At 71.6% G+C, this 55,939-nt stretch carries 51 protein-coding genes (1 of these 51 only partly in view); 28 read left to right on the forward strand and 23 right to left on the reverse strand.

The annotated features are described in order from the left end of the window. Positions 1-137: 137 nt before the first annotated feature. Positions 138-2,114, reverse strand: coding sequence for a heavy metal translocating P-type ATPase (locus ACIO3R_RS35885; protein WP_402111209.1), 1,977 nt, complete (start codon positions 2,112-2,114; stop codon positions 138-140). Between the two features lie 94 nt (positions 2,115-2,208). Here ACIO3R_RS35885 and ACIO3R_RS35890 point away from each other — a divergent pair, with 94 nt between their 5' ends. Then, on the forward strand, positions 2,209-2,595 hold the full coding sequence (locus ACIO3R_RS35890; RefSeq protein WP_402111211.1) for an ArsR/SmtB family transcription factor: 387 nt from the start codon (positions 2,209-2,211) through the stop codon (positions 2,593-2,595). A gap of 1,361 nt (positions 2,596-3,956) precedes the next feature. Here the strand turns inward: ACIO3R_RS35890 and ACIO3R_RS35895 are convergent. Then, on the reverse strand, positions 3,957-4,868 hold the full coding sequence (locus ACIO3R_RS35895) for a LysR family transcriptional regulator (RefSeq protein WP_385030188.1): 912 nt from the start codon (positions 4,866-4,868) through the stop codon (positions 3,957-3,959). Between the two features lie 116 nt (positions 4,869-4,984). On the opposite strand from ACIO3R_RS35895, the gene ACIO3R_RS35900 reads away from it, so the two are divergent. The 3 genes from ACIO3R_RS35900 to ACIO3R_RS35910 all read left to right on the forward strand — a co-directional run bounded on the left by ACIO3R_RS35900 (position 4,985) and on the right by ACIO3R_RS35910 (position 7,348). Then, positions 4,985-5,797 (forward strand): inositol monophosphatase family protein, encoded by an 813-nt coding sequence (locus ACIO3R_RS35900; RefSeq protein WP_402111213.1) that lies wholly within the window; start codon positions 4,985-4,987, stop codon positions 5,795-5,797. Between the two features lie 60 nt (positions 5,798-5,857). Beyond that, positions 5,858-6,526 (forward strand): NADPH-dependent F420 reductase, encoded by a 669-nt coding sequence (locus tag ACIO3R_RS35905; protein WP_402111215.1) that lies wholly within the window; start codon positions 5,858-5,860, stop codon positions 6,524-6,526. Positions 6,527-6,757: 231 nt separating this feature from the next. Then, positions 6,758-7,348 carry an HAAS signaling domain-containing protein gene (locus ACIO3R_RS35910; RefSeq protein ID WP_402111216.1) on the forward strand — a complete coding sequence of 197 codons (591 nt, stop codon included), beginning with the start codon at positions 6,758-6,760 and terminating at the stop codon, positions 7,346-7,348. A gap of 90 nt (positions 7,349-7,438) precedes the next feature. Here the strand turns inward: ACIO3R_RS35910 and ACIO3R_RS35915 are convergent, their stop codons facing one another. The 3 genes from ACIO3R_RS35915 to ACIO3R_RS35925 all read right to left on the reverse strand — a co-directional run bounded on the left by ACIO3R_RS35915 (position 7,439) and on the right by ACIO3R_RS35925 (position 10,324). Next, positions 7,439-8,245: an SDR family oxidoreductase gene (locus ACIO3R_RS35915; RefSeq protein WP_385030199.1), complete on the reverse strand. Its 807-nt coding sequence runs from the start codon at positions 8,243-8,245 to the stop codon at positions 7,439-7,441. 145 nt (positions 8,246-8,390) lie between these two features. Further along, complete coding sequence (locus ACIO3R_RS35920; protein WP_402111279.1) at positions 8,391-9,035, reverse strand: response regulator; 645 nt, start codon at positions 9,033-9,035, stop codon at positions 8,391-8,393. Then, on the reverse strand, positions 9,035-10,324 hold the full coding sequence (locus ACIO3R_RS35925) for a sensor histidine kinase (protein ID WP_402111218.1): 1,290 nt from the start codon (positions 10,322-10,324) through the stop codon (positions 9,035-9,037). Before ACIO3R_RS35925 ends, ACIO3R_RS35920 begins: the two co-directional genes overlap by 1 nt. Before the next feature lie 242 nt (positions 10,325-10,566). On the opposite strand from ACIO3R_RS35925, the gene ACIO3R_RS35930 reads away from it, so the two are divergent. Beyond that, positions 10,567-11,301 (forward strand): ABC transporter ATP-binding protein, encoded by a 735-nt coding sequence (locus ACIO3R_RS35930; RefSeq protein ID WP_385030204.1) that lies wholly within the window; start codon positions 10,567-10,569, stop codon positions 11,299-11,301. Beyond that, positions 11,295-13,841 carry an FtsX-like permease family protein gene (locus tag ACIO3R_RS35935; RefSeq protein WP_402111220.1) on the forward strand — a complete coding sequence of 849 codons (2,547 nt, stop codon included), beginning with the start codon at positions 11,295-11,297 and terminating at the stop codon, positions 13,839-13,841. The genes ACIO3R_RS35930 and ACIO3R_RS35935 overlap by 7 nt, the downstream gene beginning before the upstream one ends. A gap of 48 nt (positions 13,842-13,889) precedes the next feature. Here the strand turns inward: ACIO3R_RS35935 and ACIO3R_RS35940 are convergent, their stop codons facing one another. Then, on the reverse strand, positions 13,890-14,570 hold the full coding sequence (locus tag ACIO3R_RS35940; RefSeq protein ID WP_402111223.1) for a phosphotransferase: 681 nt from the start codon (positions 14,568-14,570) through the stop codon (positions 13,890-13,892). A 187-nt stretch (positions 14,571-14,757) separates the two neighbouring features. Here ACIO3R_RS35940 and ACIO3R_RS35945 point away from each other — a divergent pair, with 187 nt between their 5' ends. The 3 genes from ACIO3R_RS35945 to ACIO3R_RS35955 all read left to right on the forward strand — a co-directional run bounded on the left by ACIO3R_RS35945 (position 14,758) and on the right by ACIO3R_RS35955 (position 17,443). Then, complete coding sequence (locus tag ACIO3R_RS35945) at positions 14,758-16,110, forward strand: alpha-lytic protease prodomain-containing protein (protein WP_402111225.1); 1,353 nt, start codon at positions 14,758-14,760, stop codon at positions 16,108-16,110. Between the two features lie 114 nt (positions 16,111-16,224). Beyond that, positions 16,225-17,058, forward strand: a complete 834-nt coding sequence (locus ACIO3R_RS35950; protein WP_385030216.1) for a carbohydrate-binding protein — start codon at positions 16,225-16,227, stop codon at positions 17,056-17,058. 172 nt (positions 17,059-17,230) lie between these two features. Continuing rightward, positions 17,231-17,443, forward strand: a complete 213-nt coding sequence (locus tag ACIO3R_RS35955; protein WP_385030219.1) for a hypothetical protein — start codon at positions 17,231-17,233, stop codon at positions 17,441-17,443. 18 nt (positions 17,444-17,461) lie between these two features. Here the strand turns inward: ACIO3R_RS35955 and ACIO3R_RS35960 are convergent, their stop codons facing one another. Beyond that, entirely contained in the window at positions 17,462-19,174 is a 1,713-nt protein-coding gene (locus ACIO3R_RS35960; RefSeq protein WP_402111227.1) for a bifunctional 3'-5' exonuclease/DNA polymerase, read from the reverse strand. A gap of 119 nt (positions 19,175-19,293) precedes the next feature. Here ACIO3R_RS35960 and ACIO3R_RS35965 point away from each other — a divergent pair, with 119 nt between their 5' ends. The 3 genes from ACIO3R_RS35965 to ACIO3R_RS35975 all read left to right on the forward strand — a co-directional run bounded on the left by ACIO3R_RS35965 (position 19,294) and on the right by ACIO3R_RS35975 (position 23,939). Continuing rightward, the gene (locus ACIO3R_RS35965; protein ID WP_385030225.1) at positions 19,294-20,205 is read left to right on the forward strand and encodes an NADP-dependent oxidoreductase; all 912 of its coding nucleotides are present in this window, start codon (positions 19,294-19,296) and stop codon (positions 20,203-20,205) included. 261 nt (positions 20,206-20,466) lie between these two features. Then, positions 20,467-21,645 carry a DUF2786 domain-containing protein gene (locus ACIO3R_RS35970; protein WP_402111229.1) on the forward strand — a complete coding sequence of 393 codons (1,179 nt, stop codon included), beginning with the start codon at positions 20,467-20,469 and terminating at the stop codon, positions 21,643-21,645. Between the two features lie 152 nt (positions 21,646-21,797). Then, positions 21,798-23,939 carry an FUSC family protein gene (locus ACIO3R_RS35975; protein ID WP_402111232.1) on the forward strand — a complete coding sequence of 714 codons (2,142 nt, stop codon included), beginning with the start codon at positions 21,798-21,800 and terminating at the stop codon, positions 23,937-23,939. 20 nt (positions 23,940-23,959) lie between these two features. Here the strand turns inward: ACIO3R_RS35975 and ACIO3R_RS35980 are convergent, their stop codons facing one another. Continuing rightward, positions 23,960-24,457: a hypothetical protein gene (locus ACIO3R_RS35980; RefSeq protein ID WP_402111233.1), complete on the reverse strand. Its 498-nt coding sequence runs from the start codon at positions 24,455-24,457 to the stop codon at positions 23,960-23,962. A gap of 249 nt (positions 24,458-24,706) precedes the next feature. Between ACIO3R_RS35980 and ACIO3R_RS35985 the strand changes: the two genes are divergently transcribed. Next, positions 24,707-24,949, forward strand: a complete 243-nt coding sequence (locus ACIO3R_RS35985; protein WP_073733643.1) for a DUF397 domain-containing protein — start codon at positions 24,707-24,709, stop codon at positions 24,947-24,949. Between the two features lie 70 nt (positions 24,950-25,019). Here ACIO3R_RS35985 and ACIO3R_RS35990 read toward each other — a convergent pair whose 3' ends face one another. Next, entirely contained in the window at positions 25,020-25,517 is a 498-nt protein-coding gene (locus ACIO3R_RS35990; protein WP_402111235.1) for an ATP-binding protein, read from the reverse strand. Positions 25,518-25,850: 333 nt separating this feature from the next. On the opposite strand from ACIO3R_RS35990, the gene ACIO3R_RS35995 reads away from it, so the two are divergent. The 3 genes from ACIO3R_RS35995 to ACIO3R_RS36005 are packed head-to-tail and all read left to right on the forward strand — an operon-like array spanning position 25,851 to position 28,934. Then, on the forward strand, positions 25,851-26,732 hold the full coding sequence (locus ACIO3R_RS35995; RefSeq protein ID WP_363029629.1) for a helix-turn-helix transcriptional regulator: 882 nt from the start codon (positions 25,851-25,853) through the stop codon (positions 26,730-26,732). Between the two features lie 54 nt (positions 26,733-26,786). Next, positions 26,787-28,244 (forward strand): aldehyde dehydrogenase family protein, encoded by a 1,458-nt coding sequence (locus ACIO3R_RS36000; protein WP_385039971.1) that lies wholly within the window; start codon positions 26,787-26,789, stop codon positions 28,242-28,244. A gap of 48 nt (positions 28,245-28,292) precedes the next feature. Beyond that, entirely contained in the window at positions 28,293-28,934 is a 642-nt protein-coding gene (locus tag ACIO3R_RS36005) for a PadR family transcriptional regulator (protein WP_385039974.1), read from the forward strand. A 108-nt stretch (positions 28,935-29,042) separates the two neighbouring features. Here ACIO3R_RS36005 and ACIO3R_RS36010 read toward each other — a convergent pair whose 3' ends face one another. The 3 genes from ACIO3R_RS36010 to ACIO3R_RS36020 form a co-directional block, all read right to left on the reverse strand. Continuing rightward, the gene (locus tag ACIO3R_RS36010; RefSeq protein ID WP_385039977.1) at positions 29,043-30,464 is read right to left on the reverse strand and encodes a glutamate decarboxylase; all 1,422 of its coding nucleotides are present in this window, start codon (positions 30,462-30,464) and stop codon (positions 29,043-29,045) included. 98 nt (positions 30,465-30,562) lie between these two features. After that, entirely contained in the window at positions 30,563-31,837 is a 1,275-nt protein-coding gene (locus tag ACIO3R_RS36015; protein ID WP_402111238.1) for an ion channel protein, read from the reverse strand. A gap of 156 nt (positions 31,838-31,993) precedes the next feature. Further along, a complete protein-coding gene (locus tag ACIO3R_RS36020; RefSeq protein WP_385039983.1) occupies positions 31,994-32,359 on the reverse strand; it encodes a YbjQ family protein in 366 nt (121 codons plus the stop codon). 148 nt (positions 32,360-32,507) lie between these two features. Here ACIO3R_RS36020 and ACIO3R_RS36025 point away from each other — a divergent pair, with 148 nt between their 5' ends. Further along, a complete protein-coding gene (locus ACIO3R_RS36025) occupies positions 32,508-33,203 on the forward strand; it encodes a DedA family protein (RefSeq protein WP_402111240.1) in 696 nt (231 codons plus the stop codon). A 72-nt stretch (positions 33,204-33,275) separates the two neighbouring features. Here ACIO3R_RS36025 and ACIO3R_RS36030 read toward each other — a convergent pair whose 3' ends face one another. Together ACIO3R_RS36030 and ACIO3R_RS36035 are read right to left on the reverse strand one after the other, a co-directional pair. Further along, positions 33,276-34,982 (reverse strand): threonine/serine exporter ThrE family protein, encoded by a 1,707-nt coding sequence (locus ACIO3R_RS36030; protein WP_402111281.1) that lies wholly within the window; start codon positions 34,980-34,982, stop codon positions 33,276-33,278. 175 nt (positions 34,983-35,157) lie between these two features. Next, positions 35,158-35,652 carry an inorganic diphosphatase gene (locus tag ACIO3R_RS36035; RefSeq protein WP_123460069.1) on the reverse strand — a complete coding sequence of 165 codons (495 nt, stop codon included), beginning with the start codon at positions 35,650-35,652 and terminating at the stop codon, positions 35,158-35,160. Between the two features lie 86 nt (positions 35,653-35,738). On the opposite strand from ACIO3R_RS36035, the gene dacB reads away from it, so the two are divergent. From dacB to folE, 6 genes are all read left to right on the forward strand, one after another. Continuing rightward, positions 35,739-37,247 (forward strand): D-alanyl-D-alanine carboxypeptidase/D-alanyl-D-alanine-endopeptidase, encoded by a 1,509-nt coding sequence (gene dacB / locus ACIO3R_RS36040; protein ID WP_402111242.1) that lies wholly within the window; start codon positions 35,739-35,741, stop codon positions 37,245-37,247. Positions 37,248-37,296: 49 nt separating this feature from the next. Continuing rightward, the gene (locus tag ACIO3R_RS36045; protein ID WP_385034833.1) at positions 37,297-38,430 is read left to right on the forward strand and encodes a zinc-dependent metalloprotease; all 1,134 of its coding nucleotides are present in this window, start codon (positions 37,297-37,299) and stop codon (positions 38,428-38,430) included. Between the two features lie 201 nt (positions 38,431-38,631). Next, positions 38,632-39,723: a tRNA lysidine(34) synthetase TilS gene (gene tilS, locus ACIO3R_RS36050; RefSeq protein ID WP_385034834.1), complete on the forward strand. Its 1,092-nt coding sequence runs from the start codon at positions 38,632-38,634 to the stop codon at positions 39,721-39,723. A gap of 97 nt (positions 39,724-39,820) precedes the next feature. Beyond that, complete coding sequence (gene hpt, locus ACIO3R_RS36055; protein ID WP_363029634.1) at positions 39,821-40,360, forward strand: hypoxanthine phosphoribosyltransferase; 540 nt, start codon at positions 39,821-39,823, stop codon at positions 40,358-40,360. A 197-nt stretch (positions 40,361-40,557) separates the two neighbouring features. After that, complete coding sequence (gene ftsH, locus ACIO3R_RS36060; RefSeq protein ID WP_385034836.1) at positions 40,558-42,585, forward strand: ATP-dependent zinc metalloprotease FtsH; 2,028 nt, start codon at positions 40,558-40,560, stop codon at positions 42,583-42,585. 148 nt (positions 42,586-42,733) lie between these two features. Continuing rightward, positions 42,734-43,339, forward strand: a complete 606-nt coding sequence (gene folE / locus ACIO3R_RS36065; RefSeq protein WP_363029525.1) for a GTP cyclohydrolase I FolE — start codon at positions 42,734-42,736, stop codon at positions 43,337-43,339. A gap of 60 nt (positions 43,340-43,399) precedes the next feature. Here the strand turns inward: folE and ACIO3R_RS36070 are convergent, their stop codons facing one another. The 6 genes from ACIO3R_RS36070 to ACIO3R_RS36095 all read right to left on the reverse strand — a co-directional run bounded on the left by ACIO3R_RS36070 (position 43,400) and on the right by ACIO3R_RS36095 (position 48,330). Beyond that, on the reverse strand, positions 43,400-43,882 hold the full coding sequence (locus ACIO3R_RS36070; protein WP_385034838.1) for a DUF3180 domain-containing protein: 483 nt from the start codon (positions 43,880-43,882) through the stop codon (positions 43,400-43,402). A 58-nt stretch (positions 43,883-43,940) separates the two neighbouring features. Next, positions 43,941-44,552 (reverse strand): 2-amino-4-hydroxy-6-hydroxymethyldihydropteridine diphosphokinase, encoded by a 612-nt coding sequence (gene folK, locus ACIO3R_RS36075; RefSeq protein WP_385034840.1) that lies wholly within the window; start codon positions 44,550-44,552, stop codon positions 43,941-43,943. Beyond that, positions 44,549-44,908: a dihydroneopterin aldolase gene (gene folB, locus ACIO3R_RS36080; RefSeq protein ID WP_024493348.1), complete on the reverse strand. Its 360-nt coding sequence runs from the start codon at positions 44,906-44,908 to the stop codon at positions 44,549-44,551. The genes folK and folB overlap by 4 nt, the downstream gene beginning before the upstream one ends. Before the next feature lie 210 nt (positions 44,909-45,118). Continuing rightward, positions 45,119-45,601, reverse strand: coding sequence for a nuclear transport factor 2 family protein (locus ACIO3R_RS36085; protein ID WP_385034843.1), 483 nt, complete (start codon positions 45,599-45,601; stop codon positions 45,119-45,121). Continuing rightward, positions 45,598-46,395, reverse strand: coding sequence for a dihydropteroate synthase (gene folP / locus ACIO3R_RS36090; RefSeq protein WP_402111283.1), 798 nt, complete (start codon positions 46,393-46,395; stop codon positions 45,598-45,600). The genes ACIO3R_RS36085 and folP overlap by 4 nt, the downstream gene beginning before the upstream one ends. A 93-nt stretch (positions 46,396-46,488) precedes the next feature. Continuing rightward, positions 46,489-48,330: a phosphatidylglycerol lysyltransferase domain-containing protein gene (locus tag ACIO3R_RS36095; protein WP_402111245.1), complete on the reverse strand. Its 1,842-nt coding sequence runs from the start codon at positions 48,328-48,330 to the stop codon at positions 46,489-46,491. Between the two features lie 141 nt (positions 48,331-48,471). Here ACIO3R_RS36095 and ACIO3R_RS36100 point away from each other — a divergent pair, with 141 nt between their 5' ends. Next, positions 48,472-49,593, forward strand: a complete 1,122-nt coding sequence (locus tag ACIO3R_RS36100; protein WP_385034847.1) for an alpha/beta hydrolase — start codon at positions 48,472-48,474, stop codon at positions 49,591-49,593. 60 nt (positions 49,594-49,653) lie between these two features. Here the strand turns inward: ACIO3R_RS36100 and ACIO3R_RS36105 are convergent, their stop codons facing one another. Next, positions 49,654-50,841, reverse strand: a complete 1,188-nt coding sequence (locus tag ACIO3R_RS36105) for a betaine/proline/choline family ABC transporter ATP-binding protein (protein ID WP_385034849.1) — start codon at positions 50,839-50,841, stop codon at positions 49,654-49,656. Positions 50,842-50,972: 131 nt separating this feature from the next. On the opposite strand from ACIO3R_RS36105, the gene ACIO3R_RS36110 reads away from it, so the two are divergent. The 4 genes from ACIO3R_RS36110 (at position 50,973) to ACIO3R_RS36125 (ending at position 54,571) form a co-directional block, all read left to right on the forward strand. Next, positions 50,973-51,686, forward strand: coding sequence for an ABC transporter permease (locus ACIO3R_RS36110; RefSeq protein ID WP_385034851.1), 714 nt, complete (start codon positions 50,973-50,975; stop codon positions 51,684-51,686). 4 nt (positions 51,687-51,690) lie between these two features. Beyond that, a complete protein-coding gene (locus ACIO3R_RS36115) occupies positions 51,691-52,365 on the forward strand; it encodes an ABC transporter permease (RefSeq protein WP_385034853.1) in 675 nt (224 codons plus the stop codon). Positions 52,366-52,433: 68 nt separating this feature from the next. Further along, positions 52,434-53,411 carry an ABC transporter substrate-binding protein gene (locus ACIO3R_RS36120; protein ID WP_385034855.1) on the forward strand — a complete coding sequence of 326 codons (978 nt, stop codon included), beginning with the start codon at positions 52,434-52,436 and terminating at the stop codon, positions 53,409-53,411. A 116-nt stretch (positions 53,412-53,527) separates the two neighbouring features. Next, on the forward strand, positions 53,528-54,571 hold the full coding sequence (locus ACIO3R_RS36125; protein ID WP_385034857.1) for a hypothetical protein: 1,044 nt from the start codon (positions 53,528-53,530) through the stop codon (positions 54,569-54,571). 66 nt (positions 54,572-54,637) lie between these two features. On the opposite strand, the gene ACIO3R_RS36130 is transcribed toward ACIO3R_RS36125, so the two are convergent. Beyond that, on the reverse strand, positions 54,638-55,780 hold the full coding sequence (locus tag ACIO3R_RS36130; RefSeq protein ID WP_385034859.1) for an NADH-quinone oxidoreductase subunit D: 1,143 nt from the start codon (positions 55,778-55,780) through the stop codon (positions 54,638-54,640). A 54-nt stretch (positions 55,781-55,834) separates the two neighbouring features. After that, positions 55,835-55,939: the 3' end of an SAM-dependent methyltransferase gene (locus tag ACIO3R_RS36135; RefSeq protein ID WP_402111247.1), read on the reverse strand. 864 nt of this gene lie beyond the right edge of the window; 105 of the gene's 969 nt are visible here — the last part of the coding sequence; its start codon lies off the right edge, out of view; the stop codon is at positions 55,835-55,837.

Below are 55,939 nucleotides of genomic sequence, written 5' to 3' on the forward strand. Positions count from 1 at the left end.
CGGGGGGGGGGGGGGGGGGTGTGGGGGGGTGGGGGGGCGGCGGGGGGGGGGGGGGGGCCCCCCCCCGCCCCCCCGGCGGGGGGGGGGGGGGGGCGGGCCCCCCCCGGGGGGGGGGGCGCCACGGCGGGTGCGTTTGCTCACGCGGTGTCCTTGGTGAGGCGGGGCCAGGCGGTTTCGCGCAGCAGGCGCAGGCCGTTGAGGCCGACGATGACGGTGGAGCCTTCGTGGCCGGCGACCCCGAGCGGGAGGGGGAGGTTTCCGATCAGGTCCCAGGCGACCAGGGCGGTGATGAACGCTCCGGCGATGACGAGGTTCTGGATGACCAGGCGGCGTGCGGTGCGGGAGAGCTGCACGACGGAGGGGATGGTGGCCAGTTCGTCGCGGACCACGACCGCGTCGGCGGTTTCCAGCGCGAGGTCGGAGCCTGCCTTGCCCATCGCGATTCCGGAGTGCGCGGCGGCCAGGGCGGGGGCGTCGTTGACGCCGTCACCGACGACCAGCACTTTGCGTCCCTGAGCTTCCCACTCCTTGACGGCGGCGGCCTTGTCCTCGGGCAGGAGCCCGGCGCGGACCTCGGTGATGCCGACCTCGGCGGCCAGGCGGCGGGCGGCGCGTTCGTTGTCGCCGGTGAGCAGGACGGGGGTGCGGCCGGTCAGGCGGGTGAGGGCGGCGACAGTGGCCGCCGCGTCCGATCGCAGTCGGTCCGCGATTCCCAGCACGCCCACCGGAACGCCGTCGCGGACGACGACGGCCGCGGTACGCCCGGCCTCCTCCAGTTCGGCCACCACCTCCTGGTACTGCTCGCCGGTGTCGGAGGCCAGGAGGTGGGCGGGCGCGCCGACGGTGACGGTGTGGCCGTTGATGGAGGCGGTGACGCCCTGCCCGGGGGTGGAGGTGAAGTCGTCGGCGTCGGCCAGGGCGAGATTCTGCTCGCGGGCGGCGGTAACGACGGCGCGGGCGAGCGGGTGCTCGCTGGGGTGTTCGGCGGAAGCGGCCAAAGTCAGGAGCGCGGTGTCGTCCAGGTCGCTGCCGGACAGCGGGCGAAGGTCCGTGACGTAGGGGACGCCTTCGGTGAGGGTGCCGGTCTTGTCCAGGGCGACGGTGTCGATCTCGCCGAGACGCTCCATCACGACGGCGGACTTCGCCAGCACGCCCCGGCGTCCGGCGTTGGCGATGGCGGACAGCAGCGGCGGCATCGTGGACAGCACCACCGCGCACGGCGAGGCCACGATCATGAAGGTCATCGCCCGCAGCAGGGCCGAATCGAGCGTGTCACCGAGGGCGAGCGGGATACCGAAGACGGCGAGGGTCGCGATGACCATGCCGATCGAGTACCGCTGCTCGATCTTCTCGATGAACAACTGGGTGGGCGCCTTGGTCTCGGAGGCTTCCTCGACCATCTTCACGATCCGGGCGATCACCGAGTCCGACGGATCGCGCTCCACACGCACCCGCAGGGCCCCGGTGCCGTTGACCGTAGCGGCGAACACCTCGTCCCCCGTCTGCTTGGCGACCGGCAGCGGCTCGCCCGTGATGGTGGCCTGGTCGACGTCACTGGCCCCGTCGATCACCTGCCCGTCCGCACCGACCCGCTCTCCGGGCCGGACCAGGATGGTGTCCCCGACCGCCAGGCGTCCGGTGTCCACCGTCTCCTCGGTGCCGTCCGGCAGGAGCCGGGTCGCCTTGGTGGGGGCGAGGTCGAGCAGGCCACGCACGGAGTCTGCGGTCCGGGCGGTGGCGACGGCTTCCAGGGCGCCGGAGGTGGCGAAGATAACGATTAGCAGTGCACCGTCGAGGACCTGGCCGATCGCGGCGGCCCCGAGCGCGGCCACCACCATCAACAGGTCCACGTCCAGCGTCCTGTCCTTCAGGGCCTTCAGCCCCTCCCACCCCGGCTCCCACCCGCCGGTGACGTACGTGGCGGCGAACAGCGTCCCCCACAGCCAGCCGGGACCGTCCAGCAGGTAGACGGGCAGGGACAGCAGGAACAGCACCAGAGAAGCGAGCGCCCACCGGGCCTCCGGCAACGCGAGCAGTCGGGTACGGCGGCGGGGAGGGGCCGGGCGGGGGCCGCCGGTGGGCGGCGCGGACCGCTGGTCCAGAACGGAAGACATGACAAAACAACCCTTCACGGGCGGGACGACGCAATGCCTCCACCGTACAGGAACACATGAACAGGTCTTCACTTGTCGTCGATATGATGGGGCTATGGGCCATGGACGCGATACCACCAGTAGCGGCAACACCCGCGAACGCCTCGACGCGGTGGGCGCCTCCGACGTTGCCGCCACTCTCCAGGCCCTCGCCACACCCTCCCGGCTCTACATCCTGGCCCGGCTCCAGGAAGGCCCCTGCTCGGTCGGCGACCTCGCCGAAGCGGTCGGCATGGAGAACTCGGCCTGCTCCCACCAGCTCCGCCTACTGCGCAACCTTGGCCTGGTTACCGGCGAACGCCAGGGCCGCAGCATCGTCTACTCCCTCTACGACAACCACGTCGCCGAACTCCTCGACCAGGCCCTCTACCACGTCGAACACCTGCGTCTCGGACTGCACGACACGTCCGCCGCCGAATCCGCCGTCACTGCCGGCCACTGACGAGGGCACCTGCATCCACCGGTGAATTGCCCGGCCCACCCCGAACGTCCGCCGCTCCCCGGGGTGGGTACCGTCGGCACCCGTGCGGCGAGGCCGTGCGGCACGCGCCTTGCAAAAGGCCGACATCAGGCCAGCTGCCCAGCGCAACGGTCGCGCATTCTCCGTGAGTGCCTTGGCGCGGGTTCATCCTCGATGGTCCGGGACATGGGCGGTGACGTTGCGCGTCGATCCGCGTGGCCGGTTGCCCTTGGAATCGAACATCCGATCTAATAGTTGCTATGCGCCCGTACGACTTTCCATCCGACCTCCTACGTGACCAGACCGCCTGGTACAGCACCTACCGGCAGCTCGCGGATGATGCCCCGGCTGCCAGCCCGACCGAAGGCCGCCGCCGTCTACTGGAGCTGTCGGCCCGCATCGCCGGCCACCCGTTCTGGAGAGGGCCAGCCGGAACCCCGGCTGCCCGGATGGAGCTGAAGGAACTGGCTCAGCGCAGCGTCCGCAGCGCGACCCCGGCCGTCCGGCGGGCAGGGTGATCGATGGACAGCGCGAGCAATGGCCGGTCGGGGATACGGACTTCCTTGTGGAGCGCATGCGTAGCGCGCCGATCGTCGTCCATCGCCCCTCGGCGGTGGGCGGCCGACGAGTCACGGTTCACCGCCGAGGCCGTGACGAGATCCTGGGCACCGCCTACTCCGATTACGACCTGGTCGTTTTCCTCGAAGCGCTCGGCATTTCTGACCCCGACAGAATCCTGAACGATCCGAAGTGGCTGGAGTGGTGGACGGCACAGGCCGCCTGTGGACCACCCCGCCCGACGAGCGCTGAATCGGTTCCGTACGAGGGCACCGTCTGCGTGGGTTCGCGCGCCACACCACCCGCACCGGCTGGGGCGCGCCATCGGGCGAGTTGGTCGCCGAGAGCGCGTGCAGCAGTTGTGAGACCCTGACAAGCGCGTCGGACGGAGGGCCCACATCGGTTCGGGTCGTCTCACGCGCGCGAGTGAATGGTCAATGAAAACCGCCCGGAGGGGCGCTCCGGTGGACAGTCGGTGGACAGACGCCTTTGGACGAGCCAATACGAGGCCGCACGCGGAAGACCGGCGCATGTGGTCTGATCTGGGAAAACGTCATCAGGAAGCATCGTGCGGCACCACCCGGCACGATCGCTCTCGGTCTCGTAATGCGTAGGTCTCGGGTTCGAATCCCGAAGGCGGCTCTGTGGAAGCCTCAGGACTCACTCGCCGTGACCTGGGGCTTTTGCTTTTTCTGTTTCCTTGGCCCTTCCCTCGGGTTTTCCTCTGCTGCCCGGTGTTGTTCGCCGCGACGATCGGGCGCCGCGACGATCAGGCGTTGTGACGGTCAGGCGTTCGGTGGTGCGAACAGCGGCTGGACGGTTTCGGTGGCCAGGTCGCGCAGCCAGGTGTGGGCGAGGTCGTTGTCGTAGCGCTGGTGCCACAGCAAGTACAGCGGGACGTCGGGCAACCGGAGTGGCGGTGGCAGCGTGACCAGGCCGAGCAGGTCCCTGGCCGTGCGGGTGACCGCGTCGGGAAGGGTGACCACCAGGTCGCTGCCGAGCGCGAGTTGCAGCGCGAAGGCGGCGGTGGGGCCGGCGGCGACGACGCGTCGTTCGAGGCCGTGCGCGGTCAGGGCGTCGTCGATCGGGTCACGCAGGCTTCCGCGCCGCGAAACGGTGAGGTGTTCGGCGGCCGCGTAGCGTTCAGGGCTCAGCGGGGCCTCGGTGAGCGGGTGGCCCGGCCGGACAGCGACGACCAGCTGGTCCGTGCCGATGAGGCGGTGCCGGATGTCGGGGGACGTCGGGCGGCCGGAGCTGGATTCGAGGTCGACCTCGCCCCGGCGCAGCTCGGGGGTGTCCGTGCCGGGTTCGGCGGACAGGCGCAGCCGGACGCCGGGGGCCCGGTGGTGCACGGCCGCGGTCAGGGTGGTGCCGCAGGCCGTGGTCAGGGTGTCGTGCCAGCGCACGGTGAACACCCTGTCCAGGGTGGCCAGGTCGAGTTCCTGCCGCGCGGACAGAAGGCGGTGGGCCTGCTGCACGAGGGTGTGGACCTCGGCGCGCATGGCCAGTGCGCGGGTGGTGGGGACCATGCTGCGGCCGGTGCGGACCAGGATCTGGTCGCCGGTGGCCTTGCGGATGCGGCCCAGGGAGCGGCTCATCGCGGGCGCGGTGACATGGAGGCGGGCCGCGGCGCCGGCGACACTGCCCTCTTCCAGCAGCGCGTCCAGGGCCGTGAGCAGGTTCAGATCCAGTTGCATGACAGTAACTCTACGAGTGAAAAGCATGCACTTGTCGCTAATCATCGGGCGGCCTACCTTCGGAGTGCGGGCGGGCGACGAACCGCCCCGCATCACCCGAACCCGAGGAGCCCGCCATGGGCACAGCCATGCCTTTCGACGCCGGCGCGACGCTCATGTCCCGTACGGCAGCCGCCGTGGAGACCGCCGGCCTCACGCTGCGCGACCGGTACGCCCCGCACGCCCGGGGCGTGAGTCGGAACGAGGTGGTCGATGAGATCCACGCCAACGACGACGCCGTGCTGGACGTGCTGCGGGAGCCGCTGCTGCGGGCCCGGCGCGGATCGCGGTGGGCCGAGGACGAACTGGCCGGGGGCGCGCTCCCGGTCGGGGAGTGGTGGGTCGTGGACCCCGCCGAGGGCAACATCAACCACGTCCACGCCCTGCCGGAGTGGGCCGTCACCGCCACCCTGGTCCGCGACAACCGGCCGGTGCTCACCGTTGTCCACCTGCCGCTGACCGGCGACACGTACACCGCAGTCGCCGGCGGCGGTGCCCGCCTCAACGGCCTGCCGCTGAAGGTGTCCGCCAAGACCGACCTGGGTGCCGCCCTCGTCGGTACCGGTCAGGCCAGGCCCGGCGAGGGCGAGCGCACCTTCCGGCGGATCGGCGACTCCGTCACCGCCATGCTCGTCCACGGTCTCGTGGTGCACGTGTCGGTTCCCGCCACGATGCAGCTCATCCATGTCGCCGCCGGCCGCACGGACGCGTTCTGGCAGTTCTCCGACGTCCGCTCCGGGCTGGTCGCCGGTGCCCTGCTGGTCTCCGAGGCCGGAGGCGCCGTCACCGACCTGGCGGGCGAACCCTGGACTGCGGGCAGCCGCGACTTCCTCGCCGCCGCCCCCGGCATCCACGCCGCCGCTCTCGAGGTCCTCGCGCCGATCGCCTGACCGGTCACCCGCCCTGCCACCTCCACCAGCCCCGCCCGACACCGCAAGGAGCTTCACCTCATGACCAGCATCGGCATCCTGGGCGCCGGCCGCGTCGGCGGCAGCCTCGCCCGCAAACTCTCCGCAGCCGGACACCACGTCACCCTCGGTGTCCGGAGCCTCGATCCCGCCACCGCCGGTACTGCCGTCGATCCCGCCGCCGGTACTGCTGGGGGCGACACCCGGATTGCCCTGTCCGACCAGCGCACCGTCGCCCGCGACGCGGACATCGTGATCAACGCGACGCCCGGCGACAGCGCCCTCTGCCGTCTCGCGGACCTGCGCACCGAGCTCGCCGGGAAGATCCTCGTCGACGTCTCCAACGCCACCCGAGAGACCGGCGACGGCCTGCCCGGCGAGCTGTGCTATCCCGGCAGCAGCCTCGCCGAGAAGCTCCAGGCCGCGCTCCCCGGCACCCGTGTGGTCAAGACCCTCAACACCATGTTGTTCATGGTCATGACCGCACCCGAAATCCTGGCAACCCCGCCGACCGCCTATGTCTCGGGCGACGACGAGGCGGCGAAGCAGGCCGTCACCGGCCTGCTCAGTGACCTGGGCTGGCAGTCCGCGTGGATCGAGAACCTCGGTGGCATCACCACGGCCCGCGCCACCGAGGCCATGATCCTGGTCGTGCCCCACGTTCTGCGCCGAAACGGCTTCGAGCCCTTCGCCGTCTCCCTCGCCCGCTGACGGCCGAGGCCATGAAAGGGAGGGGCGTGTGAAGGGGTGGGGGAGGGGCGCGGACGGGCCGGTCGGTGTGGGGTCTCACCTGGTACATTGCAATGCATGGAACCGGGTGGGGTGAGCCGTCGGCCCTCGGGCGGGGCGGAGTTCACCGCGATCCGGCCCGGTTCCCGTGGGGCCGTCGACCACTCCTCACGCCGGGCACGGGGCTCGGTGAGCACCAGGAAGGGCACACTCTTGAAGACCGATGAATCACTGGTGCGGGACTACCTCGCGGCAGTCGAACGCGAGACGTCGACGCTGCCGCCCGCGGCCCGCCAGGAACTCATCGCCGACCTCGGCGAACACATCGAGGTCGCGCTCGCCGAACGGCCCGGCAGTACCCGCGAGATCCTGCGCGAGGTGGGCGACCCCCGCGCGATCGCCGCGACGGCGTTCCAGGAGCTCGGCGGCGGCACCGCGGGAGCGAACGCCCGCAAGCCGGGCCGGCGCCGCTCCCCGGTGTGGCTGCCCCTGGTACTCCTGCTGGTCAGCACCGTCCTGCCCTACCTGGGCGGGAACGTGATCCTGGACTGGATAGCCCTCGCGGGCCTGGTCGGCGCCGTCGTGATCGTGTGCCGGGCCCGCTACTGGACGGTGGCCGAGAAATGGACCGGGGTGAGCCTGGCCTTTCTCGTCCCCCTCGTGATCAAGGTCGGCTGGTACGTCTTCGTCCTCCCCGATGACGGAAGCGCTGCGGACCCGGCGCTGCACTGGTCGGTCGTCGCCCTGATATTCATCGTGACGCTGGCCGGTGCCGGGTGGCTGTGGCGTACCAAGCGTCCGTGAACCGCCCGTGAACCGCCCGTGAACCGTCGTGAACCGACGTGAACTGCCGTGAACAAACGTGAACCGACGTGAACCGTCCCTGACGAGCGGCTAGGCCGAGCCGCCGTTGCTCTTCAGCAGTTGGCCGTTGACCCACTGGCCCTGCGGCGAGCAGAGGAAGTCGACCAGGTGCGCGGTGTCCCGAGGGGTTCCGAGCCGGCCGAGCGGGGTGCCCCGGAGGCAGGACTCCGCGACCTCCTCGTTCATCCAGCCGGTGTCCACCGGACCGGGGTTGATGACGTTGGCCGTCACGCCCAGGTGCGCCAGTTCGTGCGCGGCGGCCAGGGTGATGCGGTCCAGGGCGCCCTTGCTCGCGCCGTACGGGAGGTTGCCGACGGTGTGGTCGCTGGTCAGGGCCACGATCCGGCCGGTCCCGGCCGGGGCGCGGAAGCGCAGCCCGTACTCCCGGATCAGCAGCCAACTGGCGCGGGAGTTCACGGCGAAGTGCCGGTCGAAGCTCTCGACCGTGGTGTCGAGGAGACCGGAGTCGACCGACTCCGCATGGCTCAGCACGAGCGCGGTGACCGGTCCGATGGTGCGTTCGGCCTCGTCGAAGATCCGGGCCGGGGCATCGGGATCGACGAGGTCCGCCTCGATCGCCGCGGTGCGCGCGCCCTGTTCGGCGAGGGATGCGGCGATCGTCGTGGCCGCCCCCTGTTCTTCGCCCCAGGTCATGCGCCTGTCGTAGGGGGTCCAGTAGCTGAACGCGATGTCCCAGCCGGAGGCGGCCAGTCGGTGGGCGATGCCCGCGCCGATGCCTGCCGTCCGGCCGACGCCGGTGATCAGCGCGAGGGGGCGGGGCGAGGTGGCTCGGGGGGATCGCGGGGAGGGCTGGGGCTGCTGCGCGGCTGTCGTCACAGGGCGGGATCCTTCTCGACGGCCGTACTCCCCGCAACAGCATTTGGAGCCCGTCGGTATCCGGCCACCGATCGTGGCCTCTCGTTCCTCACGGGGCCCGTACCGGCAGCGCGGAGTTCAGCGGCGGCGGCCGAAGCCCGTCCCGCTAGCCCCGCAGGTACGCCAGTACCGCCAGCACCCGGCGGTTCGTGGTGTCGTCCAGCGACAGGTCCAGCTTGGCGAGGATGCTGCCGAAGTGCTTGCTGACCGTGCCCTCGCTGACCGTCATCGCCGCGGCGACGGACGCGTTGGACTTGCCCTCCGCCATCAGGGCCAGCACCTCCTGCTCGCGGGCGGTCAGCCGCGACAGCGGGTCCCTGCGGTGCCGGATCAGCTGGCGGACGACCTCGGGGTCCACCACCGTGTCACCGGCGCCGACCCGGTGCAGGGCGTCGACGAACTCCTCGACGTGGCCGATCCGTTCCTTGAGCAGATAGCCGACGCCCCTGCCGTCCGCGGAGTCGAGCAGATCCTCCGCGTAGGTGCGCTGGACGTACTGGCTGAGTACGAGGACGGGCAGGTCCGGCTGCCGGGTGCGCAGTTCGATCGCGGCGCGCAGCCCCTCGTCGGAGAAGCCGGGGGGCATCCGTACATCGGTGACGACGATGTCCGGGCGGTGTTCGGTGACGGCGGCGATCAGCTCGCCGGCCGTTCCGGCGCCCGCCACCACCTGGTGCCCGAATCGTTCCAGCAGGCCGACCAGTCCCTCCCGCAGGAGCACGCTGTCCTCGGCCAGTACGATCCGCACGATCAGGTCCTTTTGTTCGCGGGCGGGGCGGGGACCTCCAGGCGGAACACCGTGGGCCCGCCGGGCGGACTGGACAGTAGCAGGTGGCCGCCGAGCACCGAGAGACGGTCGGCCACCCCCTCAAGTCCCGTTCCGTCGCTGGTCACGGCCCCGCCCGAACCGTCGTCGGTGACCTCCACCACGAGCCGTCCCCGCTCCGCCCGGCCGGTCACCCGGGCCCGGCTCGCCCCGCTGTGCCTGGCCACGTTGGCCAGCGCCTCGCAGACCGCGAAGTAGACCCCCGTCTCGACGGCTTCGAGCAGCCGGTCCGGCAGATCGAGGTCCACGTCCACCGGGACCACCGAGCGGTCCGCGACGTCCTCCACGGCGGCCCGCAGACCCCGGTCGGTGAGGACCTGGGGGTGGATGCCCCGGATCAGCTCCCTGATCTCCACCAGGGCGACCCCGGCCTCCTCGTGGGCCTTGGCCAGCAGACCGGCCAGCGGCTGCGCCGGGCTCTCCAGCCGGGCCAGGCCGAGCGTCATCGAGAGGGCGACGAGACGTTGCTGTGCACCGTCGTGCAGATCGCGTTCGATCCGGCGGCGCTCCGCCTCGAAGGCGTCCACCAGCCGCATCCGGGAGCGGCCCAGCTCCTGGAGCTGGCAGTCGAGCCCGGCCTCCGGCGGCGAGAGCAACTGCCGGGTCAGCAGCGCCCGTCCGGCCGCCAGCAGCCCCAGCGGATACGCGAACAGCGGCAGCAGGACCGCCCCGGCGAGCAGCGCCGCGAAGGCGGGCGGGTAGGAGTGGACGAGCCAGATCTTGAGCACCCGGGCCTCCTCGCCGCCGCTGGCCGCCAGCATCACGGGCGCCGCGATCAGGCCGCCGCAGACCGTGAGGGCGGTCCCCACGGCCAGCGCCTCCAGCGGCCACAGCACCAGGGCGAACAACAGCGCGTACCCCAACTCCCGCCAGGTGGCCCGCTCCTGGAGACGAGTGCGCAGCCAGGACGACAGTCCGGTGCCGTCCGGCTCGCGGTGGGCCGGGGCGAGGGGCCGGGGGTCGACCAGGCCCAGCCTCCGGCGTTCCAGCGCGGCCAGCGGGATGCCCGCGAGCACCAGGGTCAGCAGCAGCGGGATGCCGATCAGGACCACCGTGAGCGCACCGCCCGCGACCGCCAGCAGGAGCAGGACGGTGAGCGTCGCGATGCCGAGGGGCACGCTCGTCAGCAGATAGAGCGCGGCCCGCCAGGGCCACCCGCCGCGTACGTAGTGGCGCTGCCGCAGTGCCTGCCACAGGCCGGGGGAGGAGGACATGAGGGGAACGGTAGGACGCGCCCGCGGAGCCGGACCACCCGGCGGACTCGACTCCGGTGGTGGAGCTGCCTCCACCACCGGAGCCGGACCACCCGGCGGACTCGACCCCCGTGGTGGAGCTGCCTCCACCACCGGAGCCGGACCACCCGGCGGACTCGACCCCCGTGGTGGAGCTGCCTCCACCACGGGGACTCCCTCTCGCTGCGATGTGCCGCACGGGCGGAGGCGGTTGGCTCGTACCCATGAATGAAGCAGCTGTCCGACTCCGCTCGGTCACCCGGTCCTACGGCAGGAAGTCCGGCGCGGTCACCGCGCTGGACGGAGTGAGCCTGGACATCCCGCGGGGCACCTTCACCGCCGTCATGGGCCCGTCCGGCTCCGGCAAGTCCACCTTGCTCCAGTGCACCGCCGGCCTCGACCGGCCGACCGGCGGCCGGGTGTTCCTCGGTGACACCGAACTGACCGGGCTCAGCGAGCGGAGGCTGACGCTGCTGCGCCGCAGCCGTATCGGCTTCGTCTTCCAGGCGTTCAACCTGCTGCCCTCCCTCACCGCCGAACAGAACGTGGCGCTTCCGCTGCGGCTGGCCGGCCGCAGCCCGAGGCGCGCCGAAGTCCTCGACGTGCTGGAGCGGGTGGGGCTGCGCGAACGGGCGGGCCACCGGCCCGGTGAGCTGTCCGGCGGGCAGCAGCAGCGGGTGGCCCTGGCCCGCGCCCTGGTCACCCGCCCCGACGTGCTCTTCGGTGACGAGCCCACGGGCGCGCTCGACTCCACCACCGGACGGGAGGTGCTCACGATGCTGCGCACCATGGTCGACGGCGGCCAGACCGTGATCATGGTGACGCACGACCCGGTCGCGGCCTCCTGCGCCGACCGGGTGCTGTTCCTCGCCGACGGCCGGGTGCAGGGCGAACTGCACGCCCCGGCCGCCGAGGAGATCGCCGCGCGTATGACGAGGATGGCGGCGGTCCCGTGCTGAGTCTCGTGCTCCAGGGCATCCGGACCCGCTGGGTCACCTTCGCCGGCTCCTTCGTCGCGCTGGCCCTCGGCGTGGGGATCGTCGCCACCACCGGGATGGCGCTCGCGGCGACGTTCGACGCCCCGCACCGGGGCCCGGAGCGGTTCGCCGCCGCCCCCGTCCTGGTCCGGGGCGAGGACCGGCTGCGGGTGGACACCCAGATCGGCGTCCGGACGCAGAAGCTCACCGACCCCCGGCCGGTCCCCGCGGAACTCGCCGCCGCGCTCGCCCGGCTCGGCCGTACGGCACAGGACCGCACGTTCCCCGTCTCGGCCGGGAACACCGTCCTGGACGGTGGCGGACACAGCAATGCCGCCAATGGTGGCGGCGGACACCGCGGCGGTGGCGAGCGCCCGGAGATCGTCGGGCACCCCTGGCCGGTCGCGGCCGCCACCCCCTACCGGCTCACCTCCGGACGGGCCCCGGCCGCAGCCGGCGAGGTCGTCGTGACGGCGGGCGACGACTCCGGTGTGCGTACGGGGGACCGGATCACCGTCACCACCCCGGCGGGCAGCGGCAGCAGGACCGTGGTCGGTACGGTGCGCCCGGCGGGCTTCGAGAGCGCGGTGTTCTTCACCGCGGCCGAGGCCGCCAGGATCTCCCCCGGCATCGACGCCGTGGTGGTGCACGCGGATCCGGCGGCGGTGCGCGCGGTCGTGGGCGAGGACTCCGGCCTGGCCGTCCTCACCGGCGACGACCGGCGCCGGGCCGACCCCGATCCGGACCGGGACGCCGAGGCCCTGGTCTCGGTCAACGCCCTGCTGGGCACGGCCGCGGGCATCACCGCGTTCGTCTCCGTCTCCGTGGTCGCCTCGACGTTCTCCTACGGGGTGGCCCAGCGCCGCCGCGAGTTCGGCCTGCTGCGCACGGCGGGCGCCACGCCCGGCCAGGTGCGCCGGCTGGTGTACGCGGAAGCCGTCCTCGTCGGCGTACTCGCGTCGGCCGCGGGCTGCCGGCTCGGTCTGCTCGGGGCGCCCCGGCTCGCCTCCTGGATGGCCGGCGAGGGCATCGCGCCCCGCTGGTTCGCGATCGGTGACCAGAGCTGGCCGCTGCACACCGCCTTCTGGACCGGACTGGCCGTGGCCCTGGCCGGAGCGGTCACCGCCGCGCACCGGGCGGGCCGGACCGGGCCGGTCGAGGCGCTGCGCGAATCCGCCGTCGACAGCGCATCGATGCCGCTGAGCCGGGTGCTGCTGGGCGCGGCCGTACTGCTGACCGGGGCCGTGGTGGTGGCCGTCGCGCTCGTGCAGGACCCCGGCGGGGTCCTCAGGCGCAAGACGTACCTCACCCAGCCGATGCTGCTGATCGTCGGGCTCGCCCTGTTCGCACCCGTGCTGGTCCGTCCCGTCACCCGGTTCCTCACCTGGCTGCCGGCCCGACTGCCCGGCGCCACCGGCGTACTGGCCAGGGAGAACGCCTCCGCCGGGCTGCGCCGGACGGCCGCCGTCGCCGCCCCCGTGCTCGTCACCGTCGCCCTGGCCGCGTCGCTCATGGGCACGACGGCCACCATCGACGCGGCCAGGGCCGCCGAGGCGCGCGCCCAGGTCACCGCCGACTTCGTGGTCCCGGCGGACGGCGAACACGCCCCGCTCTCCCCGCGGTTCGTCGAGCGGGCCCGGCACATTCCCGGCGCCGCGGTCAGCGCCTCGCGCTCCACCTCCGTGACCGTGCTCGAAGAGGGCACGGCGCTCGTCCGCTCCGAGGCCAGGGCGGTGGACCCGGCGGACGCGGCGGCGGTGTCCGCGCTGCCGGTGGTGGCGGGCCGGTTCGCCGACCTCGACGACGGCGGCATCGTCGTCAACGAGGAGTGGCTGACCACGACGATCGGCGAGCGCGTCGGCGTCTGGCTGGGCGACGGCCGCAAGGTCACCCTGCGGGTCGTGGCCGTGCTCTCCACCGGTACGGGCAACAACGGCGTCTACCTCACCCCGCACAACGCCGCCGGGGCCGGGATCGACCGGATCGACGTCGGGGTCCGGGGCGGCACGGACCGGTCGGCCGTGGCGGAAGCGCTGTACGCGGCCGGCCGGGCGACCGGCACCGACGTACTGACCACGGCGCAGTGGGTGAGGGCCGGCCACCCTCCCACCGGCGGCAGTACCCGGCTCGGGCTGCTGATGATCCTGGCGATCGCCCTGGTGTACACGGGGATCGCGCTGGCCAACACCCAGGTGATGGCCACCGCGGACCGGGTGCGGGACCTGGCGGTGCTCCGTCTCGCCGGGGCGACGAAGGCGCAGGTGCTGCGGGTGGTCGGGGCGGAGGCGCTGGCCGTGGTCGCGGTGGGCGCGGTGCTCGGCGCGGCCGTCGCCGCGCTGAACCTGCTCGGCGTACGGACCGCGCTCGGACTGCTCGGCGTCGGGTCCGGCGTCGTCGTCCCCTGGGCGGTCATCGGCCTCGTGGTGGTGGCGAGCGCGGCCCTGGCCGTGGTCTTCGCCGTGCTGCCCGCCCGGCTCGCGCTGCGCACCCGGCCGGTCGAACTGGCGGTCACGCGCGCGTGACCGGGGTTCCGCGGTGGGCCCGCGGACCGGGCCCACCGCGGCCGGATCTCATCCCGACAGCGCGGCGACCAGGTCCGACGCGTCGCCGATGAGGGCCACTTCGGCCGGGCTCATCGTCGGATTGGCGGCACGGCGGGCCGCCGCCGCGGCGAGGTGGCGGGCCGGGATGCCGTCGTCAACGGCGAGGAGGGGCATCAGGGTGTCCAGCAGCGCGCGGGCGCCCGCCGCTTCCGGGACCCGGGGATCGACCGCGACCTGGGCCAGGATCAGTGCGGACATGGCCCGGTCCAGGGCGGGCGGGCCCTCCTCGGTGCCGCTCCAGTCGATCACCACGGGGCCGTCGGCCGTCAGCATCACATTGCCCGGATGCAGGTCGAGGTGGAGGATCCGGTCCTCGGGATCCGCCGAGAGCCGGGCCGGGACGCTGTGCAGATCGGCGAGCAGGCCGGCCAGCATGGCGGAGCCCTCGTCCCCGCCGAGCGCACCGGAGACCAGCGACTCCAGCATCGTCGGACCGGTCAGGCGCTCCAGGACCAGATCGCCGGGACCTGCCGACACGGGCAGCGGACCGAGCCGGGGGACCGGGTAGCCGGAGGCCGAGAGGTAGGACATGACGGGCATCTCGCGGGTGGCGTCCAGCCCGACGCGGTAGCGCCGCAGGACCCACTCCTCATCCAGTTCGTATACGTCGGCGGAGCGTCCGGTGCCCAGCAGTTGGCCTATTCGCATGAGGGGAACCTACTCGCGCCGGTCGCGGGCGGGGAGACCGGGAGCGGGTGTTTCGCCGTATCGCCGCCGGTCACGGCTACCCCATAACGTGATGCGATGGGGTGGACGGGATCTCCTGGCGCCGGTTGCGCGCGGCTACGTTGTCGGCAATTCCCCCGCAATCAAGGAGAGTTACGTGGAGAGATCCATGCTCCGAAGACGTGCATCGGCCGTGTGCACCGCCACCGTGGCCGTCGGTGTGCTCGCCCTGGCCGGGCTGACCGGCACCGCGTCCGCCGACCCGTCCCCCGCGCCCGCCGCGCCCGTCGCCGGGGCGGAACAGCTCTCTCCCGGCCTGCTCAAGGCGATGGAGCGCGATCTCGGGCTCACCGCCGACCGGGCGCGCGCCAGGGTCGGTGCGGAGTCCCGCGCGGCAGCCGTGGCCGCCGGGCTGCGGCACTCGCTCGGTGCCGGATTCGCCGGGGCCCGGGTGAGCGGCGACGCGGCGGAACTGACCGTCGCCACCACCGACGCGGCGGACGCCGCCACGATCACCGAGGCCGGTGCGCGGCCCGTCGTCGTCGGCCACAGCCTGGCCGAACTCACCTCGGCCAAGGCCGCCCTCGACCGGGTGGCGCTGCACCGGGCGCCGGAGGACATACCCGTCTGGTACGTCGATGTGCGCACCAACCGCGTCGTCGTCGAGGCCGGCCGGGGCGCCGCCGCCGATACCTTCCTCGCGGCGGCCGGAGTGTCGCGGAAACTGGTGACAGTCAGTCAGGCAGTGGGTGTGCCGCGTACGTTCACGGATCTGCGGGGCGGTGACGCGTACTACATGAACGGCACGGGCCGCTGCTCCATCGGCTTCCCCGTCAAGCGCGGCACCCAGGGCGGCTTCGTCAGCGCCGGGCACTGCGGAACCCCGGGCGTCAGCACCAGCGGCTACAACCAGCAGGCCCAGGGCTCCTTCCAGGGCTCCACCTTCCCCGGCCGTGACTACTCCTGGGTCGCCGCGAACACCGGCTGGACCCCGCGGCCGCTGGTGAACGGGTACGGCAACGGCGATGTGACGGTCACCGGTTCCACCGAGGCGCTGGAGGGCTCGTCGGTCTGCCGCTCGGGCTCGACGACCGGCTGGCACTGCGGGACCGTCCAGCAGCGCAACAGCAGCGTCACCTACCAGGAGGGCACCGTCTCCGGAGTGACCCGCACCAACGTGTGCGCCGAACCCGGCGACTCCGGCGGCTCGTTCATCTCCGGCAGCCAGGCCCAGGGCGTCACCTCCGGCGGCACCGGCAACTGCTCGCAGGGCGGCACGACGTACTTCCAGCCGGTGAACCCGGCGCTCCAGGCGTACGGACTCACCCTGGTCACCAGCGGCACCCCGACCGACCCGACCGACCCCCCGACCGAACCCGGCGGGAGCTGGGCGGCCGGCACGGTGTACGCCGCGGGCGACGTGGTGACGTACGGCTCGGTCAGCTACCGCTGCCTCCAGGGGCACCAGGCCCAGGCCGGCTGGACGCCCGTGAACGTTCCCGCGCTGTGGCAGGCGCTGTAGCACCCGTACCGCGTTCCGAGCCCCTCCGGCGATCGAGGACCGGGGCCCGGGGCAGTGCCCCCGGGCCCCCACGCACCCGCACGTGCCCTTCCCCACCATCCCGAGGAGTCCGCCATGACCCCCGAACCCGTTGACCGCTTCTCCGAAGACCGGCGGATCAGCCGCAAGACACTGCTCAAGGCGGCCCTGGTGGCCACCGCGGTCCCGCTGTTCGCCGGGACCGGGGTGGCGCTGGCGCGCGACACCGGCTCCACCGCCCTGCCGCTCGCGCCGACACCGGACTGCGACGACGGCGACGAACCGACCCACGACCAGATCGAGGGCCCGTACTTCAAGCCCAACTCCCCGCTCCGCACCAGCCTGGTGACCTCCGGTACGCCCGGCGTCCGGCTGACCGTGAGCGGCTATGTCTTCGGCCGGTCCTGCGAACCCGTCGCCGGGGTACTGCTCGACTTCTGGCAGGCCGACACCAACGGCGCGTACGACATGAGCGGATTCGGCTTCCGCGGGCACCAGTTCACCGACGCCTCCGGTGCGTTCACCCTCTCCACCGTCGTGCCGGGGCTGTACCCCGGCCGCACCCGGCACATCCATGTGAAGGCCCAGGCGCCCGGCTCGGGAATCCTCACCACACAGCTCTACTTCCCGGGCGAGCCGCGGAACAACACCGACAGCATCTTCGACCCGGCGCTCCTGATGAACGTCCGGGCGGTCGGCTCCGCGAAGGAGGGGACCTTCGACTTCGTCCTCGACATCGCGCAGGACCCGACCGATCCGACCGATCCGACGGACCCGACCGATCCGGGCGGCAGCTGGGCGACGGGCACGCTCTACAGCGCGGGAGACCGCGTCACGTACGGCGGGGTCGCGTACCGCTGTCTGCAGGGGCACACCGCCCTGACCGGCTGGGAGCCGCCGAACGTCCCCGCGTTGTGGGAACGCGGGTAGACGAGCGGACCGGCGGGCACCACCGCCGCCGCGGGTGCCCCGGGCTCCTCCCCCGGGGCACCCGCCGTTCCCGGGCCGGACCGCTCCTCGGGCCGCCGTCGCGGGTGCGCGCGCAGTAGCCTGGAGGGACGGCAGGGGGATGGCGGGGGACGGCCCGAGGAGGTCAGAACGCATGGAGACCCTGATCACCGTGGTGGTAGTCATCGGCATGATCGCCGTGGTGGCGCTCGCGATCCATCTGCTCAACGGACGCAACCGCCACCGGCACCTGGCCGCCGCCGCTGTTCCCCGGAACCACGGGCTCACCGTGTTCCGCACCCCGTCCGCCGGCCGCCGTGGCGGCGGCACACCGCCTCCGGGGCCGCGTCCGCCGCACAGCCCCTGACCCTCATGTCCCCGACCCTCATTTCGCGTCCGAGTAGCGCCGCACCACCGCCGTGGTGAACGGGAAGCGCACCGGTGTCTCGCCGAAGGCGGTCCGTCCGGCCAGTTCACCGGCGGCCCGGATCGCCTCCACCACCGTCCCGGCCTCCTCCAGCGGACAGTGCACGACCACCTCGTCGTGCTGGAAGAAGACCAGTTCGGCCCGGAGCCCGGCGGCGCCGAGCGACTGGCGCAGGGCGGCCAGGAGCAGCAGCGCCCAGTCGGCGGCGCTGCCCTGCACCACGAAGTTGCGGGTGAAGCGGCCGCGCGCGCGGGCGTCGGACGAGGCGTAACCGGGCGTGAACCCGCCGTCCGCCGCGCGCTCGGAGCCGTCCGCCGGCAGGTCGTCGCCCTCCTGCGGGATACCGGCCTCCCCGTCGTCCCCGTGGCCTGCCGCGGGCGGGCTGGTGCGGCCGAGCCAGGTCCGTACGAGACGGCCTTCCTCCCCCGCCTTCGCGGCATCGTCCACATAGGCGACGGCGTGCGGGAATCTTCGGCGCAGCGCGGCCAGATTCTTCAGGCCGTCCCCCGAGGTCTGGCCGTAGACGGCGCCCAGCAGGGCGATCTTGGCGTGGTCGCGGTCGCCGTGGAAGGCGCGGTCGGACAGCGCGGTGTAGAGGTCGCCGTCGTGCCCGGCCACCTCCATGAGGCCCCGGTCGCGGGAGATCGCGGCCAGCACCCTCGGCTCCATCTGGTCGGCGTCCGCGACGACCAGCCGCCAGCCGTCGTCGGCGACGACCGCCCGCCGGATCACTTTGGGGATCTGGAGGGCGCCGCCGCCGTTGGTCGTCCAGCGGCCGCTGACCGTGCCGCCCGGCTGGTACTCGGGGCGGAAGCGGCCGTCGCGGACCCAGTCCTGGAGCCAGCTCCAGCCGTGGGCCGTCCAGATCCGGTAGAGCTTCTTGTACTGGACGAGCGGCCGCACCGCCGGGTGGTCCAGCTCCTCCAGCTCCCAGCGGCGGGTCGACTTCACCTTGATGCCGGCCTGGGCGAACGCCCGCACCACGTCGGCAGGGAGGTCCGGGCGGACCCTGCGGCCGAAGGCTGCGGACACCTCGTCCGCCAGCTCGGCCAGCTTGCGGGGCTCGCCACCGCCCGCGTACCGCTCGCCCAGCAGCTCCTGGAGGACGTCCCGGTGGACGTCGGCCCGCCAGGGCAGCCCCGCGCGGTGCAGCTCGGCGGCGACCAGCATGCCGGCCGACTCGGCGGCCGTCAGCAGGAGCATCCGGCCCGGACGGTCCGTGGCGTCGTGCCGGGCGAGCTGGTCCGCGTAGACCCGGAGCAGGGCGTCGAAGGACAGGTCCGTGCCGGACCTGGGCTCGAACAGGGAGGACTGGGAGCCGGGCTCCGCCGAGCGCGGCGGCGGATCGGGCGGCACCGCGACGCCCAGCAGCCGGGCGTGGGCGGCGGCCGCGGAGCGGGGTTCGCCGAGCCGACCCTCGTGTCCCAGCAGGAGGGACTCGGCGGCCTCGATGTCGTAGCAGCGCGCCACGGGCACCCCGGCGGCGAGCAGCCTGGGATAGATCTCGGCGGTCGAGCGCCACACCCAGCGGGTGACTCCGGGACGCGAGCGGACGGCCTCGACCAGATCGGGTTCGGTCACGGCCGGGGCGGTGGGCAGGCCGGTGCGGTCGAGCGGGACGAGGCGTGCGCCACCGCTCTCCGTGGTGGCCAGCGCCCAGCGTTCGGTCATATGGCCGAGTCTGGCACCCGGCACTGACAGCGAGGCGGCGTGCGCGCACGCGTCGCAGACGGGAGGATCGGCAGGGGCCTGCTTCGGGGCCCGCGGCAGCCACCGAGAGGACAGGCGCGATGGAAGCGATCGTTTTCGAGGAGTTCGGCGGACCCGAGGTCCTGCATCCGGCCCGGGTCGAGGACCCGCACCCCGGTCCGGGGCAGGTACGGGTGAAGGTCATGGCGGCCGGGGTGAATCCGATGGACTACAAGATCCGGCACGGCTGGATGCAGGAGGCCTTCCCGACCTCGCTCCCGGCGATCCCCGGCGTCGAGTTCGCCGGGGTGGTCGACCGGACCGGGGAAGGGGTCACCGGTGTCGAGGTGGGTGACGAGGTGCTGGGCTGGAGCGCCACCGGCTCCTACGCCGAGTACGCCCTGGCCGATGCCACGCTCGTCGCCCCCAAGCCGGCCGAGCTGAGCTGGCAGGACGCGGCGGCGCTGACCATCGCGTCGAACACCGCCCAGCGCGTCCTGGACGAGCTCGCCGTCGGCGAGGGCGACACCCTGCTGCTGCACGGGGCGGCCGGAGCCGTCGGCTCGGCCGCGGTGCAGCTGGCGGCGGCCCGGGGCGCGACCGTGATCGGCACGGCGTCCGCGGCCAACCACGACTATCTGCGGGTGATCGGCGCGACCCCGGTGGAGTACGGGGAGGGGCTGGTCGGCCGGGTGCGCGAGGCCGCTCCACAGGGTGTGGACGCGGTCTTCGACGTGGCGGGGCGCGGCGCGCTGCCGGACTCCATCGAGCTGCGCGGCGGCACCACCGACCGGATCGTCACCATCGCCGACCAGAACGCGGCCGAGTACGGGGTCGCCTTCTCCGGGGGCGGCTCCCGGTCCGGGGCGCAGCTGGCCGAGCACGCCAGGCTCGCCGCCGACGGCGAGCTGCGGGTGCCGGTCGAGCGGGCCCTGCCGCTCGTCGACGCGGCCGACGCGCAGCGGCTGAGCGAGGCGGGGCACGTACGGGGGAAGCTCGTCCTCCTGCCGTGACGCGTCCCGGCCGGGCGCCGGGGCAGGCCTGCCGAGGGGACGCGCGCCGACAGGACAGGGACGGCGAGTGCGGGGTGGGGGGGGGGGGGGGCGGCCCCGCGGGGGGGGGGGGGGCCCCCCCCCCCCCCCCCCCCCCCCCCCCCGCGGCCGCGGGCCGCGCGCGCGGGCGGGGGGGGGCCGGGGGTGGGGGGGGGGGCTCTATCACCCCCCCGGGCCTCACCAACCCCCCCCCCCCGACCCCGCCCCGCCTACCCTGACCTCATGGAACCGGTGATCGACCAGGCATTCGCGGCTGCCCTCTACTCGGACGGCGACGCCGGTCTCGACACCGGCGCCTCCCTCCTCGCGGCCGACCCGGCGGCCGACGCCGAGCTGCTGCGGCGCGGCGAGGAGTTCGTCCGGCGCGCCTGGGAGCGCGGCTGGCTGCCCGCCGACCTCGTACGGGTCGTCCGGCGCGAACTCGACGAGCACCGGGCCGGGCTGGCCGCCGGGCTGATCACCTCGGAGGTCCGGCGGTACGAGCGGCTGCCGCCCCGCTGGCAGCCCCAGCTGGACGAGCTGCCCCCGGCGCCCCCGGCCAACCGGCCCGACCGGTTCACGTACGCCTCCGAGCTGCTCGGGCTCTACCGGCTGCTCCTGCGGCTGCCCGTCATCGAGCCGGTCGGACCCCCGCCCGGTGCGCCGCGCGACGGGCTGAACCTGCCGCCCGCGCACGACGAACCCCGCATGCTGACCCGCATCCGGGCCCTGCTGGCCAAGGCGGAGGCGACCGGGTTCCCCGAGGAGGCGGAGGCGCTCACCACCAAGGCGCAGGAGCTGATGGCCCGGCACAGCATCGACGAGGCGCTGCTCGCCGCCCGTACGCACAGCAGCCGCGCGCCGGGCGCCTGCCGGATCGGGGTGGACGCCCCCTACGAGACGGCCAAGGCGATCCTGCTCGACGCCGTCGCCTCCGCGAACCGCTGCCGGGCCGTGTGGAACAGTGACCTCGGCTTCACGACGGTCGTCGGCTTCGAACCGGACCTGGAGGCCGTGGAACTGCTCCACACCTCGCTGCTGGTCCAGGGCACCGTGGCGATGACCAGGGCCGAGGCGGGCCAGCGGGCCGGCGGGCGCAAACGGACCAAGACCTTCCGGCAGTCCTTCCTGATGGCGTACGCCCAGCGGCTGGGCCGCCGGCTGGCCGACGGCACCGCCCGCGCCACCGCGGAGGCCGACGCGGAGGGCAGTGCGGCCGGCCCCTCCGCAGCGGCGGACCCCGGGCTGCTGCCCGTGCTGGCCGCCCGCGACATGGCGGTCACGGACACCGCCGAGCGGATGTTCCCGCAGACCACGACCACCCGGGTGCGGGGCGCCACCGACCCGGACGGCTGGACCCACGGGACGGCCGCCGCCGACCGGGCCAGGATGGGCGCGGACGCCCCGGAGATCTCCGGCTGACGGCATCGCGCGCAACCTGCGCGAGGGCGGCGGGGGCGGCGGGGCGATGGGGATGGCGGGGCGATGGAGGGGGCAGGGCCGGTTCGGTGACGAGGCCCGGCCACCGGTCGCGACAACTCGGGCATAACGGTAAACCCGGCTAGGCTCTCGGCATGAGCTGGCTCCGGGCGCTGAAGGAGACCGCCCGCTCGGGGCTGACGATCGAGCGACGGCGTCTCGAACCGCTGATCGCCATCCGCGGTGCGGCCGGTCTGGCCCTGGTGATCGGCGTGAGCCTGGCCTTCTTCGGACCCGTGGTCGCGGCCAGCTCCGCGTTCGGCGCGTTCCAGGCGGCCATCGCCACCTTCCAGCGCAGCTGGCGGCCGCGCCCGGTGCTCGCCCTCATCTCCGGCGCGAGCCTCGCGGTGTCCACGTTCCTCGGCTATGTCACCGGTTCCCGGCTGGCGCTCTTCATGGTCCTGCTGGTGCTCTGGACCTTCTTTGCCGGGCTGGCCTGGGCGGCGGGCCCGACGGGCGGCATCATCGCCGCGTCCAACGTCGCGATCATGCTGGTGACGATCACCCTGCCCACCTCCGTCGCCCAGGCGGCCCTGCACGGGGCGATGATCGCGTTCGGCGGAGTGGTCCAGGCGGCGCTGATCGTGCTGTTCCCGGTCCGGAGATGGGGAGCCCAGCGCGACGCCCTCGCCGACGCGCTGGCCGCCGAGGCGGACTACGCCCGCAGGCTGCGCCACGACCCGGTCGCCCACTTCGACCCGGTGCCGCTGATGCTGGCCCGCAGCGCGGCCGCCGTCACCCCGCGCCAGGCCCGCCGCCGCCCGGCCGAACTGCACGGCTCACGCGGGGTCGCCGAGCGGATCAGACCGGTGCTCGCCTCACTCGCGGACCCGGCCATGGGCGTACCGGCCGAGGGCCCGGAGCGCGACCGGGTCCGTGAACTGCTCGCCGCCGCCGCGTCGCTGCTCGACGCGGCGGCGCGGGCCATCCGGCACGGCGACCCGGTGCGGCTCCCCGAGCCCTCCGTCGCCGCCCTGAAGACCCCCGACACCGGGGCGCTGCTCACCGGCCCGCCGCTCCGCGCCGCCGACCGGCTGGCCGCGCTGCTCTCCGACGTCATCGAGGCGGCGGAGGGCGACGGCACCAAGGAGGAACGGGCCGAGGCGGAGGAGACCGCCGACGCCATCGCGGCGGGCCGGGGCCGCCGGCAGCCGGAGCACCAGCGGCGCCCCACCCTGCTGCGACTGGTCCCGGTCGTGCTCAAGTCGATGCGCGGCGAACTGCACCACGGCTCCCCGATCCTGCGGCACGCCATCCGGGTCTCCGTCGTCGCCGCCGTCGGCTACCTCCTCGGCACCCTGCTGCCGTACGGCCACGGCTACTGGGCGCCGATGACGGCCGTCATGGTGATGCGGCCGGAGTTCTCCCAGACGTACGAACGCTCCGTGGCCCGCTTCGGCGGCACCGTCGTCGGGGTCTTCCTCGCCACCGCGATCGTCCAGACCGCCCACCCCGACGTGGGGCTGTCCGCCGTGTTCGCCGTGGCCTGCGCCCTGCTGATGTACCTGCTGATGCGCACCGGCTACTCGGTCGGGCAGGCGTGCGTCGCCGCGTACGTCGTCTTCCTGCTGGGCATGGCGGGCGACGACTGGTCGCAGACCGTGCTGGAACGGGTCGTCCTCACCCTCGGCGGCGGGCTCCTCGCGATGATCTCGTACGCCGTCTACCCGGCGTGGGAGACCCCGCGGCTGCGCAACCGGCTCGGCGACTGGCTGAAGGAGGACGGCCGGTACGCCGCCTCTGTCGTCGACCAGTACGCCGATCCGGCCTATCGCGGGCACGACGACGTCCGCAACGCGCTGCTGCGCACCCGTGCGGCCCGGGTCGCCTGGCAGGAGGCGGTGGACACCGCCCAGCACGAACCGGTGCGCCACCGCGGCCTCTCGCGCGCCGCCGCGGACGACACCCAGCACGCGCTGTCCCAGCTCGGCCGGGTCGCGATGCTGATGGAGGCGCACCTCCCGGAGGGCGGCGCCACCCCCGTGCCGGAGGCCGCCCCGCTGGCCGAGGCGCTGCGCCGGTCCACGGAACAGGGTGCGAAGGCGGTGCGGGAGAGGCGGGTGCCGGACTGGGGTCCGGTGCGGGAGGCGCTGGAGAAGTGGGACGAGGAGGAGCGGCTGCGCGAGGGGGAGTCGGACCCGGTCGTACGGAACGGGGCCGGGCTCCTGCTCGAAGCCCTGGAGGAGTTCTCCCGCGGCCTGGACGACGGTTCGCGGTCCGGTTCCGACGACGACTGAGGCCGTGTCCGCCGGGGGTGTCACGGGGTCGGCAGGCCGGGCAGTCCTTCGAGCGAGTCGGCGTCGGTCTTGGCGAAGGTGTCCTTGGTCCCGCCGTCCCACGAGACGACGAGGGTCTTGCCGTCGTTGGACTCGACGGCCCCCGCGGTCCGGCCGGTGTCGCCGTCGGCGCACGTGAGTGCCAGCGTCACCTTCTCCGCGCCCTTGGCGCTGCCCGAGCAGACATGGGAGTCGGCGACGACGACGGCCTTCCCGGATGCGACGGACAGCACCACGGCCTTGCCGTCGGTCAGCCCGGCCCAGGCGCCCTCCAGCGCCTTGAGCCCGCCGGTGGAAGCGCTGTCCCCGCCGTCCGTCGCGGAGTCGGAGGCATCACCGGTGTCGGGGGCCGGGGCCGTGGCGGAGCCGGAACTCCCGTCCGCGCCGCCCTTGTCGCCGTCGCTGCCGCAGCCGGTGAGTGCGAGAGCGGTCAGCAGGCCGGTGACGACAACTGCACCTGTACGTATGGGTTTGCGCATGTGGAATTCCCCCTGGATGACGAAAGACCAGCCAAGCTACCAGTGAGTCGCGACAGGCTTGAGAGCGCCAACTCGGGGAATCGGGAGCGGAACAGGCCCGTCATCCGTCTCTCCTGCGAGAAGCTGTAATCAGAGGAACACCGCCCGTGCACGTGCATCTGCCCATGCATCCGCTCATGCAGGAGAAATTGAACAGAGCTATGATCCGAGACAGTTGACACTTGCACCTTGCAACTCGGGGAGCGTCCTGTGCACCACGTGTACAACGGCATGGCGGCGACAGAGCTTCGCGGAGTCGCCTGGCAGAAGAGCAGACACAGCAACTCCCAGGGATCCTGTGTGGAGTTCGCGAAACTGCCCGACGGGGATGTGGCGATGCGGAATTCGCGCCACCCCGACGGTCCGGCGCTGGTCTATACGCCGGCCGAGATAGAGGCGCTGCTGCTCGGCGTCAAGGACGGGGAGTTCGACCACCTCATAGCGGAGGGCTGACCTCCGTCCCGCCGCGCGACACCGCGCCCCGCCGTCGTGCGCGGCGTCGCCCGGTCCGCCCGGCGGTGTGTCACGCCGGGTCGGACAGCCGGAAGAGCGCCCAGACGACCTTCCCGCGCAGCGCGGCGCCGGGGGCGCCCTCCGTACTCAGTACGGGTGAGTGGTGCCAGCCCCAGCAGTCGCTGAAGGACTCCACCAGGAAGAGGCCGCGGCCCGACTCCGCCGAGTCGGCGGCCGCCGACGCCACCGGGCTCGCCTGGCTCGGATCGCGCACCGCGCACACCAGCCGTGACGTCCAGCGCATCAAGTGCAGCCGCACGGGCGGGTCCTGGGGTTCGCGCGGGATGTCGGCGGGCAGCGCGTGCCGCAGGGCGTTGGTGACCAGCTCCGAGACGACGAGGGCGACATCGTCGAACCGTTCGTTCAGATCCCAGCCGGTCAGGGTCGACCTGGTGAACTGCCTGGCCCCGCCGACGGCCTCGTAACGGGCGGGCAGCGTGCAGGTGGCCGATCCGGAGACGGCAGAGGGATCGATGGGGGGAAGCCCCTGTCGTAAGGGCTCGAGCATCGTCGATCCATTCGTCCCCATGCGAGGCACTCCCGGGATTCGCGGCTGTCTCGGTACTACGGGTACTCGGGTACAGCGGCACAACACGAACGAGCACGCAGGTGCGCGACGCCCATGGTTCCGAATGCGCAGGGCAGATGCAAGGGCAGATGCACGTGCACGTGCCTGACCTGTCCGATCCCGTGCCGGTTCTTGCTCATTTCTTCCTGTGGGGAGATTTGGGGTCTTGGGCAAGTCTTCCCATTTCCGTAATCGAATGAGTACGGGCTGAAGCGTTTTGATGGCAGAATCCGGCTCTTGGGGTTCAGGGGGAGCTCCGATGCCCGGGAAGCGATGGGGAGGGTTGGACCAGTGGCGGCAGGCGAGTCGAGTGGATCCGTGGTGCGGCGCATCCTGCTGGGCTCACAGCTCAGACGGTTGCGTGACTCGCGCGGTATCACCCGTGAGGCGGCCGGCTACTCCATCCGGGCTTCCGAATCGAAGATCAGCCGCATGGAGTTGGGACGGGTGAGCTTCAAGGCCAGGGACGTCGAGGACCTGCTCACGCTCTACGGCGTCACGGACGAGGTGGAGCGCGACTCCCTGCTCGGCCTGGCCCGTGAGGCCAACGTGGCGGGCTGGTGGCACAGTTTCGGCGATGTGCTGCCCGGCTGGTTCCAGACATACATCGGTCTGGAAGGGGCGGCCTCGCTCATCCGGATCTACGAAGTCCAGTTCGTGCACGGGCTGTTGCAGACCGAGGGATACGCCCACGCGGTCGTCTCCCGGGGAATGCGCGGCGCCCCCGCTGCCGAGATCGACCGCCGGGTCGCGCTGCGGCTGGAGCGGCAGAAGGCACTCGTCGCCGAGCGGGCCCCCCGCTTCCACGCCGTGCTGGACGAGGCGGCGTTGCGCCGGCCGTACGGCGGGCGCGAGGTGATGCGCGGGCAATTGCGGCATCTGATCGAAATGTCGGAGCAGCCGAACGTCACTCTCCAGGTGATGCCCTTCAGTTTTGGCGGACATGCGGGGGAGAGCGGTTCTTTTACGATGCTGCGATTCCCGGAATCCGATCTGTCGGACATTGTCTATTTGGAGCAGCTGACAAGTGCGCTCTATCTGGACAAGGCCGAAGAAGTCGCCCAGTACGAAAAGGCGATGGTGCGGCTCCACGCGGACAGTCCAGGTCCCGAGGAGAGCCGGGATCTGCTCCGTGGTCTACTCCAACTCTCCTGATATTTCAGTACCATGACACCCCCACAGGAGTCTGCACCTGCAGTAAGGGATCGCATGTCCTTCTTCCGCGAGCTGGCCGACCAGTACATCGACGGTGAATGGCGCACCGGCACCGGCTCGTGGGACATCATTGATTTCAATCCCTACAACGGGGAAAAGCTCGCCGCGATCACCATCGCCACCGTCGAAGAGGTCGACCGCGCCTACCGCGCCGCCGAGCGCGCGCAGCGGTCCTGGGCCACCACGAGCCCGTACGAGCGCGCCCGGGTCATGGAACGGGCCCTGCGCATCACCGAGGAACTGGCCGACGAGATCGTCGAGGCCGTCATCGACGAGCTGGGCGGCACCCGGTCCAAGGCGTGGTACGAACTGCGCGCCGCCCAGGAGTTCCTGCGCGAGGCCGCCCATCAGGCGCTGCACCCCGGCGGCCGGATCCTGGCGTCCCCGGTGGACGGCAAGGAGAACCGGCTCTACCGGCGGCCCGTCGGGGTCGTCGGCGTCATCAGCGCCTTCAACTTCCCCTTCCTGGTGACGATGAAGTCGGCCGCACCGGCCCTGGCGCTCGGCAACGCGGTCGTCGTCAAGCCCAACCAGAACGCCCCGGTGGTCGGCGGCGGGCTGGTCGCCAAGATCTTCCACGACGCGGGCCTGCCGGCCGGACTGCTCAACATCCTGGTCACCGACGTGGCCGAGATAGGCGACGCGTTCATAGCGCACCCCGTCCCCAAGGTGATCTCCTTCGCCGGATCGGACCGGGTCGGCCGCCACGTCGGCGCGACGGCGGGCGCCCTCTTCAAGCGCACCATCCTCGAACTCAGCGGCAACAGCGCCCTGGTGGTGCTCGACGACGCGGACATCGACTACGCGGTCGACGCCGCGGTCTTCAGCCGCTTCGTCTACCAGGGCCAGGTCTGCATGGCCGCCAACCGCATTCTGGTGGACCGGGCCGTCGCGCCCGAGTTCACCGAGAAGTTCACCGCACGCGTGGCGGCGCTGCGGACCGGGGACCCGCGTGACCCGGACACCCAGATCGGCCCCGTCATCAACACCTTCCAGGCGGACGCCCTGACCGCGCTCGTCGACCAGGCGGTCGCGGACGGCGCCACGGCGCTGGTCAGGGGCCGCACCCGCGGCAATCTCGTGGAGCCGACCGTGCTCACCGGACTCGCGGACGACTCCCCGCTGCTCTCCCAGGAGATCCTCGGCCCGGTGGCGCTGCTGGCCACGTTCGACGGCGAGGACGAGGCCGTACGGATGACCAACGACAGTCCCTACGGGCTCAGCGGCGCGGTGCACACCGCGGACGCCGAACGCGGGGTCCGGTTCGCCCGGCGGATCCGCAGCGGGATGTTCCACGTCAACGACGCCACCGTCCAGGACGACCCACTGGTCGCCTTCGGCGGCGAGAAGCGGTCCGGGACGGGCCGGCTGAACGGCGAGGCGACGGTGGACGCCTTCACCACCCAGAAGTGGATATCGATCCAGCACGGCCGGAGCGTTTTCCCGCTCTGAATCACGCGCGGCTACTCTCATCAAAGTTGAGTAGAAAGGTGTGTGGGTATGTCCGCGATCCGGCTGCTGGTTCTCTGTGCCGTGCGGCAGCACGGCCGGGCGCACGGCTATCAGATCCGCAACGACCTGGAGTACTGGGGCGCCCAGGAGTGGTCCAGTGCCAAGCCGGGATCGATCTACCACGCACTGAAGCAGATGGCGAAGCAGGGCGTCCTGCTCGCCCACGAGGTCGCCCCGAGCACCGCCGGCGGCCCGCCGCGTACCGAGTACGAGATCACCGAGCAGGGCGACGAGGAGTACTTCACGCTGCTGCGCGCGGCGCTGACCTCGTACGACCAGAAGCTGGACGTGCTCTCCGCGGGACTGGGCGGCATCGTCGACCTGGAGCGGTCGGAGGCGGTGTCCCTGCTCAAGGAGCGGGTGGCGGGCCTGGCCACGTGGCGGTCGGCGGTCACCGAGTACTACACGCCGGAGGCGGGCCCCGAGTCGATCGGGCACATCGGCGAGATCATGAACATGTGGGTGCACTCGGCGGACGCCGGCGCGGACTGGACGCGCGGGCTGATCGCCCGGATCGAGGGCGGGGCGTACACGTTCGCGGGTGAGGGCGAACCGTTCGTCGGCGTGCTCGCCGAGGGCGAGGAGAACCCGTACGCCACCGGTGTCGCCGATCCCGGGGACGCTCACTGATCAAGTCTGACGGTGCTCGGCCCCAACGGCGCGGGAAGGGCCACCGCGGTCGGCAACCCGGGCGGCGGCGGGGACACCTGGGCCGCCGCCCTCGGTGACGTCGGCCTCTCAGTGGTGGAAGGCCGTGGCCGGGCCGTGGTCCCGGCTCAACGGGTGATCCTGGGCGCGCAGTTCGGGCAGCAGCAGTCGCAGGTCCTCCAGCAGCAGCTCCGCGAGGTCCGAGGAGAAGCCGTTGCGGCACACGATCCGCAGCACCGACAGGTCCTCGCGGTTCGCGGGGAAGGTGTACGCCGGCACCAGCCAGCCGCGCTCGCGCAGCCGCCGTGACACGTCGAAGACGTCGTACGCCGTCACCTCCGGCGCGGTCGTCAGCGCGAACACGGGCAACTGGTCCCCCCGGGTGAGGAGCCGGAAGTCGCCCAGGTCCTCGATCCGTTCGGCCAGGCCGCGGGCCACGTCGCGGGACGCCTGCTGCACGGCCCGGTAGCCCTCCCGGCCCAGCCGCAGGAAGGTGTAGTACTGCGCCACCACCTGGGCGCCGGGCCGGGAGAAGTTCAGCGCGAAGGTCGGCATGTCGCCGCCCAGGTAGTTGACCCGGAAGACCAGCTCCTCCGGCAGCTCCGCGGGCGAGCGCCACAGGGCCCAGCCGACGCCCGGGTAGACCAGCCCGTACTTGTGCCCCGAGGTGTTGATCGAGGAGACCCGGGGGAGCCGGAAGTCCCAGACCAGGTCCTCGTCCAGGAACGGCGCCACCATCGCCCCCGACGCCCCGTCCACATGGACGGGGATGTCGAGGCCGGTGCGTTCCTGGAGGGCGTCGAGGGCGGCGCACAGTTCCTCGATGGGCTCGTAGGAGCCGTCGAAGGTGGAGCCGAGGATGCCGATCACGCCGATGGTGTTCTCGTCGCAGAGGTCGGCGGCGGCCTGCGGGTCGAGGTGGAAGCGGTCGCCCTCCATCGGGACGAGGCGCGGCTCGACCTCCCAGAACGTGCAGAACTTGTCCCAGCAGACCTGCACGTTCACGCCCATGACCAGATTGGGCCGGGCGGTCGCCGGGTAGCGGTCGGCGTTCCGCTTGGACCAGCGGCGCTTGAGCGCGAGCGCGGCGAGCATGCAGGCCTCGCTGGACCCGGTCGTCGAACAGCCCACGGCCGTCGAGGGATCGGGGGCGTTCCACAGGTCGGCGAGCATCGCCACACAGCGCCGTTCCAGCTCGGCGGTGCGCGGGTACTCGTCCTTGTCGATCATGTTCTTGTCGGTGCACTCGCTCATCAGCACCCCGGCCTGGGGTTCCATCCAGGTGGTGACGAAGGTGGCGAGGTTGAGCCGTGAGTTGCCGTCGAGCATCAGCTCGTCGTGGACCAGGCGGTACGCGGTGGCGGGCGGCAGCGCCCCGTCCGGCAGCTTGTGCCGGGGCGGCGCGGACTCCATGCCCGCCGTCGGGTCGGCCTCTCCGAAGAACGGGTTGAGAGACAGCCTGCGCTGCTCCGCGGACGGTTCGCTGCGGGGTGAGCCCTTGTGGAGCGGCATCGCCGACCTGCCCTTCTCGGTTCCTGGCCGCGAGGCCGTACGAATCCGACCATACGGACAGTCCGGGCGTGTGGCGCGTCGGCGGGGCCCGCCCGGGTTCAGTGCAGCGGCCTCCCGTCCTCCTTCAGCTGCATCAGCGGACGCCCCGTCACCAGCAGCCAGGCGGGAAGCGAGGCGACGCAGAGCAGCGGGAGCAGGTTCATGTCGGAGGCCAGGACCGCGGCCGTGAACAGGCTGAGCCAGCCGATGCGGGTGACGGCCAGCAGTACCCCCAGGACCCCGCACGTCACCGCGAGGGACACCGGCACCGCGTCGACGAGCGCGTGGGCGCACAGGCCGAGGGCGACGCCGGAGAAGACGGCCGGGAAGATCCGGCCGCCCCGGAATCCGCAGGTCGCGGCGATCAGCAGGGCCGCGGTCTTCACCACGGCCATGAGCCCGAACTCGGCGGCCGACCGGCCGTCCGGGTCGGCGGTGAGCTCCTTCACCTCCTCCAGCCCCTTGAACAGGGTGAGGTGGCCGCCGAGCGCTCCGAGCAGGCCGAGCAGGAGTCCGCCCAGCGTCAGCGCCAGGACCGGGTGTGACAGCGCGCGGAAGGCCTTGTGCGCGTACGGGAAGGCGTACACCGCCGCCAGCCCCAGCACCGCCCCGGCGGAGGCGATCACGACCGCGGAGAGCAGGTCGCCCCAGTGGGTGTGGGTGCACGCGGGCAGCGACAGGTCGAAGCTGGGGTGGGCGGCCAGGTTCATGGTGAGGGCCCCGGCCGCGCCGGCCGCGAGGGGTCCGAAGAGCCGGTCCCAGAGCGCTCCGGGCCCGGAGCGGGAGGAGAGCGTCTCGGTGAGGATCAGGGCGGCGGCGACGGGCGTGCCGAAGAGCGCGCCGATGGTGCCCGCCGCGGCGAGCGCGAGCCATACGGCGGGCGGGGAGTCCGGCGCGAACCGCCGGCCCGCCCAGTAGGCCAGCGCGATGTTGGCGGCGGTGATCGGGTTCTCCGGACCCAGGCTGACCCCGCCCGCCAGGGCCAGGACCGTCACGGCCAGCAGGCCCGGCACCGTGCCCGGCGGCAGCGGCGGATCGACCAGGCCCGTGGTCGCCGGGTCGGGCCCGGCGCGGCCCGGTACCGCCCGGATGACCAGCCCGGTCACCAGGCCCGTCGCGGTGAGCATCACGATCATCCACAGCGAGGAGTACCGGCCGATGGACAGCGCGTCCGGCAGCGTCTGCCAGAGCACGTCCTGCAGCTCCTCCGAGAGCAGGCTGACGCCGAGCAGGACGAGGGCCGAGACCACTCCGACGGCCAGGGCGGGCACGAGGAGCGACAGCAGCCGGCGCGCGGGGACCGGTTCTGCGGAGACAGCGGAGTCGGTGGACATCGGCTCACCATAGCGAGACAAAAGCCCTATAACCCTCCAAAAGGTCGGAGTGCGGCGGCCTTTCGGAGCTGTCAACGCCACGCGAAGCGGCAGAGGTGTGCCGGGAGCAGGCGGACGCGTGCTGACGGGGGTGGGGCGCCCCACCCCCGTAACCGCTCAGAGCTTGCTGATCACCGCGGCCGTTCCGTACGCGCAGACCTCCGTGCCCACGTCGGCCGCCTCCGACACGTCGAAGCGCATCATCAGCACGGCGTTGGCGCCCCGGGCCCTCGCCTGCTCGACCAGCCGTTCCATGGCCTGGTTGCGGGTCTCGACGAGCGTCTTGGTCAGCCCCTTCAGCTCGCCGCCGATCATGGACTTCAGGCCGGCGCCGATCTGGCTGCCCAGGTGGCGCGAGCGGACTGTCAGGCCGAACACCTCACCGATGACCTGGGTGATCTGATGGCCCGGTACGTCGTTGGTGGTGACGACCAGCACATCGGCCTGTGCCGTCTGACCGCCGCCGTAATCCTCAATGCCCATGGTTGTGGCACCTCCTGGACCGAGTTTTGCCCCGGTTCGCCCCGTGTGCATCTCCACGGGGGCCAGTGGAACCCGGAGGAGCTCCGTTGCGTTGATAGCTTTGGGCGGCCACGCAGCCGCCAACGACCACATCCTGGAGCCCGGACCCTTGAATACGCTTGCGCTCGGACCGAGCTGGCTGGACCCGGACCATCTCATCGGGCAGTTCGGGCTGATCGGTGTGCTGGTCATCGTCTTCGCCGAGTCCGGGCTGCTGATCGGGTTCTTCCTGCCCGGGGACTCCCTGCTGTTCACCACGGGTCTGCTGGTGACGACGGACAAGCTGCACACCCCGTTGTGGCTGGTCTGCCTCCTGGTCGCACTGGCGGCGATCATCGGCGACCAGGTCGGCTATCTCTTCGGCCGCAAGGTCGGCCCGTCGCTCTTCAACCGTCCGGACTCCCGGCTCTTCAAGCAGGAGAACGTCGAGAAGGCCCACGAGTTCTTCGAGAAGTACGGCCCGAAGTCGCTGATCCTGGCCCGCTTCGTGCCCGTCGTGCGGACGTTCACGCCGATCATCGCCGGTGTGAGCCGGATGAACTACCGCTCGTTCATCACGTTCAACATCATCGGCGGGGTCTTGTGGGGCGCCGGGGTGACGCTCCTGGGCGCGGTCCTGGGCAAGATCGAGTTCGTGCACAAGAACATCGAGGCGATGCTCGTCCTGATCGTGCTGATCTCGGTCGTGCCGATCGGCATCGAGTTCCTGCGCGCCCGCAGCAAGTCGAAGAAGGCAGCGGCCGCGGCGGACGACGACGGCCAGGACCCGGCCGCCGGGCGCCGCGGCCGTCACGCCAAGCGCTGACGCCCGCCCGGGGCCCCTCGTGCCGGGGCCCCTCGTGCCGGGGGCCCTTGGCGGCGGGCCCTCCCCGGCGTCTCAGAAGCCGCGCGTCCGCTTGGCCGCGCGGCGGTTCGCGCCACCGACCGCACCCGGCACCCGCATGAACAGCCGGGAGATCTCGCTCCCCAGATTCACCCCGATGGCGATGGCCCCGGCCGTCGCCACCGCGGTCGACAGCGAGGCGAGACCCTGGTTCAGCCGGTCCTGCGCGATACCCAGCAGACCGAAGTACGTCGCGGAACCGGGCAGCAGCGGACCGATCGCGGCCGTGATGAACGGCAGCGACGAGGTGTAGCGGTACCGCGAGAACAACTGCCCGAACAGCCCCACGAGACCGGCGGCCACCGCCGTGGCCGCCACCGGCGAGATATTGCCGGTCCGGGTCATCGCCCCGAAGATCACCCAGGCCACACCGCCGTTGAGGGTCACCGCCAGCACAGTGGAACGTTCCTGCTGGAGCAGGATCGCGAAGGCCAGGCTCAGCACCATCGACGCCAGGATCTGGATCACCGGCCGGTCGTGCGAGATGAGCCGCGCCTCCGGGTTCAGCTGGGCGCCCAGCTGGAGGCCCCCGTACAGCACCAGCAGCACACCGGCGACGATGCCGATGAAGAAGTACATGACCTCCAGGAGCCGGGCGGCCGCGGTGATGTAGTAGCCGGTCAGCCCGTCCTGCACGCCCGCGACCAGGGCCCGCCCCGGCAGCAGCGCGAACAGCCCACCGGTGATGACCGCCGACGGCCGTACGTCGGACCAGTGGGTGAGCGTGAGCGCCACCCCCATCGCGGCGGGCGGCATCGCGGCGGCGACGAACTGGTAGAACTCCGGCAGGCCGCGCCCGGCGCACAGCCAGGCCAGCCGGTCCCCGAGCATCGCGCCGAGCGCCGCGATCAGGAACACCAGGAACCCGCCGCCGACCAGCACCGATGCCGCGCCCGCCAGCCCGCCGGCGGCCAGTGTGAGCACCCAGCCCGGGTACGGGTGCCGGTTACGGCGGATCTCCGCGAGGCGCCGGTAGGCCTCTTCGAGTGAGATCTCGGCCTCTTCGGTGTGGATGTCGTCGATGAGCCGGAACACCGCGGCCAGTCGGGTGTAGTCGGTGCCGCGGCGGCGTACCGTACGGCTCGCCGTCACCGGGTCGTCGACCAGCGAGGGCTGGTGCGAGATCGACAGCAGCGTGAAGGTGACGGTCGGTTCGCAGCGGTCCAGACCGTAGCTGCGGGTCACGGCGAACATCGCCGCCTCGACGTCCTCGGCGCCCTCACCGCCGGCCAGCAGCAGCTCCCCGATACGCAGGGTCAGGTCGAGCACGCGCGGCACCGCGGGACCCGCGTCGTCGGCCTTCTGGACCGGCTCCGGCGCCGGACGCTCGGCCACCGGCATCCGCAGCATCGTGCGCATCCGGTCCTGCCAGGGGGCTTCCTTGGTCAGCCGGATCATCGGGATGCCGTGCGCGGGCGTGAAGGCGGGCGAGTCCCTGGTGCTGTAGGTGCGCGGCGGGGCGAAGGCGGAGCCGGCCGTGTCCGAGCCCGATCCGGAACCGGAAGCGGAACCCGTCCCCGAACCCGATCCGGAACCCGGCTGCTCAGGCGCCAGGCCGGACGGGAGGGCGAACTCCGACGTCGGGTGGTCCTCCTCGGACGGCGACGCCGACCTCCCCACCCCGGCGGGCTGGGAGAACGCACTGCGTGCCTCGTCGGACTGGGGCTTCGGGTCCTCGGGACCGCCCGGCTCCGCCACCACTGACCTCACTCATCCATCGGCTGCGCGTCTTCGGTAGCGCTCCTGCCCAGTATGGCCGCGGAGCATCCCGCCCACGCGAAACGGGCGGCACACCGGTGAAGGTGTGCCGCCCGTCGGCTGCGCGGAACCGTAAACGGAACCGTGACCGGAACCGTCGACGAAGCCGGACGGAACGTCAGTGCGCGCCGCCCTGCGCCTCAAGGCGCTTGTACGAGTTCTCGATCTCGGCCTCGGCCTCTGCGCGGCCGACCCAGTCGGCGCCCTCGACGGACTTGCCGGGCTCCAGGTCCTTGTAGACCTCGAAGAAGTGCTGGATCTCCAGGCGGTCGAACTCCGACACGTGGTGGATGTCGCGCAGGTGCTCCACCCGGGGGTCGGAGGCCGGCACGCACAGCAGCTTGTCGTCGCCGCCGGCCTCGTCCGTCATCCTGAACATGCCGATCGCGCGGCACTTGATGAGGCAACCGGGGAAGGTCGGCTCCTCCAGGATGACCAGCGCGTCCAGCGGGTCGCCGTCCTCGCCGAGGGTGTTCTCGACGAAACCGTAGTCCGCCGGGTAACTGGTCGAGGTGAAGAGTCGACGGTCCAGGCGGATCCGACCGGTCTCGTGGTCCACCTCGTACTTGTTCCGCGAACCCTTCGGGATCTCGATAACGACGTCGAACTCCACGGGTGGCTCCTCCATGATCAACACATACGACTGATGGTTAAGTGTCCCCCACGGGGATGTGTGCTCGCGAAAGGGGCTGGTCAACGGTGGCCGAGCCGGTGAAAAGACCGTCGATCAATCCGTTCGGCAAGCTGAGCGGGGCGGCCCTGAAGGACCACCTCGACCTGCGGAACGGGCTGGACAACTGGCAGTTCACGGCCGTCTCCGCCGTTCTCGGCCTGGCGCTCGCAGCCGGCGCCGTCCTCGCCGCCGGCCCCTGGGACTCGGGTCAGCGTAAGGCCGAGCAGGACTGGGCGGCCGCTCGGGCCCGTACAGGTGGCGCACATCACGACCCCGACGCACCCGGCGGACCCGCCCCCGCCCCCAGCGCCCCGGCCGTCCTCGCGGCACTCGGCACCGCCGCCAACCGGTCCGCGCCGGACGCCCCCGATGCCCCGGACGGCGCACCCGCCGAACTCCGCGCCGTACTGGGCCCGCTGCTGAAGGACCCCGACCTCGGCACCCGGCGCAGCGCCGTCGTCATCGACACCGCCACCGGCAAGCGGCTGTACGGGATGGGGGCCGACGCCCCCATGACACCGGCCTCCACGGTCAAGATCGCCACCATGGTCGCGGCCCTGACCGCGCTCGGCCCCGACCACCGCATCCCCACCACCGTCCGGGCCTCAGCGGACTCCCGCACCGTCACCCTGGTCGGCGGCGGCGACCCCACCCTGGACCGGGCGGCCCTGCGCGCCCTGGCCGCCGACACCGCACGCGCCCTGAAGGACGCCGGGGTCCACGAGGTCCGGCTCAGGTACGACGCCTCCGCCTACTCCGGGCCCGCGCTCCACCCGATCGGCCCCAACGAGAACATCGCCCCGCTGAGCGCCCTGATGGTCGACGAGGGGCGCCTCGACGACACCGCGAGCGGTCCGGCCCCGCGCAGCACCGACCCCGCCAGGGACGCCGCCGACGCCTTCGGCGAGCTGCTGGGCGAGGCCGGGATCGACACCGGGTCCGGACCCGGCTCGGGCAGGGCCGCCGCTAAGTCCAGGGCCGTCGCCAGGCACCTCTCCGTCCCGCTGTCCGGCCTGGTCGAGCGGGCGCTGACCAACAGCGACAACGACATCGCGGAGGCGCTCGCCCGGCAGACCGCGCTGGCCGCGGGCGAACCGGCGGACTTCGACGGCGGCCGACGGGCCGTCACCGCCCAGCTGAAGAAGCTGAAACTGCCGCTCAGGGGCGTGAACGTCGCCGACGGCAGCGGACTGAACCGGCGGGACAAGGTCACCGCCGCCCTGCTCGCCGGTCTGCTCGCCCGTACGGCCGATCCGCACCACCCCGAACTGCGGCCCGTCCTCACCGGGCTCCCGGTGGCCGGTTTCAGCGGCACGCTGAGCGGCCGCTACACGACGAAGTCCGGCGGCACCGGCCTGATCCGCGCCAAGACCGGCACCCTCACCGGCGTCAACACCCTCGCGGGCACGGTCGTCGACGGACACGGCCGGCTGCTCGCGTTCGCCTTCCTGGCATCGGGCACCACCGACCCGTCCGGCGCCCAGTCCGCCCTGGACTCCCTCGCCACCGCGCTGGCCGCCGGCAAGAGGCGCTGACCCGGTCAACACCTCACCGCATCAAGGGCCGAGCACGTACGGTTGACGCATGACGAGCATCGGTGGTGCGGGGATGGTCGACTGGAATCTCGCGGTTGCGACCGCGACCCGACTTGTGCGGCCTGGACCCGAGATCAGCCGCGAGGAGGCCCGCGAGGTCGTCGCGGAGCTGCGCAGGCATGCCAAGGCCGCGGAGGAGCACGTCCGTGCCTTCACCCGGATGATCCCGGAGGGCACAGAGCCGGAGGACACCCCGGTCCTGGTCGTCGACCGGGCCGGCTGGATCAAGGCGAACGTGGCGGGCTTCCGCGAGCTGCTGCGTCCCCTCCTGGACAAGATGGAGGAACGGCGCGGCGGCGGCGCGGGCGGCGCCGTGCTCGGCGCGGTCGGCTCCAAGGTGACCGGGGTGGAGGTGGGGATGCTGCTGTCGTTCCTGGCCTCCCGGGTCCTCGGCCAGTACGAGACGTTCGCCCCCGCCACCCGTGAACTCCCCGCCTCCGCCGACGGCGGCGGCAGGCTCCTGCTGGTCGCGCCGAACATCGTCCACGTCGAACGGGAGCTGGAGGTCGACCCGCACGACTTCCGCCTCTGGGTCGCCCTCCACGAGGAGACCCACCGCACCCAGTTCACCGCGGTGCCCTGGCTCCGAGACCACCTGCAGGGTGAGATCCAGTCCTTCCTCGACGAGACCGACGTCGACCCGATGACGGTGCTGGAACGGCTCCGCGAGGCCGCGCAGTCGCTGGCCGGCGGCCGGCCGGAGGGCGAGGAGGGCGAGGACGGCGGGCGCAGCCTCGTCGAGGTCGTGCAGACCCCCGCCCAGCGCGAGATCCTCGGCCGGCTCACCGCGGTGATGTCCCTGCTGGAGGGGCACGCGGACTACGTGATGGACGGCGTCGGCCCCGAGGTGGTGTCCTCCGTCGGCGAGATCCGGGAGAAGTTCCAGCAGCGCAGGGCGCAGGGCGCGAGCCGGCTCGACCAGGCGCTGCGCAAGCTCCTGGGCCTCGACGCCAAGCTGCGCCAGTACCGGGACGGCGAGCGGTTCGTGCGCGCCGTGGTCGACGAGGTCGGCATGGACGGCTTCAACCGGGTCTGGACGTCGCCCAACACCCTTCCGACGAAGGCGGAGATCGCCAAGCCGTCGGACTGGATCGCGAGGGTGCACCGTAAGGCAGAGTCATGATCACGCCGGGAACAGGGGCTCGTGGCCACAGGTAAACGCGCCGGTAATCACCCATCCGAGGGACCGTAGGGGCATGGGAAGCCGTGCAATGCTCGATGAACGGCATTGCTCTGTCACCATCGACGCACTCTGAGTGACGGCACTTCTTCCTGTCCCGGCACTCCGAGGCACCTCTCCGAAACTTCACGAAGGGCACCGGACATGGGTCCCCATCCTGCGGTCGCGGCGATACGCCTGGCGGTCCGCCGCGTACTCCACGACGTACTCACCGACTTCGCCGAACAGACCGATCGCGCTCCGCACGCCGGACGCGCCCCGCACCCCGAGCTCGCCGAAGCCGGCGCCGGCGGGCGGCGCTCCGCACTCCCCGAACGTCCCGATACCCCCCTGGTGCTGGTGGCATGCTCCGGTGGCGCAGATTCCATGGCGCTCGCCTCCGCCCTCGCCTTCGAGGCCCGCAAACTCGCCGTCCGGGCCGGCGGCATCACCGTCGACCACGGCCTCCAGGACGGCTCCGCCACCCGGGCCGCCGAGGTCGCCGGCCGCCTCACCGCGATGGGCCTCGACCCGGTCGAGGCCGTCGCGGTACGGGTCGGTCAGGGCGGCGGGCCGGAGGCCGCCGCCCGCGACGCCCGCTACGCCGCGCTGGACGCGGCGGCCGAACGCCACGGCGCCGCCGCCGTCCTGCTCGGCCACACCCGCGACGACCAGGCGGAGACGGTCCTGCTGGGCCTCGCCCGCGGCTCCGGCATCCGCTCCCTCTCCGGCATGGCCGCCGCGTCCGGCCCGGCCGGCCGCTACCGCCGCCCCTTCCTCCAGCTCGACCGGCAGACCGCCCGCACGGCCTGCCTGGTCCAGTCCCTGACCGTCTGGGACGACCCGCACAACATCGACCCCGCCTACACCCGCTCCAGGCTGCGCCACGAGGGACTGCCCGCCCTGGAGAAGGCGCTGGGCAAAGGGGTCGTCGAGGCCCTGGCCCGTACGGCTCAGCTCTCCCGCGACGACGCCGACGCCCTGGACACCTGGGCCGCCGAGGCCGGCCGTGACGTACGCGACGAAGCGGGCCGGCTGGAGTGCGCCAAGCTCTGCGTCCTGCCGCCCGCCGTCCGCCGCCGGGTACTGCGCCGGGCGGCCATAGAGGCGGGCTCCCCGGCCGGTTCCCTGTTCGCCCGGCACATCGAGGAAGTCGACCGTCTCATCACCGGCTGGCGCGGCCAGCAGGCCATCAACCTCCCCGGCCGCGTCGAAGCCCTGCGCCAGGGTGGCAGACTGGTGATTCGGCAGAGCTGACGCACAAGCGGCTGACATGCAGGCGAGCGGCCGCGCAGGTCCGGGACACCACCCGGGCCGGCAGGCAAAGAAAGAGACGCGGGTGAACGAGAAGGACATGGGTACCGACCTTCAGTCGGTGCTCCTCACCAAGGAAGAGATCGACGCGAAACTCGTCGAGCTGGCCTCGAAGATCGACGCGGAGTACGCGGGCAGGGACCTCCTCCTCGTCGGTGTCCTCAAGGGCGCGGTGATGGTCATGGCGGACCTGGCACGCGCCCTGTCCACCCCCGTCACCATGGACTGGATGGCCGTCTCCTCGTACGGCGCGGGCACCCAGTCCTCCGGTGTCGTCCGGATCCTCAAGGACCTGGACACCGACATCAAGGGCAAGCACGTCCTGATCGTCGAGGACATCATCGACTCGGGCCTGACCCTGTCCTGGCTGATGTCGAACCTGGGTTCGCGCGAGCCCGCCTCGCTGGAGATCTGCACCCTGCTGCGGAAGCCGGACGCGGCGAAGGTCGCGCTCGACTGCAAGTGGGTCGGCTTCGACATCCCCAACGAGTTCGTCGTCGGCTATGGGCTGGACTACGCGGAGAAGTACCGCAACCTCCCCTTCGTCGGCACGCTCGCCCCGCACGTCTACGGCGGCTGACCGCGGCGCGGCGCAACCCGCGCCGACTCCGGGGAACCCTCACGGATTTCCCGCCGTTGAGCCTTCGAAGGCGGGTTTGACAGACGTCCTCGGCGGTCGTCGGTGACAATGCTGGGGTACCGTCCGAAGAACAGTCTTTACTCACACGCAGCATTTACCTACGGGCAGGAGGGACGGGGCGACTTCGCTCCGTATGGATGGACGTGAAGCGATACTTCCGTGGGCCGGTCATGTGGATCGTGCTGGCCGTCCTCGCCGTGGTCGTGTTGATGCAGGTCGTCGGCTCGTCCGGCGGCTACAAGACGGTGGACACCGGCAAGGTGATCCAGGCGATCAGTAAGAACCAGGTGGAGCAGGCCAAGCTCACCACCGGTGACGATCAAATCCTCAAGATTGAGCTGAAGAGCGGCCAGAAACTCTCCGGCGAGTCCGGCAGCAAGTTCCAGGCGAGCTACATCGGCAACCAGGGCGTCGAGCTGGCCGACACGCTGCAGAAGAAGTTCGAGAGCGGTGACATCGAGAAGGGTTACACCGTCTCGCCGTCGAAGCAGTCCCCGTTCGTCTCGATCCTCTTCTCGCTGCTGCCGTTCGTCCTCATCGTGGTCGTCTTCCTGTTTCTGATGAACCAGATGCAGGGTGGCGGCTCCAAGGTCATGCAGTTCGGCAAGTCCAAGGCCAAGCTGATCACCAAGGACACCCCGAAGACGACGTTCGCCGATGTGGCGGGGTCGGACGAGGCGGTCGAGGAGCTCTACGAGATCAAGGAGTTCCTCCAGGAGCCGGCGAAGTTCCAGGCCGTCGGCGCCAAGATCCCCAAGGGTGTCCTGCTGTACGGGCCTCCCGGTACCGGTAAGACGCTGCTCGCACGCGCCGTCGCCGGCGAGGCGGGCGTCCCGTTCTACTCCATCTCCGGGTCCGACTTCGTCGAGATGTTCGTCGGTGTCGGTGCCTCCCGTGTGCGTGACCTCTTCGAGCAGGCCAAGGCGAACGCTCCGGCGATCGTCTTCGTCGACGAGATCGACGCCGTCGGCCGGCACCGCGGTGCCGGTATGGGCGGCGGTCACGACGAGCGCGAGCAGACGCTGAACCAGCTGCTCGTCGAGATGGACGGCTTCGACGTGAAGGGCGGCGTCATCCTGATCGCCGCCACGAACCGGCCGGACATCCTGGACCCGGCGCTGCTGCGTCCGGGCCGCTTCGACCGGCAGATCGCGGTCGACCGGCCGGACATGCTGGGCCGTCTGGAGATCCTCAAGGTCCACCAGAAGGGCAAGCCGGTCGCACCGGACGTCGATCTCGGCGCCGTTGCCCGTCGTACGCCCGGCTTCACCGGTGCCGACCTGGCCAACGTGCTGAACGAGGCGGCGCTCCTCACGGCGCGCAGCAATCTGAAGCTCATCGACAACAACATGCTCGACGAGGCCATCGACCGCGTCGTGGCGGGTCCGCAGAAGCGGACCCGGATCATGTCCGAGAAGGAGAAGAAGATCACCGCGTACCACGAGGGCGGACACGCCCTGGTCGCGGCGGCCTCACCTCAGTCGGACCCGGTCCACAAGATCACGATCCTCTCCCGCGGCCGCGCCCTCGGTTACACGATGGTGCTCCCGGAGGAGGACAAGTACTCCACGACGCGCAACGAGATGCTCGACCAGCTGGCTTACATGCTGGGCGGGCGCGCGGCCGAGGAGCTGGTCTTCCACGATCCGACCACCGGCGCTGCGAACGACATCGAGAAGGCCACCGCAACGGCCCGCGCGATGGTCACGCAGTACGGCATGACGGAGCGGCTCGGCGCGATCAAGTTCGGCGGCGACAACACCGAACCCTTCGTGGGCCGTGAGATGGGCCACCAGCGCGACTACTCGGAAGAGGTCGCCGCGCTGGTCGACGAAGAGGTCAAGAAGCTCATCGAGAGCGCGCACAACGACGCGTGGGAGATCCTGGTCGAGAACCGAGACGTTCTTGACGCACTGGTTCTCCAGCTCCTTGAGAAGGAGACCCTCGGCAAGGCGGAGATCGCCGAGATCTTCGCTCCGATCGTCAGGCGTCCGGCACGTCCGGCGTGGACCGGCTCCGTCCGGCGCACGCCGTCCACCCGGCCGCCGGTGCTCTCCCCGAAGGAGCTCGCCCTCACCAACGGCGCCACCACGGCGAACGGCTCACCGACCGCGGACGTTGTCCCGGGCACCGAGTCGATCCCCGAGGAACGTCCCGAGAGCTAGTTACCGGACCGGTGCGACCCCCGTCACAGGGGTTCGGCCGGGCCCGGAATGGAAGCCGCGCCCTCCAGGTTTTAGCCTGTGGGGGCGCGGCTTTCGTATATCTGCGCGGATGCCCACGCAGCTGACAGTTCAGAGGAACGAGGCACAGATGACCGACCCGGTGACGCTGGACGGCCAGGATTCGATCGGCGAGTTCGACGAGAAGCGGGCCGCGGCGGCCGTACGTGAGCTGCTCTTCGCCGTGGGCGAGGATCCGGACCGGGAGGGGCTGCGGGAGACCCCGGGGCGGGTGGCGCGGGCGTACAAGGAGATCTTCGCGGGCCTGTACCAGGCGCCGGAGGACGTCCTGACGACCACGTTCGACCTCGGCCACGACGAGATGGTGCTGGTCAAGGACATCGAGGTGTTCAGCACCTGCGAACACCACCTGGTGCCGTTCCACGGGGTGGCGCACGTCGGGTACATCCCGGCGACCAGCGGCAAGATAACCGGCCTGTCGAAGCTGGCCCGGCTGGTGGACGTCTACGCCCGGCGGCCGCAGGTACAGGAGCGGCTCACCACGCAGGTCGCCGAGTCGCTGATGAAGATCCTGGAGCCGCGCGGCGTCATCGTCGTCGTGGAGTGCGAGCACATGTGCATGTCGATGCGCGGTATCCGCAAGCCCGGTGCGAAGACACTGACCTCCGCGGTACGCGGGCAGCTCCGTGACCCCGCGACGCGGGCCGAGGCCATGAGCCTGATCATGGCGCGCTGACGCGGCCGACCGAACGGGCACTGCCGGGGACCGGTGGTCCTGGGAAACGCGGCGGAGGGCTTATGCCCCCGCCGCGTTCTTGTTGTCGTCCTCGTCGCCCGGGAGCTTGCAGACGTGCTCCAGGAACAGGGCCGCCGCGATGACCGCGATGCCGGCCAGGACCGCGAAGCCGGCGTAGATCGCCTGGTCGCGGCGGGCCGGCATGTCGAGGAAGCCGAGCAGGAAGACGCCCGCACCGCCGTACATCCCGGCGACCAGGGCGACGACGAGGGCGCTGGCCTGGCCGAAGACCACGGCACGGGCCGCCATCAGCGGTTCGACGCCCTTCGCGCCCGGCCGGCGCTCACGCTGGGCGCGCAGCCGGGAGCGGATGGAGAGCGCCGTCGCCAGCAGGACGACGGCGATCACCGCGAGCACGATGGGCGCGGCCAGCGGCACGCTCGGCAGGGTGCCGAGGGAGTCCCAGAGGCGGGCGCCGCCCCAGGACAGCACCCCGGCCGCGGCGAAGAGGCCGGCCAGTACTCCGAGCCGTAGTTGCTTCACCGGGTGAGCCGCCCTTCGCCGCCTGTGATCTTTCCTGCTGTTCCTGTGAGCCTAACGACTACTCGGGCAGCCGGAGTTCCAGGTCGGCCCTGGGCAGTACGCTGCCGCGGCCGACACCGGCCAGCAGATCGGCGACCGGGCCGACGCCGGGCAGCTGGGCCGCGGGATCGACGTCGTGCCACGGGGCGAGGACGAAGGCGCGCTCGCGGGCCCGCGGGTGCGGGAGGGTGAGCGCCGGGTCGTCGGAGACCAGATCGGCGTACGCGACGATGTCGACATCGATGGTGCGCGGACCCCAGCGTTCCTCGCGGACCCGGTCGAAGGCCTCCTCGATGGCCTGGCCGCGCTCCAGCAGGGAGGACGGGGGCAGCGTCGTCTTCACGACGACCACCGCGTTGAAGTACGACGGCTGGGAACCGGCCTCGACGCCCCACGGCTCCGTCTCGTACACCGGGGAGACCGCTTTGACCCGGAGGCCGGGTGTGTCCTCCAGGGCGTCGATGGCGCCCTGGAGGGTCTCCAGGCGGTTGCCGAGATTGGAGCCCAGGGAGAGCACGGCGCGTTTCGGGTTGGAGAGGGTGATGTCCGCGGCGTCCACCTGCTCGACCACGAAGGCGGGAACCGGCTGTACGGTCGGGTCGCTCTGCCCCTCGGTAGAAAATGCAGTCATGCTCGGCTCCGGGTGATGGTGATGGTGACGTCGTCGAAGGGGACGGTGATGGGCGCGTCCGGCTTGTGCACCACGACCTCCACCTCCTCGACTCCTTCGTGCTTGAGGCACTGCTGGGCGATGCGCTCCGCGAGCGTCTCGATCAGATCGACCGGTTCGCCCTTGACTACGTCGACGACCTCTTCCGCGACCACGCCGTAGTGCACGGTCTTCGTCAGGTCGTCGGCGGCTGCCGCGGGGCGGGTGTCGAGGCCGAGCACCAGGTCCACGATGAACGTCTGTCCCTCTTCCCGTTCCCGGGGAAAGACGCCATGGTGCCCACGGGCCTTGAGGCCGCGCAGCGCGACACGATCCACGCGAATCACTCCTGCTGTTGTTGGTCGTAGGGGCACGGGCCGCGTGCGGGCGGCGTCCTGCCCTCATGGGAATCTACCTGCGAGCACCGACAGCGCTCGCCCGTGGGGGCCACGGCGGACCGCACGGGGCTGGTAGCCGCTGATACCCCGATGTGCCCGATTCCAATCCCTGGGAGCTGCTTTTCGAGCCCTCACCGGGCTTGTACCCATTCAGGAGGGGGAGTCCTCGTCCTCTTCCTCGCTGGTTTCGGCCAGTACGGGCGAGCCGTGGTGGGACCAGAGCTTCCAGCCGTCCGGAGTGCGCCGGAACACGTTGGTGGCGACCACCAGCTGCCCCACGAGCGGTCCCAGCGAGCTGCCCTCCTCGGCAGGACCGCCGCTGAGGATGTTCTCCGTGCACGTGACCAGGGCGGTGTCGCCCGTCATGGAGACCCCGACATCGGTCAGGAAGAACTGGATGTACTCGGTGTTCGCCATGATCAGGGCGTAGCTGCGCAGCACCTCGCCGCGGCCGGTGAGCACCGGCCAGCCCGGGTGGACGCAGGAGACGGTGAGGTCCTCGCCGGGCAGCCAGAGCGCGGTGAGCCCGTCGAGGTCCCCGCGTTCCATCGCCTCGTAGAAGGCGGTGTTGGCCTGCTCGACCGCCTCGATGTCGGCGGCCGCGTCGGCGTGCTCGTCCTGCGACTCGTTCACTCGGCTCCCTCGACGGCGCGGGCGACGCGTACGGCGTCCGCGGTGGCCCGTACCTCGTGGACCCGGACGGCCCAGGCACCGGCACGGGCGGAAAGTGCGGAGATCGCGGCGGTGGCCGCGTCGCGTTCGCGGGCGGGGGGCGGGGCGGCGCCCGTTCCGGCCAGTACGTGGCCCAGGAACCGCTTCCGGGAGGCGGCGACCAGCAGCGGTCGGCCCAGGGCGTGCAGCGCGTCCAGGCGGGCGATGAGCGAGAGGTCGTGGCCGGCGTCCTTGGCGAAGCCGAGACCGGGGTCGATCACGATCCGTTCGGCCGCGACACCGCCCGTGACCACGGCGTCCATCCGTATCCGCAGTTCCTCGACGACCTCGGCGACGACGTCCCCGTACACCGCCCGGCTGTTCATGGACTCGCTGAAGCCGCGCCAGTGCATGACGACGAAGGGCACCGCCGCGGCGGCGACGACCGGGACCATGTCCGGGTCGGCGAGTCCGCCGCTCACGTCGTTGACGAGGACCGCTCCCGCGTCGACGGCCTGTTCGGCGACCCGGGCCCGCATGGTGTCCACGGAGACCGTGACCCCTTCGGAGACCAGTCCGCGGACCACCGGGACCACCCGGCGCAGCTCCTCCGACTCGTCCACCCGGCTGGCGCCGGGGCGGGTCGACTCACCGCCGACATCGACCAGGTCGGCGCCCTCCCCGACCAGGTCGAGACCGTGCTTGACGGCCGCCGTGGTGTCGAACCAGCGGCCCCCGTCGGAGAAGGAGTCGGGGGTCACATTGACGACACCCATGACCGCACAGCGGTCCCACTCCGGCAGGCCCTGGACCGTGCCTCGTCCACGCAACGTACTCATACGACCAGCGTAGGCCCGCCCGGGGGCCGATCACGCCGCGTGGACGCCGTGCTCCCCGGTGGTGGCCGGCGTGTGCGCGCACGGACGCCGTCCGCTGCCCGGCAGCCTGCGGGCCAGCGGGCGGGGGAGCGCGAAGCTGACGAACCCCTCGGCCTGCATGGCCGCCAGGGAGATCCGGGGAAGGTCGCGGGCGGTGCGGTAGACCACGAATCGGGGCTCCCAGCGGGGCCGGAACTTGGCGTTGAACTTGTACAGCGACTCGATCTGGAACCAGCGCGAGAGGAAGATCAGCAGGCCGCGCCAGATCCGCAGCACCGGTCCGGCGCCCAGCTTCTCGCCACGGGCCAGCGCGGAGCGGAACATCGCGAAGTTCAGCGAGACCCGGGTGATGCCGAGCCGCGGCGCGGCCTGGAGGGACGCGACGATCAGCAGTTCGTTCATCCCGGGGTCGGCGGCGCGGTCGCGGCGCATGAGGTCCAGGGACATGCCGTCGGTGCCCCAGGGGACGAAGTGGAGTACCGCCTTCAGGTCCCCGTACGGGGAATCGGCGCTCTGCTCGTCGGACTTGTGGGCGGTGGCGATGAAGCAGTCCCCGTCGGCGCCGTCGCCGATCCGGCCGAGCGCCATGGAGAAGCCGCGCTCGTTGTCGGTGCCGCGCCAGTCGGCCGCGGCCAGCCGGATGCGGGCCAGTTCGGCCTCGCCGATGTCGGCCACGCGCCGCACCCGGGTCGCGTACCCGCCGCGCTCAATGCGCTTCACCATCTGGCGTACGTTGCGCATCGCACGTCCGGCGAGGGAGAAATCCGCGACATCCACCACCGCCTCGTCGCCCAGTTCGAGGGCGTCGAGTCCGGTCTCGCGGGTCCAGACCTCGCCGCCGGTCTCGCTGCACCCCATCACGGCCGGCGTCCAGGAATGGGCCCTGGCCTCGTCCATGAAGCGTTCGATGGCGCCCGGCCAGGCCTCCACGTCACCGATCGGGTCGCCGCTGGCCAGCATCACCCCGGACACCACGCGGTAGCAGACGGCGGCCTTGCCGCTGGGGGAGAACACCACGGCCTTGTCGCGGCGGAGCGCGAAGTGGCCGAGCGAGTCGCGGCGGCCGTGCCGCTCCAGCAGCGTGCGCAGCCGGGCCTCGTCGTCCTCGGTGAGGCGGGCGGCAGGATGTTCGGGGCGGAACGCGAGGTAGATCGTGGTGACGGCGGTCAGCAGGCCGAGCGCGCCGAGCGAGTAGGCCACGGTCCAGGACGTGACGCCGGCGTACTCGACGGGCCCCTCGAAGCCGAACAGGCCGTACAGCACGTGCTGGAGCCGGTCGGCGATGCTGGGGTTCCCGACCAGCCGGCCGGGGTGGACGCTGACGATGACCAGGCCGAGGCCGAGCGAACCCGCGCCGAGCAGGACGAAGTTGGCCAGCGCCCGCCAACGGCTGCGCGGGTCGGGGAGCGCGGCGAATTCACTGCGGTGGCGCACCAGCAGGTAACACAGCGTCAGGGAGACCAGTACGCCCAGCACCGAGTGTCGGTAGACGAACTGGGACAGCGCGCCGGCCGGGAGCAGCATGACGGCCGCCCGCCAGGCCCGCCGCTTGTGCCGCTTGAGGCCGTGGGCCAGGAGCAGCAGCAGGACGCCGACGCTCAGCGAGAGCGCGGCGGCGAAGGGGCCGAGGGCGCCGGGAAGGACCTCGGCGAGGGTGTGCATCCGGCTGTGCCGGAAGCGTGGGAAGACCCCGGCGGCGACGTCGATCAGACCGACTACGGTGCAGGCGGTGCCGACGAGCACCGGTACGGATTCGGGTCGCGGTCCGCGCACGAACTTACGTGCGCTATTCGGAACCGATCCCGATTTATCCCCATCTAGCGTGACAGACATCGCTTCCCGTGGTTCCGCGAGAGATTCTTTGGAGTCCGTCGGCCGGAGCGCTGCGGACGATGTGCGACCTCTAGGACGAGCCTTCCGGGCCGCGGGTTCACCCGTATCCCGGAAATTTCCTGACAAGAAAGTTCAACCGTCATGGGCCTTACCGGCAAGGCAGTGCTGATCCTGGCGATCGTGCTGGCCGTCGTGCTGTTCGCCGTCACGATCTGGCTCTGGCCGCGGTTCGCCCGGCGCAGTGTCCCGATGGTGTTCGGCAGGGTCGGCCTGCTTCTGGCGACCCAGGTGGCGGTCTTCGCCTCGGTCGGCCTGATGGCCAACAATACGTTCCTCTTCTACGGCTCCTGGGCGGACCTGTTCGGCCAGAAGCAGGACCTGGGCGTGGTCACCGACCGTGCCGCCGGGACCCTGGCCGCGAAGAACATTGTCCGGGTGGGGACGCAGCGGCCCGATGTGCCGGGCGGATCGCTGGCCACCAGGGGCGGCCGGATCGACAAGGTCGTCATCGCGGGGCGGCAATCCGGGATCGAGAGCTCGGCGTACGTGTATCTGCCGCCGGAGTACTTCCAGGAGGCGTACGCCCGGCGGAAGTTCCCCGCGGTGGTCGTACTCACGGGCTACCCGGGCACTTCGGAGAACCTGCTCAAGGGACTGCGGTACCCGCGTACTGCACTCGATCAGGTGAAATCCGGGCGGTCGCAGCCGATGATCCTGGTGATGCTCCGGCCGACGCTGGCGCCGCCGAGGGACACCGAGTGCGTGGACATAAAGGGTGGACCGCAGACCGAGACGTTCTTCGCGGAGGACCTGCCGCGGGCGATCTCGGCCGGCTACCGGGTCGGCAAGCGGGCCCGTAACTGGGGCGTCATCGGCAACTCCACCGGCGGCTACTGCGCGCTGAAGCTGGGGCTGCACCACCCGCACCGCTTCACGGCGAGCGCGGGGCTCTCCGCGTACTACAAGGCGGCGGAGGACCCGACGACCGGTGACCTCTTCCACGGCGACCAGCGGGCGCGTGACCATGCCGACCTGCTGTGGACCCTGGACCACCGGCCGATGCCCGACTCGTCCTTCCTGGTGACGACCTCCCGCCACGGCGAGGCGAACTACGCCGACACGAAGAAGTTCCTGGCCAAGGTGAAGGCGCCCGCGCAGGCCTCGTCGATCGTGCTCGGCAGCGGCGGGCACAACTTCAACACCTGGCGCCGGGAGATCCCCGCCGCCCTGGAGTGGCTGAGCAGCCGGCTCAGCGAGAACTGACCCGGGCGGGGCGGGGCCGCGTCCGGGCTCTCACGGAGCCGCGTGCCCCGAGGGCGCGGCTCACAGCCCCGCGGTCTTGGTCACGCTCGCCACGCTCTCCACGGCCACCTCGGCGCGCGGCACGGCCCGGTCGTCCGCGTCGATCGACCGGCGGAGCGCCTCATGGAGGCGGGCCGGCGTGAGCACGCCCAGGAACCGGCCCTCGCTCTCCTTGTCGATGACCGCGATCCAGCCGGCGTCGTGCTGGAGCATGGTGGCGAACGCCTGCTTGAGCGGGGCGCCGACGGGCAGCCAGGCCTCCATCCGGCGGGCGTGCTCGCGGACCGTGCCCCGGGTGGCGGTGAGCGCGTCACCGGCCGGGATCCAGCCGTGCAGATGGTCGTCGCCGTCCAGCACGACGGCCCAGCGCGCGCCCTCGGCGCGCAGCCGTTCGGTCGCCGTGGCCAGCGGGTCGTCGAGGTGGACGACCGGCGGCTGGTCGAGGTCGCTCTCCTCGATGGGGGTGACCGAGAGCCGCTTGAGGCCGCGGTCCGCGCCGACGAAGTCCGCGACATAGCCGGTGGCGGGGGCGCCGAGCACCGTGGCCGGTGAGTCGAACTGCTCGATCGAGCCCTGTCCGTAGACGGCGATGCGGTCGCCGAGGCGGACGGCCTCCTCGATGTCGTGCGTGACGAACAGCACTGTTTTGCGGACCTGTGCCTGAAGCTTGAGGAATTCGTTCTGCAGCCGTTCCCGGACGACCGGGTCGACGGCGCCGAAAGGCTCGTCCATCAGCAGTACGGGCGGGTCGGCGGCCAGCGCCCTTGCCACGCCGACGCGTTGGCGCTGACCACCGGACAGCTGTTCCGGATATCGGTCGCCATAAACGGAAGGATCGAGTCCGACCAGATCGAGGAGTTCCGCCGCGCGTTCGCGGCCCTTTCCGCGTTTCCAGCCGAGGAGATGGGGCACGGTCGCGGTGTTTTCCAGGACCGTTCTGTGCGGGAACAGGCCGACCTGCTGGATCACGTAGCCGATACGCCGGCGCAGCTGGACGGGGTCGATGGCCGATATGTCGTCCCCGTCGAGGAATATCCGGCCCTCGGTCGGTTCGATCAGCCGGTTCACCATCTTCATGGTGGTCGTCTTGCCGCACCCCGATGGCCCGACGAGCGTGACGAGTTCACCCTCGGCGACCTCGAAGGAAAGATCGTCGACGGCGGTGGTGCCGTCCGCATACCGCTTGGTGACGTGCTCGAAACGGATCATGGTTCCCCATTGTGGCGCGTGTTTTGTGAAGGACATGTTGCTGGAATACAACGGCTTCCGTGATTGTCAGTGGTCGAGGATAGGCTCGCCGGACATCAGTACGAGTGGGCGATCGGGAGGTGGGGGACAAGATGGCCGCACAGAACTGCCTGGTGACGAACGACTGGATCTGCGGGGAGTATCTCCGTTCCCGCAGCCAGGAGTTGACCGATGCCACGGTCCAGCACATCTGGATCACCGCGGTCTCCGTGGCGATCGGGGTCGCCGTGGCATTCCCGCTGGCCCTGCTCGCCCGTCGCAGCCGCCGCTTCGCCGGACCGGTGCTCGGGCTGACCACGGTCCTCTACACCGTGCCGTCGCTCGCGATGTTCTCGCTGCTGCTGCCGCTTTTCGGGCTCTCAGCGGCGCTGGTCGTCACCGGACTGGTGCTGTATTCGCTGACCATTCTCGTGCGGAACATCCTGGCGGGGCTGGAAGCGGTGCCCGAGGAGGCGAAGGAGGCCGCGCTGGGCATGGGCTACGGGCCCGCCAGGCTGCTGTGGGAGGTCGAGCTGCCGCTCGCGATGCCCGCGCTGATGGCCGGGATACGGATCGCCACGGTCTCCACGGTCGCGCTGACGACGATCGGTTCGATCGTCGGCCGGGGCGGTCTGGGCAACCTCATCGACGACGCCCTGCCGAGTTTCTTCAAGGCCCAGGTGCTGGCCGCCTCGGTGCTCTGCGTACTGCTCGCGGTCGTCGCGGACCTGCTGCTGCTCTGCGTGCAGCGGCTGCTGACCCCGTGGACCCGCATATCAAGGACCCACGACGCCGTGGACGCGGCCGGCACGGCGAAGGCGGTCTGACCCCATGGGAGTTCTCGGCGAGGCCTGGACGTGGCTCACCACCGGCGCCAACTGGTCGGGGGAGAGCGGGGTGTCCCACCGGCTCGGAGAGCATCTGTACGTCAGCGGGGTGGCGCTCGCCCTGGCCTGTGCCATAGCGCTGCCCGTCGCGCTCTTCCTGGGACACATCGGGAAGGGCGGCGCGCTGGCCGTCAACATCTCCAATGTGGGGCGGGCGGTCCCGGTCTTCGCGGTGCTGGCGCTCTTCATGGTCTCGCCGCTGCGCAACAGCGGCTATGTGCCGACGATCATCGCCCTGGTGCTGTTCGCCGTGCCGCCGCTGCTGACCAACGCCTACGTCGGGATGACCGAGGTGGACCGTTCGGTGACGGAGGCCGCACGCGGGATGGGCATGTCGGGCCCCCAGCTCTTCGTCCGCGTCGAACTGCCGCTGGCCTACCCGATGATCATGACCGGGCTGCGCTCGGCCGCGGTCCAGGTGGTTGCCACGGCGACGATCGCCGCGATGGTCGGCCAGGGCGGTCTCGGCCGGATCATCACCGCCGGCTTCAACACGTACAACACCCCGCAGGTGGTCGCGGGGGCCCTGCTGGTCGCCGTGCTCGCCCTGCTGGTGGAGACGGTGCTGGTCGCCCTCGACCGGGCGCTGTCGCCGGTTCGCCGCCGCCGGACGGCGTGAGCCCGGCCCGCTTTCCTGACCGACCTCGCATATCGCATATGGCCCTGTTGCCCTGGACGGAGAACAACATGAGCAAGACCTCGCGCATAGCCGGCGCGGTCATCGGCATCGTCGCGCTGGCGGGCTCGCTCGCCGCCTGCGGCGGTGACAGCCTGGAGAAGGACAAGGGTGCCCCGGCCGGCGGCGACGACTCCGCCAAGAAGGGCTCGCTCGTCGTGGGCGCCGCCGCCTTCACCGAGTCCAAGGTGCTCGCCGAGCTGTACGCGCAGATCCTCGCCGACGCCGGATACAGCACCTCGGTCACCACCGTGAAGAACCGCGAACTGTACGAACCCTCCCTGGAGAAGGGCGAGATCGACGTCGTACCCGAATACGCGGCGACGATCACCGAATTCCTCAACGCCAAGGTGAACGGGGCGAAGGCGGCCGAGGAGAAGCCGCTCGCGTCGGGCGACACCGCGGCCACCGTCGCGGCCCTGGAGAAGCTCGCCACTCCGCGCGGACTGAAGGTCCTGCCGGCCGGCAAGGCGGTCGACCAGAACGCCTTCGCGGTCACCAAGGAATTCGCCGCGAAGAACAAGCTGACGACGCTTTCCGATCTCGGCGCCTCCAAGGTCGAGGTGAAGATCGCGGCGGGTGACGAGTGCGAGGTGCGGGCGTTCTGCGCGCCCGGACTGAAGAAGACGTACGGCATCGATGTGACCGGCATCGACCCCAAGGGAGTCGGCACCCCGCAGTCCAAGCAGGCGGTCAAGGACGGCAAGGACCAACTGGTCCTCACCACCACCACGGACGCGGTGCTGGACAGCTTCGGCCTGGTTTTCCTGGAGGACGACAAGAAGCTGCAGAACGCGGACAACGTTCTGCCGGTCGTCAATGCCAAGGACGCGGGCGCCCAGGACATCGCCGACGCGCTCGGCAAGCTCACCGGCGCACTCACCACCCAGGACCTCGCGGAACTGAACCGCAAGGTCGACGCCGAGCGCGCCAAGCCCGAGGACGCGGCCAAGGAATACCTTCAGTCGAAAGGCCTGATCAAGAAGTAGCGAAGGCCCGCGCACGGGAGCGGAAGCAGTTGTTTTAGGGGCCGTCAGGTAACCGGCGGGGAACAGATTGCCGGGCGGCCCCCCAAGCAGGCCGTACGCACGGTAAATTTCAGGCCATGCCACGTGGACGCCATCGCCATTCGCCACCTCTGCACAGAATCCTTCCGCCCTCGGTCGTGGCCGGAGCCTCGGTCCTCTGTGCCGCGGCAGCCTGGCTGCCCGCCGATCCCCTGGTCCTGCGCGCGCTGGTCGCCGCCGCGGCGGCCGCCGCCCTCACCGGCGCGTATCTGATGCGCAGCTGGGACCGGGAGGCGGGCCGTCGCGTCGCGGAGCTGACGCGTGCCCGCGCCGGCGACGAGTGGCGGGCCGAGGAACGCGCAGCGGAGATCGAGGCCGATCTGGACGAGTCGCGCGAACTGCGCGCCCGTCTGGAGACGAAGCTGCGCCGCAAGCGCGTCGAACTGGCCGGGCTCCGCGGCGAGCACGCCGCACTGCTGCGGCGGTACGCCAACGCCGAGACCGAGCGCGCCAGTGTGCTGGAGAGCCGCCGGCAGCTCGCCCTGGAGGCGGCCGCGCCGCCCCGCGAACTGCCCGCCGCGCGCAGCACCCCGACAGCGGCCGGATATCTGCGGGCCGCCCAGGCGCTGGAGGACCTCACGCGCAACCGGGCGCTCCAGCAGGCGCGGCGCACCGCCGAGCAGGCCAGGAAGCACGCTCTCGCGGAGCGGGCCCGGGAGACGCGGGAGCGGCAGGGAAGGCACGCGGCGGCCGCGCACACCGGCGCCACGACGGACGACGGGCAGCACCGCCGCCCGGCCGCCCTGCCCGCGCCGCCCCGGCCGCCCAGGGCACTGCCCGCCCAGAGCGCCCAGCCCGCCCAGAGCGCCGTGCCGGCCGCCGGCGCGGTCGTCCCGTACGCGGCGGCCCGCCGCCATCTGGTGCCGCAGGGAAGCTTCGACTTCTTCGGTACGCAGAAGGCACACGCCGCGATCGAGTCCGTGCAGAACGAGGACCTCGCCGATGTGGTGGGCGAGGAGGCACTCGCCGCGCACCGCACGGGCGCGGCCGACAACCGGGCCGTCGGCAAGGTCATCGACCTGACCGCGCACGACGAGACGGAACAGCTGGACGTCGCGGAGCTGCGCAGCGCGATCTCGTAGCGGCGGGGGCAGGAGCCTCCCGCCGCGCGGGCCGGGCTACTTGTCGATGGCGCCGACGGGGCCGGGCTACTTGTCGATGTCGCCGACGACGAAGAACAGCGAGCCCAGGATCGCGACCATGTCCGCGACCAGGGTGCCGGGCAGCAGCTCGGTGAGCGCCTGGATGTTGTTGAACGACGCCGAGCGGAGCTTCAGCCGGTACGGGGTCTTCTCGCCCTTGGACACCAGGTAGTAGCCGTTGACGCCGAGCGGGTTCTCGGTCCAGGCGTAGGTGTGGCCCTCGGGGGCCTTGAGCACCTTGGGCAGCCGCTGGTTGATCGGACCGGGCGCCAGGTCCGCCATCCGGTCCAGGCAGGCGTCCGCCAGGTCCAGGGCGTTGTGCGTCTGGTCCAGCAGGCACTCGAACCGGGCCAGGCAGTCGCCCTCGGTGCGGGTGACGACCTTCAGGGTGTCCTGGAGCTCCCCGTACGCGAGGTAGGGCTCGTCCCGGCGCAGGTCGAAGTCGACGCCAGAGGCGCGGGCGATCGGCCCGGACACCCCGTACGCGTGCACGGCCCGCGCCGGGAGCACGCCGACCCCGCGGGTACGGCCCCGGAAGATCTCGTTGCCGAGCACCAGCTTGTCGTAGACGTCCATCCGGGACCGGACCGAGGCGACGGCGTCCCGGGCGCGGCCGAGCCAGCCCGCCGGGAGGTCCTCCTTGAGGCCGCCGACCCGGTTGAACATGTAGTGCATCCGGCCGCCGGAGACCTCCTCCATCACGGCCTGGAGCTCCTCGCGCTCCCGGAACGCGTAGAACACCGGGGTGATCCCGCCGAGTTCCAGCGGGTACGAGCCGAGGAACATCAGATGGTTGAGGACCCGGTTCAGCTCGGCCAGCAGGGTGCGGGTCCAGACCGCGCGCTCCGGGACCTCCATGCCGAGCATGCGCTCGACGGCCATCACGACGCCCAGCTCGTTGGAGAACGCCGACAGCCAGTCGTGGCGGTTGGCGAGCATCACGATCTGCCGGTAGTCGCGGGCCTCGAAGAGCTTCTCCGCGCCGCGGTGCATGTAGCCGATGACCGGTTCGGCCTGCTGGACGCGTTCGCCGTCCAGGACGATCCTCAGCCGGAGCACGCCGTGGGTGGAGGGGTGCTGCGGGCCGATGTTGAGCACCATGTCGGTGCTCTCCGCCGCGCCGCCGATGCCGACTGTGGTCTCCGTCATGCGGACAGTATCCCTGCGGGAGCCGGTGCCGCGGGGTGCGGGGTGGAACGCGGATCAGACCCGTTGCGTCAGCCAGCCGAAGCCGCCCAGGCCGCCGGGCGCGGTCAGCTCCGCCGCCTCACCCGCCCCGGCCAGGGCCCGTACGTAGCCGGCCGGGTC

Origin of the sequence: Streptomyces sp. NPDC087428 (assembly GCF_044744085.1) — a bacterium.
Classification (GTDB): domain Bacteria; phylum Actinomycetota; class Actinomycetes; order Streptomycetales; family Streptomycetaceae; genus Streptomyces.

What these genes read in the sequence shown, in the direction of transcription:
- ACIO3R_RS35885 (WP_402111209.1), bottom strand. Translation starts at nt 2,114, where the DNA reads ATGTCTTCCGTTCTGGACCAGCGGTCCGCGCCGCCCACCGGCGGCCCC.
- ACIO3R_RS35890 (WP_402111211.1), top strand. Translation starts at nt 2,209, where the DNA reads ATGGGCCATGGACGCGATACCACCAGTAGCGGCAACACCCGCGAACGC.
- ACIO3R_RS35895 (WP_385030188.1), bottom strand. Translation starts at nt 4,868, where the DNA reads ATGCAACTGGATCTGAACCTGCTCACGGCCCTGGACGCGCTGCTGGAA.
- ACIO3R_RS35900 (WP_402111213.1), top strand. Translation starts at nt 4,985, where the DNA reads ATGGGCACAGCCATGCCTTTCGACGCCGGCGCGACGCTCATGTCCCGT.
- ACIO3R_RS35905 (WP_402111215.1), top strand. Translation starts at nt 5,858, where the DNA reads ATGACCAGCATCGGCATCCTGGGCGCCGGCCGCGTCGGCGGCAGCCTC.
- ACIO3R_RS35925 (WP_402111218.1), bottom strand. Translation starts at nt 10,324, where the DNA reads ATGTCCTCCTCCCCCGGCCTGTGGCAGGCACTGCGGCAGCGCCACTAC.
- ACIO3R_RS35930 (WP_385030204.1), top strand. Translation starts at nt 10,567, where the DNA reads ATGAATGAAGCAGCTGTCCGACTCCGCTCGGTCACCCGGTCCTACGGC.
- ACIO3R_RS35940 (WP_402111223.1), bottom strand. Translation starts at nt 14,570, where the DNA reads ATGCGAATAGGCCAACTGCTGGGCACCGGACGCTCCGCCGACGTATAC.
- ACIO3R_RS35945 (WP_402111225.1), top strand. Translation starts at nt 14,758, where the DNA reads ATGCTCCGAAGACGTGCATCGGCCGTGTGCACCGCCACCGTGGCCGTC.
- ACIO3R_RS35950 (WP_385030216.1), top strand. Translation starts at nt 16,225, where the DNA reads ATGACCCCCGAACCCGTTGACCGCTTCTCCGAAGACCGGCGGATCAGC.
- ACIO3R_RS35955 (WP_385030219.1), top strand. Translation starts at nt 17,231, where the DNA reads ATGGAGACCCTGATCACCGTGGTGGTAGTCATCGGCATGATCGCCGTG.
- ACIO3R_RS35960 (WP_402111227.1), bottom strand. Translation starts at nt 19,174, where the DNA reads ATGACCGAACGCTGGGCGCTGGCCACCACGGAGAGCGGTGGCGCACGC.
- ACIO3R_RS35965 (WP_385030225.1), top strand. Translation starts at nt 19,294, where the DNA reads ATGGAAGCGATCGTTTTCGAGGAGTTCGGCGGACCCGAGGTCCTGCAT.
- ACIO3R_RS35970 (WP_402111229.1), top strand. Translation starts at nt 20,467, where the DNA reads ATGGAACCGGTGATCGACCAGGCATTCGCGGCTGCCCTCTACTCGGAC.
- ACIO3R_RS35975 (WP_402111232.1), top strand. Translation starts at nt 21,798, where the DNA reads ATGAGCTGGCTCCGGGCGCTGAAGGAGACCGCCCGCTCGGGGCTGACG.
- ACIO3R_RS35980 (WP_402111233.1), bottom strand. Translation starts at nt 24,457, where the DNA reads ATGCGCAAACCCATACGTACAGGTGCAGTTGTCGTCACCGGCCTGCTG.
- ACIO3R_RS35990 (WP_402111235.1), bottom strand. Translation starts at nt 25,517, where the DNA reads ATGCTCGAGCCCTTACGACAGGGGCTTCCCCCCATCGATCCCTCTGCC.
- ACIO3R_RS35995 (WP_363029629.1), top strand. Translation starts at nt 25,851, where the DNA reads ATGGGGAGGGTTGGACCAGTGGCGGCAGGCGAGTCGAGTGGATCCGTG.
- ACIO3R_RS36000 (WP_385039971.1), top strand. Translation starts at nt 26,787, where the DNA reads ATGTCCTTCTTCCGCGAGCTGGCCGACCAGTACATCGACGGTGAATGG.
- ACIO3R_RS36005 (WP_385039974.1), top strand. Translation starts at nt 28,293, where the DNA reads ATGTCCGCGATCCGGCTGCTGGTTCTCTGTGCCGTGCGGCAGCACGGC.
- ACIO3R_RS36010 (WP_385039977.1), bottom strand. Translation starts at nt 30,464, where the DNA reads ATGCCGCTCCACAAGGGCTCACCCCGCAGCGAACCGTCCGCGGAGCAG.
- ACIO3R_RS36015 (WP_402111238.1), bottom strand. Translation starts at nt 31,837, where the DNA reads ATGTCCACCGACTCCGCTGTCTCCGCAGAACCGGTCCCCGCGCGCCGG.
- ACIO3R_RS36020 (WP_385039983.1), bottom strand. Translation starts at nt 32,359, where the DNA reads ATGGGCATTGAGGATTACGGCGGCGGTCAGACGGCACAGGCCGATGTG.
- ACIO3R_RS36045 (WP_385034833.1), top strand. Translation starts at nt 37,297, where the DNA reads ATGACGAGCATCGGTGGTGCGGGGATGGTCGACTGGAATCTCGCGGTT.
- tilS (WP_385034834.1), top strand. Translation starts at nt 38,632, where the DNA reads ATGGGTCCCCATCCTGCGGTCGCGGCGATACGCCTGGCGGTCCGCCGC.
- hpt (WP_363029634.1), top strand. Translation starts at nt 39,821, where the DNA reads ATGGGTACCGACCTTCAGTCGGTGCTCCTCACCAAGGAAGAGATCGAC.
- ftsH (WP_385034836.1), top strand. Translation starts at nt 40,558, where the DNA reads ATGGACGTGAAGCGATACTTCCGTGGGCCGGTCATGTGGATCGTGCTG.
- folE (WP_363029525.1), top strand. Translation starts at nt 42,734, where the DNA reads ATGACCGACCCGGTGACGCTGGACGGCCAGGATTCGATCGGCGAGTTC.
- folK (WP_385034840.1), bottom strand. Translation starts at nt 44,552, where the DNA reads ATGACTGCATTTTCTACCGAGGGGCAGAGCGACCCGACCGTACAGCCG.
- folP (WP_402111283.1), bottom strand. Translation starts at nt 46,395, where the DNA reads ATGGGTGTCGTCAATGTGACCCCCGACTCCTTCTCCGACGGGGGCCGC.
- ACIO3R_RS36095 (WP_402111245.1), bottom strand. Translation starts at nt 48,330, where the DNA reads ATGTCTGTCACGCTAGATGGGGATAAATCGGGATCGGTTCCGAATAGC.
- ACIO3R_RS36100 (WP_385034847.1), top strand. Translation starts at nt 48,472, where the DNA reads ATGGGCCTTACCGGCAAGGCAGTGCTGATCCTGGCGATCGTGCTGGCC.
- ACIO3R_RS36105 (WP_385034849.1), bottom strand. Translation starts at nt 50,841, where the DNA reads ATGATCCGTTTCGAGCACGTCACCAAGCGGTATGCGGACGGCACCACC.
- ACIO3R_RS36110 (WP_385034851.1), top strand. Translation starts at nt 50,973, where the DNA reads ATGGCCGCACAGAACTGCCTGGTGACGAACGACTGGATCTGCGGGGAG.
- ACIO3R_RS36115 (WP_385034853.1), top strand. Translation starts at nt 51,691, where the DNA reads ATGGGAGTTCTCGGCGAGGCCTGGACGTGGCTCACCACCGGCGCCAAC.
- ACIO3R_RS36120 (WP_385034855.1), top strand. Translation starts at nt 52,434, where the DNA reads ATGAGCAAGACCTCGCGCATAGCCGGCGCGGTCATCGGCATCGTCGCG.
- ACIO3R_RS36125 (WP_385034857.1), top strand. Translation starts at nt 53,528, where the DNA reads ATGCCACGTGGACGCCATCGCCATTCGCCACCTCTGCACAGAATCCTT.
- ACIO3R_RS36130 (WP_385034859.1), bottom strand. Translation starts at nt 55,780, where the DNA reads ATGACGGAGACCACAGTCGGCATCGGCGGCGCGGCGGAGAGCACCGAC.